Source organism: Gordonia sputi NBRC 100414 (assembly GCF_000248055.1).
GTDB lineage: Bacteria > Actinomycetota > Actinomycetes > Mycobacteriales > Mycobacteriaceae > Gordonia > Gordonia sputi.
Map to the genome: position 1 here is coordinate 1 of NZ_BAFC01000128.1, position 47103 is coordinate 47103.

At 65.6% G+C, this 47103-nt stretch carries 41 protein-coding genes and 1 pseudogene; 14 read left to right on the top strand and 28 right to left on the bottom strand.

The window, feature by feature from the left end; genetic code table 11:
* Nucleotides 1–289, top strand: a 289-nt coding sequence (locus GOSPT_RS24170) for a hypothetical protein (protein WP_217996120.1), incomplete at its 5' end; no start/stop codon positions are given.
* A gap of 216 nt (nucleotides 290–505) precedes the next feature.
* Here the strand turns inward: GOSPT_RS24170 and tyrS are convergent.
* The 12 genes from tyrS to GOSPT_RS21175 form a co-directional block, all read right to left on the bottom strand.
* Entirely contained in the window at nucleotides 506–1807 is a 1302-nt protein-coding gene (tyrS, locus tag GOSPT_RS21120; protein WP_005208877.1) for a tyrosine--tRNA ligase, read from the bottom strand.
* Between the two features lie 74 nt (nucleotides 1808–1881).
* Nucleotides 1882–2094, bottom strand: coding sequence for a Trm112 family protein (locus tag GOSPT_RS21125; RefSeq protein WP_005208879.1), 213 nt, complete (start codon nucleotides 2092–2094; stop codon nucleotides 1882–1884).
* Nucleotides 2095–2208: 114 nt separating this feature from the next.
* Nucleotides 2209–5292, bottom strand: coding sequence for an AMP-binding protein (locus GOSPT_RS21130; RefSeq protein WP_005208881.1), 3084 nt, complete (start codon nucleotides 5290–5292; stop codon nucleotides 2209–2211).
* A 107-nt stretch (nucleotides 5293–5399) separates the two neighbouring features.
* The gene (gene argH / locus GOSPT_RS21135; RefSeq protein ID WP_005208882.1) at nucleotides 5400–6857 is read right to left on the bottom strand and encodes an argininosuccinate lyase; all 1458 of its coding nucleotides are present in this window, start codon (nucleotides 6855–6857) and stop codon (nucleotides 5400–5402) included.
* Nucleotides 6850–8052: an argininosuccinate synthase gene (locus GOSPT_RS21140; RefSeq protein WP_005208884.1), complete on the bottom strand. Its 1203-nt coding sequence runs from the start codon at nucleotides 8050–8052 to the stop codon at nucleotides 6850–6852. The genes argH and GOSPT_RS21140 overlap by 8 nt, the downstream gene beginning before the upstream one ends.
* Before the next feature lie 150 nt (nucleotides 8053–8202).
* On the bottom strand, nucleotides 8203–8700 hold the full coding sequence (locus tag GOSPT_RS21145; RefSeq protein ID WP_039856974.1) for an arginine repressor: 498 nt from the start codon (nucleotides 8698–8700) through the stop codon (nucleotides 8203–8205).
* 32 nt (nucleotides 8701–8732) lie between these two features.
* Nucleotides 8733–9656, bottom strand: coding sequence for an ornithine carbamoyltransferase (gene argF, locus GOSPT_RS21150; RefSeq protein ID WP_005208889.1), 924 nt, complete (start codon nucleotides 9654–9656; stop codon nucleotides 8733–8735).
* A complete protein-coding gene (locus tag GOSPT_RS21155) occupies nucleotides 9653–10840 on the bottom strand; it encodes an acetylornithine transaminase (protein WP_039856957.1) in 1188 nt (395 codons plus the stop codon). The genes argF and GOSPT_RS21155 overlap by 4 nt, the downstream gene beginning before the upstream one ends.
* Nucleotides 10837–11889: an acetylglutamate kinase gene (gene argB / locus GOSPT_RS21160; RefSeq protein ID WP_005208894.1), complete on the bottom strand. Its 1053-nt coding sequence runs from the start codon at nucleotides 11887–11889 to the stop codon at nucleotides 10837–10839. The genes GOSPT_RS21155 and argB overlap by 4 nt, the downstream gene beginning before the upstream one ends.
* On the bottom strand, nucleotides 11886–13106 hold the full coding sequence (gene argJ / locus GOSPT_RS21165) for a bifunctional glutamate N-acetyltransferase/amino-acid acetyltransferase ArgJ (RefSeq protein WP_051994129.1): 1221 nt from the start codon (nucleotides 13104–13106) through the stop codon (nucleotides 11886–11888). Before argJ ends, argB begins: the two co-directional genes overlap by 4 nt.
* A gap of 71 nt (nucleotides 13107–13177) precedes the next feature.
* Nucleotides 13178–14215, bottom strand: coding sequence for an N-acetyl-gamma-glutamyl-phosphate reductase (gene argC, locus GOSPT_RS21170; protein WP_005208897.1), 1038 nt, complete (start codon nucleotides 14213–14215; stop codon nucleotides 13178–13180).
* 38 nt (nucleotides 14216–14253) lie between these two features.
* Nucleotides 14254–14952 carry a TetR/AcrR family transcriptional regulator gene (locus tag GOSPT_RS21175; protein WP_039856960.1) on the bottom strand — a complete coding sequence of 233 codons (699 nt, stop codon included), beginning with the start codon at nucleotides 14950–14952 and terminating at the stop codon, nucleotides 14254–14256.
* A gap of 123 nt (nucleotides 14953–15075) precedes the next feature.
* Between GOSPT_RS21175 and GOSPT_RS21180 the strand changes: the two genes are divergently transcribed.
* Complete coding sequence (locus tag GOSPT_RS21180; protein ID WP_005208901.1) at nucleotides 15076–15753, top strand: DUF4386 domain-containing protein; 678 nt, start codon at nucleotides 15076–15078, stop codon at nucleotides 15751–15753.
* A gap of 30 nt (nucleotides 15754–15783) precedes the next feature.
* Here GOSPT_RS21180 and pheT read toward each other — a convergent pair whose 3' ends face one another.
* The 3 genes from pheT to GOSPT_RS21195 all read right to left on the bottom strand — a co-directional run bounded on the left by pheT (nucleotide 15784) and on the right by GOSPT_RS21195 (nucleotide 20916).
* Complete coding sequence (pheT, locus tag GOSPT_RS21185) at nucleotides 15784–18258, bottom strand: phenylalanine--tRNA ligase subunit beta (protein ID WP_005208903.1); 2475 nt, start codon at nucleotides 18256–18258, stop codon at nucleotides 15784–15786.
* 57 nt (nucleotides 18259–18315) lie between these two features.
* Nucleotides 18316–19377: a phenylalanine--tRNA ligase subunit alpha gene (gene pheS, locus GOSPT_RS21190; protein ID WP_005208904.1), complete on the bottom strand. Its 1062-nt coding sequence runs from the start codon at nucleotides 19375–19377 to the stop codon at nucleotides 18316–18318.
* A 192-nt stretch (nucleotides 19378–19569) separates the two neighbouring features.
* The gene (locus GOSPT_RS21195) at nucleotides 19570–20916 is read right to left on the bottom strand and encodes an acyltransferase family protein (RefSeq protein WP_005208906.1); all 1347 of its coding nucleotides are present in this window, start codon (nucleotides 20914–20916) and stop codon (nucleotides 19570–19572) included.
* A 76-nt stretch (nucleotides 20917–20992) separates the two neighbouring features.
* On the opposite strand from GOSPT_RS21195, the gene GOSPT_RS21200 reads away from it, so the two are divergent.
* Nucleotides 20993–21451, top strand: a complete 459-nt coding sequence (locus GOSPT_RS21200) for an SRPBCC family protein (protein ID WP_039856963.1) — start codon at nucleotides 20993–20995, stop codon at nucleotides 21449–21451.
* 15 nt (nucleotides 21452–21466) lie between these two features.
* On the opposite strand, the gene GOSPT_RS21205 is transcribed toward GOSPT_RS21200, so the two are convergent.
* The 4 genes and pseudogenes from GOSPT_RS21205 to infC form a co-directional block, all read right to left on the bottom strand.
* Complete coding sequence (locus GOSPT_RS21205) at nucleotides 21467–22261, bottom strand: TrmH family RNA methyltransferase (protein WP_005208910.1); 795 nt, start codon at nucleotides 22259–22261, stop codon at nucleotides 21467–21469.
* A 55-nt stretch (nucleotides 22262–22316) separates the two neighbouring features.
* A complete protein-coding gene (gene rplT, locus GOSPT_RS21210; protein WP_005178731.1) occupies nucleotides 22317–22697 on the bottom strand; it encodes a 50S ribosomal protein L20 in 381 nt (126 codons plus the stop codon).
* Nucleotides 22698–22737: 40 nt separating this feature from the next.
* On the bottom strand, nucleotides 22738–22932 hold the full coding sequence (rpmI, locus tag GOSPT_RS21215) for a 50S ribosomal protein L35 (protein ID WP_005208912.1): 195 nt from the start codon (nucleotides 22930–22932) through the stop codon (nucleotides 22738–22740).
* Nucleotides 22933–23037: 105 nt separating this feature from the next.
* A pseudogene (gene infC / locus GOSPT_RS21220) lies at nucleotides 23038–23692 on the bottom strand (translation initiation factor IF-3).
* Between the two features lie 261 nt (nucleotides 23693–23953).
* On the opposite strand from infC, the gene GOSPT_RS21225 reads away from it, so the two are divergent.
* From GOSPT_RS21225 to GOSPT_RS21235, 3 genes are all read left to right on the top strand, one after another.
* Complete coding sequence (locus GOSPT_RS21225; protein WP_005208917.1) at nucleotides 23954–24394, top strand: DUF1844 domain-containing protein; 441 nt, start codon at nucleotides 23954–23956, stop codon at nucleotides 24392–24394.
* A gap of 158 nt (nucleotides 24395–24552) precedes the next feature.
* Nucleotides 24553–24852 (top strand): DUF1540 domain-containing protein, encoded by a 300-nt coding sequence (locus GOSPT_RS21230; RefSeq protein WP_005208919.1) that lies wholly within the window; start codon nucleotides 24553–24555, stop codon nucleotides 24850–24852.
* Between the two features lie 106 nt (nucleotides 24853–24958).
* Entirely contained in the window at nucleotides 24959–25345 is a 387-nt protein-coding gene (locus tag GOSPT_RS21235; RefSeq protein WP_005208921.1) for a hypothetical protein, read from the top strand.
* A gap of 59 nt (nucleotides 25346–25404) precedes the next feature.
* Here GOSPT_RS21235 and GOSPT_RS21240 read toward each other — a convergent pair whose 3' ends face one another.
* On the bottom strand, nucleotides 25405–25833 hold the full coding sequence (locus GOSPT_RS21240; RefSeq protein ID WP_005208922.1) for an Lrp/AsnC family transcriptional regulator: 429 nt from the start codon (nucleotides 25831–25833) through the stop codon (nucleotides 25405–25407).
* Nucleotides 25834–25901: 68 nt separating this feature from the next.
* Between GOSPT_RS21240 and GOSPT_RS21245 the strand changes: the two genes are divergently transcribed.
* Nucleotides 25902–26564 (top strand): LysE family transporter, encoded by a 663-nt coding sequence (locus GOSPT_RS21245; RefSeq protein WP_005208924.1) that lies wholly within the window; start codon nucleotides 25902–25904, stop codon nucleotides 26562–26564.
* A gap of 47 nt (nucleotides 26565–26611) precedes the next feature.
* On the opposite strand, the gene uvrA is transcribed toward GOSPT_RS21245, so the two are convergent.
* Nucleotides 26612–29494 carry an excinuclease ABC subunit UvrA gene (uvrA, locus tag GOSPT_RS21250; protein ID WP_005208926.1) on the bottom strand — a complete coding sequence of 961 codons (2883 nt, stop codon included), beginning with the start codon at nucleotides 29492–29494 and terminating at the stop codon, nucleotides 26612–26614.
* A 290-nt stretch (nucleotides 29495–29784) separates the two neighbouring features.
* Here uvrA and GOSPT_RS21255 point away from each other — a divergent pair, with 290 nt between their 5' ends.
* The 4 genes from GOSPT_RS21255 to GOSPT_RS21270 all read left to right on the top strand — a co-directional run bounded on the left by GOSPT_RS21255 (nucleotide 29785) and on the right by GOSPT_RS21270 (nucleotide 34866).
* Nucleotides 29785–30471, top strand: a complete 687-nt coding sequence (locus tag GOSPT_RS21255) for an MBL fold metallo-hydrolase (RefSeq protein WP_039856967.1) — start codon at nucleotides 29785–29787, stop codon at nucleotides 30469–30471.
* Nucleotides 30472–30716: 245 nt separating this feature from the next.
* Nucleotides 30717–31691, top strand: coding sequence for a DoxX family membrane protein (locus GOSPT_RS21260; protein WP_039856969.1), 975 nt, complete (start codon nucleotides 30717–30719; stop codon nucleotides 31689–31691).
* Between the two features lie 56 nt (nucleotides 31692–31747).
* Nucleotides 31748–32524: a hypothetical protein gene (locus GOSPT_RS21265; RefSeq protein WP_005208934.1), complete on the top strand. Its 777-nt coding sequence runs from the start codon at nucleotides 31748–31750 to the stop codon at nucleotides 32522–32524.
* Complete coding sequence (locus GOSPT_RS21270; protein WP_005208936.1) at nucleotides 32521–34866, top strand: HelD family protein; 2346 nt, start codon at nucleotides 32521–32523, stop codon at nucleotides 34864–34866. The genes GOSPT_RS21265 and GOSPT_RS21270 overlap by 4 nt, the downstream gene beginning before the upstream one ends.
* 19 nt (nucleotides 34867–34885) lie before the next feature.
* On the opposite strand, the gene helR is transcribed toward GOSPT_RS21270, so the two are convergent.
* The 3 genes from helR to uvrB all read right to left on the bottom strand — a co-directional run bounded on the left by helR (nucleotide 34886) and on the right by uvrB (nucleotide 40127).
* Entirely contained in the window at nucleotides 34886–37087 is a 2202-nt protein-coding gene (helR, locus tag GOSPT_RS21275) for an RNA polymerase recycling motor ATPase HelR (protein ID WP_005208938.1), read from the bottom strand.
* A gap of 262 nt (nucleotides 37088–37349) precedes the next feature.
* Nucleotides 37350–37790 carry a universal stress protein gene (locus GOSPT_RS21280; RefSeq protein ID WP_005208939.1) on the bottom strand — a complete coding sequence of 147 codons (441 nt, stop codon included), beginning with the start codon at nucleotides 37788–37790 and terminating at the stop codon, nucleotides 37350–37352.
* A 174-nt stretch (nucleotides 37791–37964) separates the two neighbouring features.
* Entirely contained in the window at nucleotides 37965–40127 is a 2163-nt protein-coding gene (gene uvrB, locus GOSPT_RS21285) for an excinuclease ABC subunit UvrB (protein ID WP_005208941.1), read from the bottom strand.
* 79 nt (nucleotides 40128–40206) lie between these two features.
* Between uvrB and GOSPT_RS21290 the strand changes: the two genes are divergently transcribed.
* A complete protein-coding gene (locus GOSPT_RS21290; protein ID WP_005208943.1) occupies nucleotides 40207–40728 on the top strand; it encodes a ribonuclease FAU-1 family protein in 522 nt (173 codons plus the stop codon).
* Between the two features lie 7 nt (nucleotides 40729–40735).
* On the opposite strand, the gene coaE is transcribed toward GOSPT_RS21290, so the two are convergent.
* Both coaE and rpsA read right to left on the bottom strand, forming a co-directional pair.
* The gene (coaE, locus tag GOSPT_RS21295; RefSeq protein WP_039856981.1) at nucleotides 40736–41929 is read right to left on the bottom strand and encodes a dephospho-CoA kinase; all 1194 of its coding nucleotides are present in this window, start codon (nucleotides 41927–41929) and stop codon (nucleotides 40736–40738) included.
* A 157-nt stretch (nucleotides 41930–42086) separates the two neighbouring features.
* Complete coding sequence (gene rpsA / locus GOSPT_RS21300; RefSeq protein ID WP_005208946.1) at nucleotides 42087–43556, bottom strand: 30S ribosomal protein S1; 1470 nt, start codon at nucleotides 43554–43556, stop codon at nucleotides 42087–42089.
* A 323-nt stretch (nucleotides 43557–43879) separates the two neighbouring features.
* Here rpsA and GOSPT_RS21305 point away from each other — a divergent pair, with 323 nt between their 5' ends.
* Together GOSPT_RS21305 and GOSPT_RS21310 are read left to right on the top strand one after the other, a co-directional pair.
* Entirely contained in the window at nucleotides 43880–44467 is a 588-nt protein-coding gene (locus GOSPT_RS21305) for a 2'-5' RNA ligase family protein (protein WP_005208948.1), read from the top strand.
* Nucleotides 44468–44503: 36 nt separating this feature from the next.
* Nucleotides 44504–45343: a class I SAM-dependent methyltransferase gene (locus GOSPT_RS21310; protein ID WP_005208952.1), complete on the top strand. Its 840-nt coding sequence runs from the start codon at nucleotides 44504–44506 to the stop codon at nucleotides 45341–45343.
* Nucleotides 45344–45403: 60 nt separating this feature from the next.
* Here GOSPT_RS21310 and GOSPT_RS21315 read toward each other — a convergent pair whose 3' ends face one another.
* A complete protein-coding gene (locus GOSPT_RS21315) occupies nucleotides 45404–46189 on the bottom strand; it encodes an amino acid ABC transporter ATP-binding protein (RefSeq protein WP_005208953.1) in 786 nt (261 codons plus the stop codon).
* Complete coding sequence (locus GOSPT_RS21320) at nucleotides 46186–47100, bottom strand: amino acid ABC transporter permease (RefSeq protein WP_083837513.1); 915 nt, start codon at nucleotides 47098–47100, stop codon at nucleotides 46186–46188. Before GOSPT_RS21320 ends, GOSPT_RS21315 begins: the two co-directional genes overlap by 4 nt.
* Nucleotides 47101–47103: the final 3 nt, after the last annotated feature.

Sequence of the window (47103 nt, forward strand, 5' to 3'; positions counted from 1 at the left end):
AAAACCTATCAAAAACCCACCAACCATACAGCCGGCAGAATTTTCAACACAATCTCAGCCAGAGAGACAAAAACCTGACCAAACAAAAACTAGCAACACCCAGACCCAAAGACCTGAGCGTCACAAAAATAAATCATCACATAATCCAAAAACTTGGACACACGATGCCAAAATATGGCATCAGACAATCTTGTCAATACACTATCGAGTTCTCAAAGAACACACACCTACCAGCGCCACCCCGCATGGCGAGGCGCACTCTAGTAAGCTGGTGTTTGGATTTTGTTGACCCCGTCTCCGGAGCAACTCTTCCAAGCTACCAGATCCGATTCGCGTTTGCAACACCGTGTGTTGCGGGCTTTTTCGTTTCTGGCCGCATCGGTGTTCCAGGCTATCAGACCTGAGACACTGCAGTTTCCCCGATTCCGTGTCGGCCCCGGGGTCTTGCTCGCTGCGGTGCAACAAGAAAGTTACACACACGGGAACAGGGCGTCAAATCGCCTGGTCAGAGCGTTAAACGAGCGCCGGCAAAGCTCTTCTTACCGCGTCGGATGACCAGCCAACGGCCGTGAAGCAGGTCGGAAGTGCCTGGAGTCCACTCCGGATCGGTGATCTTGGCGTTGTTGACGTAGGCACCCCCTTCCCCGATCGCGCGCCGTGCAGCTTTATTGCTCTCAGAGAGCCCGCTGTCCACCAGAAGTCCGACGAGCGTAGGTGCGTCGGAGCTGTATTCGGCGATCGTCGTCTCGCCCAGTGCTGCGGCGAGCGTCGACTCATCGAGATCGGCCAGTTCTGCACGACCGAACAATGCCTGGCTGGCGAGTTCCACGGCCTGGGTATTGGCTGCGCCGTGGATGAGTGTCGTCATCTCCGCTGCGAGGCGTTTCTGCGCCAACCGGAGATGCGGCGTCTCTTCGGTTGCACGCTCCAACTCGCCGATCTCCTCGCGCGTGAGGAACGTGAACCACTTCAGGTAGCGGACGACGTCGGCGTCGGACGTGTTCACGAAGTACTGGTACCAGGCGTAGGGACTGGTGAGTTCGGGGTCGAGCCAGAGGCTTCCGCCGCCGGTCGACTTACCGAACTTCTTGCCATCCGACGAGGTCACGAGCGGAACCGTCAGCGCGTGCACGGTGTCTCCGGTGATTCGGCGCGTGAGATCGACACCGCCGACGATGTTTCCCCACTGATCCGAGCCGCCGATCTGCAGGCTGCACCCGTGCCTGCGGTGCAGTTCGAGGTAGTCGTTGGACTGCAGCAGTAGATAGCTGAACTCGGTGTAGCTGATGCCATCGGACTCGAGGCGTCGTCGAACCGTCTCTCGAGCAAGCATCACGTTGACCGAGAAGTGCTTACCGAGATCGCGAAGGAACTCGATCGCGCTCAGTCCCGCCGTCCACTCCATGTTGTTGACGAGGAGCGCGCTGTTCGGGCTGTCGTCGAATCGCAGGAAGCTGGCCAACTGGTCGCCGATGCGTCCCGTCCATCCGCCGACGGTGTCGACGGAGTTCATCGTCCGCTCACCGACGTCGCGCGGGTCGCCGATGAGTCCAGTGGCACCGCCGGCAAGAGCGATGGGCCGGTGACCTGCGAGTTGAAAGCGACGCAGTGTCAACAACGGCACCAGGTGTCCGGCGTGCAGGCTCGACGCCGTCGGGTCGAATCCGGCGTACACGGTGATCGGGCCCGCCTCGACCGCGGAGCGCAGTTCGTCGATGTCGGTTGACTGTGCGATCAACCCTCGCCACTGCAGATCGTCGAGAATGTCCGAAGCGTCGATTCGGTCTTCAGAGGTCAGTGTGCTCACACATCGATCTTGTCATCCAGCCCGCGCGGGGTCGTCGCAGACCCGACCTAGTGATCAGACCCGACCCCTGGTGATCAGGCAGATGTCAGGCGTTCGTGCTCGGCATCGTCGACCGCCCGGGCTTCGGTGGCCAACATGACCGGGATGCCGTCGGAGTCGATCCGATAGGCGACGCGAAGCCGCGGGTTGTAGAGCTCGTCGCCCGCGTCGAGCAGTGGCCCGTGATCCTGCGGGCACACCAGCCGGTCACGAACGATCGGATCCAGTGACTGCGCGCGAGAACTCATCGACTTGCTTCCTCTCTCAGCGGATATTCCCCAGCAGCTGTTCGACATGCCGCGGGGCACGACAGCAAGCCTAGTGGCGCGCGCGAACGTGTCGGTCACCCACTCGCCGCGACATCACCGTGTACCGGTCGCCGTTTCCCCGACTCTTGTCCTGGTCGGTGTGGCCGTGGTGGCCGCCGCTTTCGTCGAGGTCGTGCGGTCGCGCGACGATGTCGACGAGGAGTTTGTGGAGTCCGGCAGCCAGTCCACGCGGGTCACCGCAGTCCTGGTGAAACGTCGATACCTGCCCTCCGAATCGCGGTACCAGACCTTAGACCCGGGTTTGGGAACGCCGCGGGCTGCCAGTTCGCGGGCCTGTGGCCGGTAGGACTCCGACACCGGGATCTCGTCGACGATCCAGACCAGATGAGGTCGACGGTGCGCGGGCAATGCGCCGAGCCCTAGTCGCAGTTGCGTGACGGTCAGTGAATCCACGTCGACGTCGGATCGCATTGTCAGCGCTGCCACGACGATCTGGCTTCCCGGATCGCCGAGCCGATAGGCGGCCACCTGGTCGACACCGGGTACTCGCGAAAGCAGTTGTTCGATCGGGGGAAGGTAGATGGGCCCTTCGACCGAATGCGCAACGGTGTCAACCGATCCCATGAACCACAAGTCGTCGTCGGAATCCCGGTAGAACAGGTGGCCGGACACCTCCCACCGGTCCTTGGGTGCGAAAACGTCACGCAAGACAGTCGCGGTGGTGTCGAAACGATGGCGCGATCGCGCCAGCAGCAGACCGACCTCGCCCTGCCCCGCACGATCTACGAAACCACTTTCGCCGACGACGAGACGTTCGGCGTCGACGTCGTACGCCGCGATCGCGACCTCGTTGGTCTCCGGAAGAGCGCGACCCATCGACCCGACCTTGTCGGCGGCGACGTTAGCGAGGATGGCCGACCCGTCGGCGGTCGCGAAGAACTCGAGAACGCGGGCGCGCGGAAACCGTTCACCGATCTCGTCCCACAGACCGGTGGGAAGTCCCGATCCCATGAACAACCGGATCGGATTGTGCTCGTTGACCTGAAAGTTCTTGTCGTGCAGTATCTCCCGCAACATCGACCAGGTATACGACACCACGGTGACGCCGTATCGATGAACCTCGGTGACAAAGTTCTCGGCGTCGACCCCCTCCGACAAGGCGATACGCGACCGGCCGACGGCTGTCGCCCCAAGCGTGGTCAGCAGTCCGGAGGCGTGGTGCAGCGGCGGGATGCAATAGACCGTGTCGCGGTCGGTGAGACCAGCCGCCGACGCCGCGCCGAACGCCGACATCGCAAACCGGTGATTGGTCACCGGCCACACGGCGAGTTTGCCGCGTGAGCGGGTGAAGAGGATGAACGCGAGATCGCCTGCGAGACCGGGATCCGGGCGGTACCACGCAGGCATCTGCACGACGTCGGGGTCGATCTGCTCCATGTCGATGATGGTGTGGCCGTCAGCGCCGTCGATCTCACGTGCCGACCCGCTTCCGCCACCGAGTACGAGCACCCGATCGCTGTGTGCGGTTGCGGTGTCGAGGTGAACGGGATCGCAGATGACGACGTTCGCGCCGGCCAGTCGCAGCATCTCCCCGACGTCGCCTTCACCGGCGAGGAGCACCGCAACCGCGCCCAATCGGGACAGTGCGGCAACGGCGACCAGCGCGCTCGGGCGCGTATCCATCAGGACGCCGATGTGCTCACCGGGGCGCACGCCGCACTGCACCAGTCCCGCCACCACGTTGTTGATGCGGGTGTCGACCTGAGAATGGGTGAGAACTCGATTCTCGAAGAGGAACACCTCGCGGTCGCTGCCCCAGTCGGTGTTCTCCGACATCAGCTTTCCCAGCGAGATCCGAGTGCCCGACTGGATCTGTCCGAGACGGAACAGTCGCGGCACCGTGCGGACGGATTCCTGTGCGACAGCCACCGATGTCCGCTGGACCGCGCCTGCCATTTCCCACAGCTCGCGGGACGCGCCGGCACCCGCATCGGCAACAGAACCGATGCCGTGGGTGATACGCGACAACAGTCCGACGCCGGTGCCTTTGCCGTCGATCGGTGCCTCCATCGGCTCCACGTGATCGGGCTCGGGCCCCAGGCCCTCCTGCCAATTGATCCATTCCGCAGTCGTCGGCCACGTACGAGTACCGGACGTACTTCCCACCACAAGTCCGAAATGGCCTACGGGCAACCGTGATTCGTACACGCGGGCTCGTGGCGCCGCACGGACGACACCTCGGATCGCGACCGGTTGCCCGATGTCGTCGACCTCCCCCACGAACCCCAGAACCGGAGCCGTGATCTCGGCGAGCGTCACCAGTTCTCCATTGATGACAAATCCGCCGGACACCATGCGATTGTGTGCGACGAACTGGCGCAGCAGTTCCGCGATGGCCGGCCCGGACCAGGCGACCCATCCTTCGGCTTCGAGGAAGCGTCGCTGGTCTTCGCGGGGCAGAAGCGCGTCGCGGTCGTGGAGTTGTCGGAGGAAGTCGAAGCGGCTGCGCGCGGTTTTCACCGGGTCGAGCATCTGGAAGCCGAGACGCGCGAGCCAACTCGGCACCCAGAGGTGGGGAAACACCTTGTCGGCCAGGACCTCGGCGCCCGGCGCAACCAGCGCTGCGGGGAGCCCGAGCGGTAACGCCGCAAGAACGTCGACGGGGCTACCGAAGGTGATCACGCTCGCCACGCCGCGGGATCGTCGATACGCGGCTGCCTGATAGGCGAACATGCCGCCCTGCGAGTAGCCGGCAACGTGAACGTCGCGGCCGGTGGACTCGATGATCCAGTCGACCGCCTCACTCACCGCGACCACGTGATCGGCGAGGTTGCGCTCCATCCCGCCCTCTTCGTGGTCGGGAGACCCGAAGTCGACGACCCATGGGGTGATGCCGTGGCGGTGCAACACCGAGACCGCGCCATTGTGTTCGGTCACGTCATAGACGTTGGCGGACACCATCATCGGGGGGATCAACACGATGTTGGGTCCGGTTGCGGGGGCATCCGGGAAATAGCGCCGCAACCGGAACATCCGTGTGGTCTCGACCACGGTGAACGGCGCGGGCTCGGTTCCGGTCTGCAGACCGCCGTACCGGAGCACCTCGAGCCCGTTCTGTGCCGTCGCGAGGACACGCTCGGCGAAGGCCTTCACGTCGGGAATGCCGCCGCCTGACATCAACCACGCTCCTCCCCACACACCGGATGGTGATCCAAGTCACTCTACCCAGCTCGGTCAACTCGCACCGTACACGGATCGACTTGGACCCCGCGCACTCGTCGGCCTCACTGTGACCGTGAACTCACCGACCACCGCGAGCGCAACGCGGGAAGCTCCCGATCGAGGACGTCGAGCTGTCGCTGCACCTGCGACGGAGCGGTTCCGCCGTAGGCGTCGCGCGACTCGATGGATCCGCGAACGGTCAGCACCTCGCGAACCTGTGGCGTGAGAGCCGGATCGATCGACGCGAACGTGGCGTCGTCGAGTTCGTCGAGTCCGACGCCACGGCTCTCTGCCTCACGCACGCACGCACCGGCGACCTCGTGCGCTACGCGGAACGGAACGCCTTGACGCACAAGCCATTCGGCGATGTCGGTGGCGAGGGTGAATCCCGCGGGAGCCAGTTCGGCCATCCGGTCCTCGTGGAACTCGAGTGTGCCGACCATGCCTGCGATCGCAGGCAACAGCAGTTCGAGCTGCGCGACGGCGTCGAACACCGGCTCTTTGTCTTCCTGCAGGTCGCGGTTGTAGGCGAGCGGCTGGGCCTTCAGGGTCGCCAGCAGGCCGGTGAGGTCACCGATCAATCTGCCGGCTTTGCCTCGTGTGAGTTCCGCGACGTCGGGGTTTTTCTTCTGCGGCATGATCGAGCTGCCCGTCGACCAGGCGTCGGCGAGCGTGACGTAACCGAATTCGGCGGTGCTCCACAGGATCACCTCTTCGGCGAGTCGCGACAGATCGACGGCGATCATCGCGAAGACGAACGATGCCTCGGCCGCGAAGTCTCGCGACGACGTCGCGTCGATCGAGTTCTCCGCGGCGGCCGAAAACCCCAGATCAGCGGCGATCGCCTCCGGATCGAGGCCGAGTGACGAACCAGCCAATGCACCGGACCCGTACGGGGACACCGCAGTTCGACGATCCGCGTCGGCAAGCCTGTCGACGTCGCGGATCAGCGGTTGCGCGTGCGCGAGCAGATGATGTGCGAGCAGCACCGGCTGGGCTGCCTGCAGATGTGTCTTGCCCGGCATGACGGCGTCGGGATGTGCGCGAGCCTGAGCCGTCAACGCCTCGACGACGTCGAGCACACCTGTTGCGACCGAGCGCATCGCCTCGCGCAGCCACATGCGGAAGAGCGTGGCGACCTGATCGTTGCGCGACCGTCCGGCGCGCAGCCTGCCACCGAGGTCAGCTCCGACACGTTCGATGAGTCCGCGTTCGAGGGCGCCATGCACGTCCTCGTCGGACTCGGCAGCCACGAACGTGCCGTCGGCGACGTCGCTCGCGAGCTGGTCGAGACCGGCGAGCATGGCGGTCAGATCGTCGTCGGACAGCAGGCCTGCGCGGTTGAGAACCCTGGCATGCGCCTTCGACGCCTGGATGTCGAACGGGGCGAGCACCCAGTCGAACTGCGTCGACTTGCTCAGCGCCGCCATCGCGTCGGCGGGTCCCGACGCGAAGCGACCGCCCCACAGCGACCCCTGGTTCGTTGTCCCCTGCTGGGCTGAGTGGCCCTGATCACTCACTGAGCAGGTCCCGCTTCGCCGCGATCTTCGACGACAGGCCGTGCAGCTCGACGAATCCACGTGCGGCGGACTGGTCGAAGCTGTCGCCCTCGTCGTAGGTCGCGAGGTTGAAGTCGTACAGCGACTCGCCACTGCGGCGGCCGTTGACCGAGATGTGGCCACCGTGCAGCACGAGGCGGATCTCGCCGGAGACGTGCTCCTGCGTGGAGTTGACGAAGGTGTCCAGCGAGCGCTTGAGCGGCGAGAACCAGAGGCCGTCGTACACCAGCTCGGCCCACTTCTGGTCGGTACGACGCTTGAAGCGTCCGAGTTCGCGCTCGAGCGTGACGTGTTCGAGCTCTTCGTGGGCGGTGATCAGGACCATCGCGCCGGGGGCCTCGTAGATCTCGCGGCTCTTGATGCCGACGAGGCGATCTTCGACGACGTCGAGGCGGCCGACACCCTGTGCGCCCGCGCGGCGGTTGAGTTCCTCGATCGCCTCCAGCACGCTGACCGGGCGACCGTCGATGGCGATCGGGCGACCCTTGTCGAACGTGATGATGACCTCGTCGGGCGAGTTCCAGTTGATCGTCGGATCCTCGGTGTAGCTGTAGACGTCCTTGGTGGGCGCATTCCACAGGTCCTCGAGGAAGCCGGTCTCGACGGCACGACCCCACACGTTCTGGTCGATCGAGAACGGTGACTTCTTGGTCACGTTGATCGGGATGTCGTTCTCCTCGGCGAAGGAGATGGCCTTCTCGCGCGTCCACGCGTAGTCGCGGACAGGCGCGATGACCTCGAGATCTGGTGCCAGCGAAGCGAAGCCGACCTCGAAGCGCACCTGGTCGTTGCCCTTACCGGTGCAGCCGTGCGCGACGACGGTGCCGCCGTGATCGCGCGCCGCGGTCACGAGATGCTTGGCAATCAGCGGGCGCGACAGTGCCGACACCAGCGGGTACCGGTCCATGTACAGCGCGTTCGACGTGATCGCGGGTAGGCAGTAGTCGTCGGCGAACTCGTCGCGTGCGTCGACGAGCACGGCTTCGACGGCACCGCAGTCGAGCGCGCGCTGGCGGACGACCTCCATGTCCTCGCCGCCCTGTCCGAGGTCGAGCGCAACGGCGACGACCTCCTTACCGGTCTCCTTGCCGATCCAACTGATAGCGACCGAGGTGTCGAGGCCGCCGGAGTATGCAAGTACGACGCGTTCCGCCATGGTGGTGTGTGCTCCTATGTCGTGGTTCGACATCCATCATCGGATGTCGTGCCCGATGCGATCGGGCTGGGGTCTGTTTGTCGGTCCGGGTTCGGGCCTCGGTGTGTCCGACTCCGGCTCAGGGGCCGCCGGGGCGTCGGTAAGGGGTTGTCACACGAGGCCCTCGATTCGTCGTGCGAGCTCGGCCCCGTCGATCGGTGCGCGTGCGCACACGAAGATCGTGTCGTCGCCCGCAATTGTGCCCACGACGTCGGGCAAGCTGGCCCGGTCGATCGCACTGGCCAGGTAGTGCGCGGCGCCGGGCGGGGTGCGCAGCACGGCGAGGTTTCCGCTCGCATCCGTCGACACCAGCAGTTCGCTGAGCAGGCGAGACAGTCGGGCAGTACCGCCGAACACCCCACGAACGGGCGCACCATCCTCGGGGACGACGTACACGCCGACGCCGCCGTCGGCCGCGCGCAACTTGACGGCGCCGAGTTCGTCGAGGTCGCGTGAGAGCGTGGCCTGCGTGGCGTCGACTCCCCTGCCGGCGAGCAACTGCTGTAACTCCGACTGCGACCGCACCTGATGGGAACCGAGCACTTCGACGATGAGCGCGTGTCGCCCTGCTCGCGTGCTCGCGAGCCTGGTGTCGGTGTGGTCGGCGATGCGCGCGGCGGCGCCCGCATCAGCGTTGCTGGTCACTTCTGCCCCAACAGCCAGATGAGCATGGCCTTCTGCGCATGCAACCTGTTCTCCGCCTCGTCGAGAACCGCACTCGCGGGGCCGTCGATCACCTCATCGGTGATCTCATCGCCGCGGTGAGCGGGCAGGCAGTGCAAGACGATCGCGTCCTTGTCCGCCACTGCGAGGAGGTCGGAGTTGATCTGGTACGGCCGGAACGGCGCGCGACGATCCTTGCCGTCGTCCTCCTGCCCCATGGAGACCCACGTGTCGGTGACCAACACATCGGCCCCACGCGAGGCGGCGACAGGATCGGATTCGACGCTGACCGATCCCCCGGTCAACGCAGCCCGCTTCTCGGCGTCGGCGATCACGACCGGGTCGGGCTCGAAACCGTCGGGCGCACTGATCGTCACGTGCATTCCCGCGGTCGCGCCGCCGAGCGCCAACGAATGCGCCATGTTGTTCGCACCGTCGCCGAGGTAGGTCATCGTCAGCCCCGCGGTGCGACCCTTGCGTTCGACGATGGTCTGCAGGTCGGCGAGCACCTGACAGGGATGGAACAGATCCGAGAGCGCATTGACGATCGGAATCGACGCCGTCGAGGCCATCGCTTCGAGGCGCTCCTGCCCAAAGGTCCGCCACACGACGGCCTCCACGAACCGTGACAGCACCCGGCCGGTGTCCTCGAGCGATTCGTCGCGGCCGAGCTGAGTGGTGCGTCCGTCGACGACGACGGCGTGACCACCCATCTGCGCGATGCCCATCTCGAACGAGAACCTCGTCCTCGTGGAGTTCTTGTCGAAGATCACCCCGACTCCCCGGGGACCCTCGAGCGGTCGGTAGGCGAACGGCTGGCGCTTCACCTCGGCGGCAAGGGCAAGCACTTCGGCCTGCTCGTCCGGTGTCAGGTCGTCGTCGCGAAGAAAATGTCTGGTCACTGTGCGCTGCTCTCGTCGGTTGCGGCGTCGAGGATCTGCGGCAGTGCTGCGACGAAGTCGCCGGCCTGCTCCTCGGTGAGGATGAGGGGCGGCGCGAGCCGCAGGACGTCGGGAGCCGGCGCGTTGATGAGGAATCCGTTGTCGCGAGCGGTCGACTCAACCTTCGCCGACACCGGCGCGGTGAGCACGACGCCGAGCAGCAGCCCTGACCCGCGCACGTGGGAGATCAGCGGATGGTCGAGTGCTTCAACGCCCGTTGCGATCGACTTTCCCACGGCGGCAACATGATCGACGAGGTTGCTGTTGTCGATCTCGTCGAGGACCGCGAGCGCCGCGGCCGCCGACACCGGGTTACCGCCGAATGTCGTGCCGTGCTGTCCCGGGGAGAACAGTTCCGCAGCGGGGCCCGTGGCGATGGTCGCCCCGATGGGCAACCCGCCGCCGAGCCCCTTGGCGAGAGTCATGACGTCCGGCACGATCCCCGCCGCCTGGTGTGCGAAAAACGTTCCGGTACGACCGATTCCCGTCTGCACCTCGTCGAGAATGAGCAGCGCGCCGTGCTCGGCGGTGAGCCTGCGCGCGTGCGCGAGGTAGTCCGCAGGCGGAACGATGACCCCGGACTCTCCGAGGATCGGCTCGAGAATCACCGCTGCGGTCTCCGACGACACGGCGGCGGTCAAAGCGTCGACGTCGCCGTAGGGCACGAAATCGACCCCTGCGGGCATCGGTTCGAACGGTGCGCGCTTCGCCGGTTGACCGGTCATGGCGAGCGCACCCATGGTGCGTCCGTGAAATGCCTTGTCCGCGGCCACGATCTGCGGCCTGCCGGTGAGTCTGGCCAGCTTGAATGCCGCCTCGTTGGCTTCGGTTCCGGAGTTGCAGAAGAACACCCGGCCCGGCTGCCCGAACTTGTCGAGAAGACGCTCGGCGAGTTCGACGACCCGCGGGTTGATGTACAGGTTCGAGACGTGACCGAGTGTCTGGAGTTGCTCTGTCACCGCGGCCACGATCGCGGGGTGCGCGTGACCCAATGCGTTCACCGCGATGCCACCGAGTAGATCGAGGTAGCGGTTGCCGTCGGCGTCCCACACGTAGGCTCCCTCGCCCTTCGTCAGGGCGATCGGCGGCGTGCCGTAATTCTTCATGAGGGCGGATGACCACCGCTCCTGCCAGGGTGCGGTCATGAGTGAGACGCTCCGTCTGTGTCTAGCGTGGTGTGCGTGGTTGCGGGAGAGAGGTTTTCGGGCGCGACGACGGTTGTCCCGGTGCTCGTCGCGGTCAGCAGTTCGGCCAAGACAGCGTGCGGCACACGGCCGTCGACGACATGAGCTCGCCCGACACCGCCTTCGACCGCACGCAGGCACGCCTCCATCTTGGGCACCATGCCCGCGTCGAGACTCGGAAGCAGTTGTGCCAGTGCGTCGGTCGAGATCTGCGACACGAGCGACGAGCGGTCGGGCCAATCGGTGTAGAGACCCTCGACGTCGGTGAGCATCACCAGCCGGGAGGCGCCGAGCGCCTCGGCGAGGGCGCCCGCAGCGGTGTCGGCGTTGATGTTGTGGACGACGCCGTCACGGTCGGGTGCGAGTGTCGAGACGACCGGAATCCGTCCCGCACCAACGAGATCGAGCACCGCGGAGGTGTTGACCGAGGAGATGTCGCCGACGAGTCCGATGTCCGTGGCAACTCCGTCGACGAGGACCGTGCGCCGCGTCGCCGTGAACAGGTTGGCGTCCTCACCGGTGAGGCCGACGGCATAGGGTCCGTGCGCGTTGATCAACCCGACGAGCTCGCGACCGACCTGACCGAACAGCACCATCCGCGCCACGTCCATCACCTCGGGCGTGGTCACGCGGAACCCGCCACGGAACTCGCCCGTCAGGCCGAGACGTGCGAGCATCGCCGAGATCTGTGGTCCGCCACCGTGCACCACGATCGGGTGCATGCCACAGGCGCGCAAGAAGACGATGTCGGCGGCGAAGGCGCGTTTGAGGTCGTCGTCGATCATCGCGTTGCCGCCGTACTTCACGACGACGGTTGCGCCGTGCATGGCCTGCAGCGCAGGCAACGACTCCGCGAGGATCGCAGCCTTCTCCACGCCGCTGATCGAGCCGTCCCCGCCGGGCGAGCCAGCGCCGCTGAGCGAGCCGTCCCCGCCGAGCGAGCCGTCCCCGCCGAGCGAGCCGTCCCCGCCGAGCGAGCCGTCCCCGCTGATCGAGCTTGTCGAGATCATGACGAATACGCCGAGTTCTCTTCGACGTACGCGTGCGAGAGGTCGGTGGTCCGGATGCTGCCGGTCTCCGCGCCCAGGCCGAGGTCGACGAGGACCGCGACGTCGGGACCCGACAGGTCGACGTCACGCGCGCCGTCGACGCCGGTGCCGTTGACGCAGACCGCTTTGCCGTTGAACGACACCGTGATTCGGTCCGGGTCGATGGTGACCGGTGCGATCCCCGTCGCCGCGAGCACGCGCCCCCAATTGGGGTCCGACCCGAAAAGCGCTGTCTTGACCAGACTGTCGCGGGCGATGGTGCGCGCCACTGCGATGGCGTCGTCTTCGGTGGCAGCACCGGTAACCGTGATGACGATGCGCTTGGTGACACCCTCGGCGTCGGCCATCAGCTGCGCCGCGAGGTCGTCGCACACCGACAGCACGGCGGCGTCGAGTTCGGTTTGCTCGACGGGGATCTGGCTGGCGCCGGAGCTGAGCAGGAGGACTGTGTCGTTGGTCGACGTCGAGCCGTCGATGTCGAGCCTGTCGAACGTCGTCGACGTCGCGCGCCGCAGCGCGAGGTCGAGTTGTTCTGCGCTGGCCCGCGCATCGGTGGTCAGCACGCACAGCATCGTCGCGAGCGAGGGTGCCATCATGCCTGCACCCTTGGCCATTCCGCCGATGTTCCACCCCTGTGGATGGTGCAGCGCAACCTGTTTCGGCACGGTGTCGGTCGTCATGATCGCGTAGGCGGCGTCGGTTCCGCCGGAGAGTCCGCCGCCCATCTCCTGGACGATCTCGGTCACACCCGCGAGCACCTTGTCCATCGGGAGGCGATCACCGATGAGACCGGTGGAACAGACGGCGACCTCGACGGCCCCGGTCTCGGTTCCCCAGTTGCTCAGCGCTTCGGCAACGGCCTCTGCCGTCGCGTGCGTGTCCTGGAAGCCCAGCGGACCGGTACAGGCGTTGGCGCCACCAGAATTGAGGACGACGGCGCGCAGCCTGCCGGTGGTGAGCACTTGCTTGCTCCACAGCACCGGCGCAGCCTTCACCTGATTGCGGGTGAAGACGCCTGCCGCCGAATAGTCGGGGCCCTCGTTGAAGACCAGTGAAAGGTCGGGGGCGCCGGAAGCCTTGATACCAGCGGCGATTCCCGCCGCGCGGAATCCGAGCGGAGCGGTCACACCCTGATTGCGCAGCAGGCGCGGGCCGGTCGCAGGCGCGCCACCGGTGATCCGATCGTCGTCGACCTGCGTCGTTGTGTTGCCTGCTGTCGAATTGCTTTCTGCCGCATTGCCACTCGAGCTCACGGTGCCACTCCCACGGTGCTCAGTCCTTCTGCTTCGTCCCAGTCCAACGCGAGGTTCATCGACTGGACGGCCGCGCCGCCGGTCCCCTTCGCGAGGTTGTCGATTGCACCGACCACCACGAGTGTTCCGACCCGCTCGTCGACGGTGACGGCGAGTTGCACTGCGTTGGAACCCATCACCGAGCCGGTCGCCGGAAGACTGCCCTCGGGAAGCAGATACACGAATTGCTCGTCGGCATACGCCTTTTCGTACACGGCGCGGACCTCGTCGGCCGACGCTGTGGTGCGCGCCGTGCACGTCGCGAGGATTCCGCGTGACATCGGAACGAGCACAGGCGTGAACGACACCGCGACCGGCTGGTCGGCGGCCTCCGAAAGCGCCTGCGAGATCTCCGGGGTGTGCCGATGCGACCCGCCGACGCCGTACGCACGTGCGGAACCGATCACCTCCGAGGCGAGTAGGACGACCTTGGGTGCCCGTCCCGCGCCCGACGTCCCGCTCACCGCGACGACCGTGACGTGTGGTTCCACGAGGCCGGCCGCAAGCGCCGGAAGCAGCGACAGGATCGAGACGGTCGGATAGCAACCGGGCACCGCGATCCGGCTCGCATTCCGCAGGACCTCACGGTTGCCGGGGATCTCGGGGAGTCCGTACGGCCAGGTACCCGCGTGATCGCCGCCGTAGTAGGCGACCCAGTCGTCGGAGTCACGGAGCCGGAAGTCGGCGCCGCAGTCGATGATCAGCGTCGTGGGAGGCAGAGCGTCGGCGATCTGTGCCGACGTTCCGTGTGGCAGGGCGAGGAACACGACGTCGTGACCAGCCAACACGTCGGGCGTCGTTTCCTGCAGTTCACGCTGCGCCAACGGCAACAGGTTGGGATGATGGGCACCGAGCAGCGATCCTGCGTTGCCGCCCGCCGTCAGGGCGCCGATCTCGAGGTCGCCTGATCGCAGACGCGGGTGTCCGCACAGGAGACGAAGCACTTCCCCACCCGCATAACCGCTCGCACCGGCGACAGCCACCTTGATCGTCATACACATCATTATGCATGGCGACGCAAATCAATACGGAACTAGGTCGGCGGGTGCACCGAAGTAGATTCCCAAACGGCGTCGTGTAGTCGTTCGACGGCCTCGAGAATCAGATCCACCGCGAACTCGAACTCGAAGTCGTCGTCGCAGCCAGCGGGCCCCGTACGGGCGCGAGCATCGAGGGCGATCGCCGTCACTGCGGGATATCGTTTCGCGAACTCGGCCTCCGCTGCCGCCCGGGCCGCCGGACCGAGGTCGGACGACGGCGCGGCACTACCGGTGAACACTTCCGCCGTGAAGCCCCAGATCCGTGACCCGACTACGTGCATGGCGTGGTGGGTCAGATCGACTGCGATGCCTCCGTCGATGAACTCCGCCGCCAGGGAATCCATGTACGCGAGCGCGCCCGGCGTCGGAGTGTGACGGGATTCGATCGCTGTGCGCATCCACGGGTGCGTCAGGTACACGCGCCGTGCGGCGAGTATTCGCGAGCGCACCGACCTGCGCCATCCCTGCGCAGAGGACGCGGGGTAGGAATCGACGACGACATCGATCATTCCGTCGACCAGGTCACTCTTGTTGGCCACATGCTTGTACAGCGCCATGGGCACCACGTCGAGCTCGGTCGCAAGCGCGCGCATGGTGACCGCGTCGAATCCCTCTGTATCGGCAAGGCGAACGGCACAGCCGAGCACTCGCCCTCGGTCGAGCGGAATTCGCTGGGCTGAGTCATCCGGCATACCCGAGACCCTAGCGAAGCCTTGACCAGGTGTACGTCGTACACCTACTCTCAGCGGTGTACGGCGTACACCGCTGAGACGGCACGCGTCACGGACACCAAGGCCACAGGCAGGAGACCCCGCATGGTCGAATCGAATGACCGAGCGCGAGCCCGATGGGCCGGCATCTGGTACCTCGTCACCTTCGCGACGTCGATTCCGGCTCTCGCTCTCGAGAAGCCCTTCCTCGACGGCGATCCCGCCGCATCGGTGGCCGCTGCCCAGTTCGGATGCGTGCTGGAGGTCATCCTCGCCGTGAGCTGCGTCGGCACCGCAATTGCGCTCTACCCCATCATTCGACGCCACAGCGATGCCCGCGCACGAGGCTTCATCGCGTCTCGCACCGTCGAAGCGACGCTCGTGGTGATGGGAGTGGTGGCGGTACTGGCACTCGTCACGGTCCGGGATGACCCCGGCACACCGTCAGGAGTCGACGCGGCGCTCGTCGCACTTCACGATGGCGCGTTCCTCCTCGGACCTGGCCTGCTACCGGCAGTCAATGCGCTCCTGCTGGCTCCGGTGCTGTACGCGAACCGACTGGTTCCGCGCGCCATTCCCGCCCTCGGGATCATCGGCGCGCCGCTTCTGCTCGCGTCGGCAACAGCGACGATCCTCGGCCTCGTGTCACAGGTATCGACGATCGGCGCGCTCGCCGCCGCCCCCATCGCACTCTGGGAACTCGCGCTGGGCATCTGGCTGACCGCGCGTGGCGTGCGAGAGCACAGCGAGGCGTCGGCCAGCACACCAGTCGCCGTCTCGTGACGGGCTACCGCAAGCTATCGACGGCACGAACTACCTAAGCCGCGCGCCGACGCCCTCGGTCGCGCGGGCCACGGCAGCCAGTTTGGCCGCGGTCGCCTCGTCTTCGGTGAGGGTCCGATCGCCCGCCCGGAACTTCAGCGCGAAGGTCAACGACTTGTTGCCCTCGCCGACCTGCGCACCGGTGAAGACGTCGAAGAGCTCGATGGAGTCGAGAAGCTCTCCGGCGCCCTCGCGCAGCAACGCCTCCACGTCTGCCGCGGGCACGCCATCCGACACGACGACGGCAACGTCCTGGAGGACCGCCGGGAAGACCGAAATATGCGGCGCCGGCAGTGTCGCGTCGAGCGGCAGCGCGTCGACGTCGATCTCGACGGCGCACATCCGCTTCGGCAGCCCTGCACGTTCCAGCACCGCGGGATGGAGCTCGCCGGCATGTCCGACGACCCGACCGTCGACGACGACGGCCGCACACCGACCCGGATGCCAGGGCGCGTAGGTGTCGGCCGCCAAGGTGACGTCGACCCCGGCGGCGACGCCGATCTCGCGGGCCGCTTCAAAGGCGTCGAGGTAGTCGCCGGGCCTTCCGGGACCCCACGGGCCCGCCGGATCACGCAGCCCGGTCAGCGCAACCGCGACGTGCAGTGGCTGAGCGGGTAGCGAGTCGTCGAGTTGGGCGATCTCCTCGGCGGTCGGGCGTCGGGTCACGTCGAGTTCGGCCACCGGGCGCATGCGGTCGGTGGCGAGAACGACCTGTCCGATCGTGTACAGCGACAGGTCGCGCTGGCCGCGAGCAATATTGCGGGCGACCATCTCGAACAGCCCCGGTAGGAGCGTCGTGTTCAGCTCCGGTCGGTCGGACTCCAGCGGGTTGAGCACCTTGACCGTGCGGCGTCGAACGTCACCGGCGGGCAGGTCCCAGGTGTCGAAGACGCCGGCGGGCATGAACGGGAACGGCAGTACCTCGACGTAACCGTCGAGCGCGAGCGTACGGCCGATGCTGCGGCGTCGACGCTGGGTTGGCGTCAGCCCGCGCCCGCCCGGAGCCGATGGGAGAACGGCCGGAATGTCTTCGAGTCCTTCGAGTCGCAAGACTTCTTCGACGAGGTCGGCGCGCTGGCGTAGATCCGGCCGCCACGACGGGGGCGTGACGGTCAGCGGGTCGGTGCCGGTGACCGTGCACCCGACCTCGACGAGCCGAGCTGCGGTGGTGCCGGCCGGATAGGTAACCCCGGCCGTGCGGTCGGGTTCGTCGGCCGCGATCGTGATGGGCGCGGTCGCCGAAACCGCGATCCGCTCCTCGGAGAGTGGCGACGCAATGGCACCACCCGCGAGTTCGACGATGAGGCCGGCTCCGCGGTCAGAGCCGGCGGCGGTGATCTCCGGGTCGACGACGCGCTCGAACCGCTTGCTCGCCTCCGACGTGAGCTTGTGACGCTTTCCGGTCCGGAAGACACGGACGGGATCGAAGGTCGCCGCCTCGAGCAGAACGCGCGTGGTCTGCGGGCCCACCTCGGTGCTCTCGCCGCCCATCACGCCTGCCAGTGCGACTGGGCCACTGTCGTCGGCGATGACGACGTCCTCGGGATCGAGCTCGCGTACGACGCCGTCGAGCGTTGTCAGCTTCTCCCCCGACCGCGCGTTGCGGACGGTGATGGTCCCTGACAATTTGTCTGCGTCGAAGGCGTGCAGCGGCTGTCCCAGTTCGAGCATCACGTAATTGGTGACGTCGACGATGGCGGAGATCGGGCGGACCCCGGCAACCATCAGTCGCTTCTGCATCCACCACGGCGAGACCGCAGTCGGGTCGACGCCCTCGATGAGTCGCGCGGTGTATCGGGTTGCGCCGGAATCCTTCTCGATCGCCACCGGCCAGGGCGCACCGTCGGACACCGAGATGTCGGGGACCGAGGTACCGGGATCGACGAACGGCACGGTGAAGCTGCTCGCCAGCTCGCGGCCGAGTCCGCGGATCGAGAACGCGTAGCCACGGTCGGGGGTGACGTTGACGTCGATCGCGGCGTCGTCGAGTCCGAGAACCTCGCGAGCGTCGGCGCCGGGCTCGGCGGTGCCGGGCGCCAGGACGAGGATGCCGCTGTGATCGGTGCCGATGCCCAGTTCGGACACCGAGCAGATCATGCCGTCGGAGATGTGCCCGTACGTCTTACGGGACGCGATCTCGAACGGCCCCGGCAGCACGGTTCCGGGCAGAGCGGCAACGATGAGGTCGCCCTCCGCGAAATTGCGTGCCCCACAGACGATTCCGCGGGGTTCCGACTCCCCCACCTCGACCTGGCAGAAGCGAATGGGCTTCTTGAACTCGGTCAGTTCCTCGATGTGCTCGACACGCCCGATCACCAGCGGGCCGGTGATCTCGGGGAACGACTCGATGTCTTCGATCTCGAAACCGACACGGACGAAACCAGCGTCGATCTCCTCAGTGGTCGCCGACCAGGTCGGATCGCCGGCACGGAGTACCTCGGTGTACCAAGACTGCGGTGCACGCATCGGTCAATCAACTTCTTTCATCGAGTGGAATCGGTGCGGGTTGCGGCGTCGACCGGCTCAGGCCGCCGGGCCGAACGGGAGGCTGAAGCGGACGTCGCCCTCCACCATGTCGCGCATGTCCGAGATGTCGTTGCGGAATTGCAGGGTGCGTTCGAGTCCCATCCCGAACGCGAATCCGGAGTAGACGTCGGGGTCGATTCCGCTGGCGCGCAACACGTTCGGGTTGACCATGCCGCAGCCACCCCATTCGACCCAGCCCGCACCGCCCTTCTTGGCTGGGAACCAGACGTCGACCTCGGCCGACGGCTCGGTGAAGGGGAAATAGCTCGCACGCATACGCGTCGTGGTCTCGGGGCCGAAAAGCGCGCGAGCGAACGCTTCGAGCGTGCCGCGCAGATTGGCCATCGTCAGTCCCTTGTCGACGGCGAGGCCCTCGATCTGATGGAACACCGGCGTGTGGGTGGCGTCGAGCTCGTCGGTACGGAACGTCCGGCCGGGGCACGCGACGTAGATCGGAAGGTCTCGCGACAACATCGAACGCACCTGCACGGGCGACGTGTGCGTCCGGAGCACCTGACGTGACCCCTCGGGCGCGATGTAGAAGGTGTCCTGCATCGACCGCGCCGGATGATCCGGGAGAAAGTTCAGGGCGTCGAAGTTGTAGTGCTCGGTCTCTACCTCGGGCCCCTCTGCGATCTCCCACCCCATGCCGACGAAAACGTCGGCGACCTGCTCGGAGATCACTGTGATGGGATGACGTGCACCGCCGGGACGTCGACGACTCGGCAGCGTGACGTCGACCGATTCGGAGACGAGAACCGCGGCGTCGCGCTCGGCCTGCAGCTGCGACGTCCGACCGTCGAGGACCGCGTTGACCCGGCCGCGAACCTGGTTGACCAGTTTGCCTGCTTCGGATCGCTGGTCCTTCGGTAGCGAACCGAGAGCTCGACGGGCGAGCGCGATCGGCGAACGATCGCCGAGGTGTGCGGTCTTGGCGGCCGCGAGCGCATCGAGATCAGCGGCCGCGGCAAATGCCGCAGCGGCGGCGTCGGCCGCGACGTCGAGTTCCTCGGTGCTCGGGAACGTTGGCTGCGCGTGATCGTCGGCAGAGCTGGCCACGGTCGGCGGTCTCCTCGTACTTGCTGTTTCGGATGACTGAACTCATCACGACCACCTCGATGACGACGAGAGCAGATCAGCAATGCCCGGTCGGAGGCCGTGATAGTTCCTCGTCAAGGTTAGTCGACCGGCATGGTGCCTTACCTCGACGCCCCCACCAACCCGCGACGATCGATCCACAATTCGCCCGGGTCAGCAGCGTCGGGAGCCCGCAGGTGCCCGACCCAACCACCGAGCGCCCATCGCGGCGGCGACGCCGACCACCAACCACATCCAGCCGGCGACGATCCCCGAACCGGCCAGGAGCAGAGTCGCGACACCGACGACCACCAGAAGCGTCACGATGAGGGCGTCGCGTCGTCTACTCCAACCGCCGACGATCTGCGCGTCCCACCACGGCAGCGGACGGTTCTCCAGGACGGACAGCACACCGGTCACCGGGATCATCAGCGCGAGCAGGCATGTCGTGGTCCCGAGAACCGTCGGCCAGAAGAACAGGGCGTGGGGATCGCGATGCAATCCACACACCGTGGAGAGGCCGATGATGAGCGCCAGCACCGGCAGGTGCCACAGATACAGGGTCATCGCACCACGGTTGCCGAGCACGACCCACCACCAGACACGTGGGCGCGAGGCCACTCGCGCCAGCGGCGCACGCAACGCGATGACCAGTGTGCACAGCACCACTGTGTGCCCAGCGAGTAGCAGGCTCGGCGGGCTCATATTGGACAAGTGCTGCCCTGGGACGGTCACCAGCGACACCTCGTACGGACCGAGGGCCACCAGCGCAATGTCGACGACCAGAGCCGTCACACCCAGCAGCGCCGCCTCGACCGTCGTGAACAGACGCTTCGCATACGCGACGCCGAGGATCGCCGGGATGATCCACACGCTGAGAAAGTTGACGTAACCAAGCTGACTCGACGCTCCGACGGCGATCCGAAGCGTGTCGACGGCTGCCGTCACCAGCCACGCGGCCGCGAGAGCCGACAGCACAGCGCGACGTGACGAGAGTCGTTGGAGCACCGGCATCACGGCGAGCACCAGCAGATAGGCGCCGAGGAACCACAGCAACTGAACTCCCAGGCGTGCCACGACGTCGGCGATGGCGGTGGCACCGACCAGCGTCGACACCCCGTAGACGACCAGGACGACCATGAGGTACCACCCGACCGGACGCAGAAGCCGCTGCACACGACGCAACAGCCACTGTCCGGGACGTGTGTCCGGACGCCACCCGTAGGTCGACGCCGCGGCGCCTGCGAAGAAGAACAGCGGAAGGATCTGGAACAGCCAGGTCATCGGCTGCAGAAGCGGAACGTCGGCGAGCGTGTTGCCGAGGACGAGCCGACCGTCGGCGATCGACACGGTCAACATGAGCGAATGCCCGGCGATCACGACGACCAGTGAGGTGAGCCGGATGAGATCGACGACGCGGTCGCGGTTGCCGGTCAGCGCGTCGAGTTCTGCGACCGCGGGGGTCGGGGATGAGTGGTTCAGCACTCCGAGAAGTCTTCGCCGACATGCCCGTTCGATCATGGGTGCAACTACTCAGCACGCGTATGCGTTTCAACTCGATCAGCCGGTGCCGCCCTGCGCCCTAGACTCGACGCTCATGCGATACACACTGGAAGATTCCGTTGTCGTCGAGCGCAGCCCGGAGGACGTGTACGCGCTGATCAGCGACGTCACGCGCACCGGAGAGTGGAGCGAACAGTGCCACGCGTGTGAGTGGGACAGTTCCGCGCGCGGCGCGGGCGCGACCTTCACAGGTCACAACCGCACGCCGGTACGCGAGTGGTCGACCGTCTCGACCGTGACCGTCGACGAACCCGCCACTCGCTTCGAATGGACAATCGGAACGAGCGGCACGAAGTGGGGCTATCGAGTCGCGGCCGCCGGAGACGGCAGCACACGGCTCACCGAGTACACCGCCTTCTCTGACACCGGCGAAGAGTTCTTCCACGAGAAGTATGGCGACGACGCCGATGACCAGATGAGGATTCGCCTCGTCGCGGCGGCGGAGGGAATTCCTGCCACTCTCGCCAGGATCAAACAGATCGCCGAGGCGTGAGCGCTGCGCTACAACCTAGCGGGCTTGTACTCGCGCGCTCTCGTAGAGACAGATCGACGCTGCCGACGCGAGATTGAGGCTCTCGGCGCGACCGCGGATCGGAATGGACACCCGGTGGTCGGCCGCCCGCGCGAGTGGTGCGGACAACCCGTGAGCCTCGTTGCCGAACAGCCAGGCGGTCGGCTCGGCGAGGACGTCTGAGGCGTCGTCGAGCACGAGCTCACCGTCGGCCGACGTCGCGAGGATCGTGATGCCTGCCGACCTCACCGACGACAGCGCCGCGTCGACGTCTCGCTCCCGCACGATCGGCAGATGGAAGACGCTGCCCGCGCTCGCGCGTACGCACTTCCCGTTGTGCGGGTCCACCGCATCGCCGAGCAACAGCACGGCGTCGGCGCCCATCGCGTCGGCTGTGCGGATCAGCGTCCCGGCATTACCTGGTTCACGCGGCTCGACGGCCACAGCCAGTAGGCGTGGACCGGACGACAGCACGTCGCCAAGCGACGCGTCGAGCAACTCGGCGAGAGCGAAGATTCCGGGCGGCGTCGTCGCTTCCGAGAGTTTCCCGGCGGCTCGATCCGACAGTCCGACGACGTCGATGCCTGCGCCGGATGCGTCGCCGAGGACGTCGGCGTGCCGGTCGGCGTCACTCTCGCGGACGAGGACCTGCAGTGCCCGACCGCTCTCCAGGGCGGCGGCAACCGCATTGGAGCCTTCCACGAGGAAACGTCCCTCGGCACGCCGTGCCGACGCCCGATGGAGCTTTGCATACGACACGACCCGCGAGGATCGTTCGGACAGGATCTCCATCAGATGATGTCCGTGATCACTCGCGGGTCGTGTGCGACGTGTTCGATGTGAACGCTCAGGCTGCGGGAGCGTTGACGTCGGCCGGCAGCGCCTTGCGGGCAACCTCGACCAGGCCGGTGAAGGCCTCGGGGTCGGTCACGGCGATGTCGGCGAGCACCTTGCGGTCAACCTCGACACCAGCGGCCTTGAGGCCCTGGATGAAGCGGTTGTAGGTGATGTCGTTGGCGCGGGCCGCAGCGTTGATACGCGCGATCCACAGCTTGCGGAACTCACCCTTGCGGGCGCGACGGTCCCGGTAGGCGTAAGTCATCGAGTGGAGCTGCTGCTCCTTGGCCTTGCGGTACAAGCGCGAGCGTTGCCCGCGGTATCCCTTGGAGGCCTCCAGCGTCGAACGACGCTTCTTCTGGGCGTTGACAGCCCTTTTCACGCGTGCCATGTCAGTTCCTCTTGTTCGTCAGATGTGGTGGTCGGGTGCGTCAGCGGTTGAGCAGTCGCTTGATACGCGGTGCGTCGTTCTCACTCACCACGGCGATGCCGTCGAGACGACGGGTACGGCGAGAGGACTTGTGCTCCAGGAGGTGGCGACGGTTGGCCTTCTGGCGGACGATCTTTCCGCTGCCGGTCACCTTGAAGCGCTTGGCTGTGCCCTTGTGGGTCTTGCTCTTCGGCATGTTCTTTCCTTCATTCGAGCGGACGCAAGCCACACCCGCGGTTGTCGGGTGCGGTATGCGTCCGCAGTGGTTCTCCGACGGTCCGTTCTCACGGACCGCATCGGCTTAGCTGGCCGTGTCGTCCTTGGCGCCCTGCTGGCGGGGCGCGCGGTCGTCACGAGTCTGCTGCGCTTTCACGCGGGTCTTCGCGCCCTTGTGCGGGGCGAGGACCATGGTCATGTTGCGGCCGTCCTGCTTGGCCGAGGTCTCGATGAAGCCGTAATCGGCGACGTCGTTACCGAGGCGCTGCAGCAGTCGGTATCCGAGCTCGGGTCGCGACTGTTCGCGCCCGCGGAACATGATGGTGACCTTCACCTTCGAGCCTGCCTCGAGGAACCGGATGACGTGACCCTTCTTGGTCTCGTAATCGTGGTCGTCGATCTTCGGCCGGAGCTTCTGCTCCTTGATGACGGTCAACTGCTGGTTGCGACGCGACTCGCGTTGCTTCTGCGCTGCTTCGTACTTGAACTTGCCGTAGTCCATGATCTTGCACACCGGCGGACGGGCGTCGGGTGCGACCTCGACCAAGTCCAGGTCGGCCTCGTAGGCCAGGCGCAGCGCATCTTCAACACGCACGATGCCCACCTGCTCCGAATTCGGTCCGACGAGTCGGACCTCCGGTACGCGGATGCGCTCGTTGATGCGGGTCTCAGTGCTGATGGGGCCTCCTTGATAAAACCTGACAGGGGTGGCCGTCGCGGAGTGGTCGGTGGCCGCGCATGGAAAGGGGCTCTCAGCAGAAGAGCCCCGAGATGGTGTTCACCATCGTCAGGGCTCCGATACCGACCGGTCTGCACACCATTGGATGCGCATCGCCGACGGCGTGGAAAGACCACGCCTATCGGCGGGACCGGACCGTACAACTGCGTGAATCGCGTGTGCGGCAAGCGCACATATTCGACGCGTCGTAGCGGTGGGAGCGGAACTCCACTTGCGACCCCGGCGCCAACCGGGGCGGTCGTGCTATGAAAGTCTATCAGTCATGCCCGAGAACACCTATTCGCCTTCGGGCGACGATGCAGGTGACGACCTCACCGGCGTTCCGAACAACGATTCCGCGCGTCCGGACGTGACTACTTCCACAGACGATGATGACAACGTCCGTGACATGGCCGACATTCCCTCGATCGAGGTCGTGACCCGGGCCATCGTCATGTTGATGAGCGCGTCGGCGGAGAAGCTCGGCCTGGCGCCGGGGGCATCCGAGGACGACGCGGATCTCGATGAAGCCCGCAAACTCATCACCGCACTGGCCGGGCTCGTCGACGCGGCCAAACCAGATCTCGGCGTGCACGCCGCCCCCATCCGAGACGGCCTCAAGCAACTGCAGCTGGCGTTCCGCGATGCGAGCGCATACCCGGACGAGCCTGGCGAAGGCCCCGGCGAGAAGTACACCGGACCGGTTCGAGACCGTCGTCGGTGACGCTCGCGTTGGCCGCGAATTCACCGCGATGTAGGTAGCGCTTACCTAACGTTTTCGCAGGTCAGGCAGCCTTTGCTTGCTGGAAAGGGTCAACGGACTCACCTAGATTGGAAGGCAGGGCAGATACCCGCCCGCCAACCTCGATCCAGGAGTTCACGATGGCCACGCTCGAAATGCCACATGTCGCCGAATGCACCGTCAGTGAGTGTTCCTACAACCACGACGGCTGTCACGCGTTCGCGATCAACGTCAGCGGAACCAACGGCACTGCCGACTGCGCGACGTTCATCCCCCTGACAACTCGCGGCGGCCTCGACCGCGTCTCCACCCAGGTCGGCGCATGCCAGCGGGTCGACTGCGAGCACAACGCGAATCTCGAATGCACGGCCACCGCGGTCCGTATCGGTGCAGGCGAGAGTTCCGACACCGCGAACTGCCTCACCTACTCCCCTCGCTGACGGCTTCGCGTCACCAGACCACTCTGCAGCCCTCGACGGACGTCGTGCGGGTCATTCTGTGACCAGCGCGGCGTCCGTCGTTTCGTATGCGGGCTAGCCTGAATCCATGACCTCCGAAGGTGCGCACGACCACGACCCGGCCGATCCGACGCGGACAACCTCCCCGGCCGACGGCACAGAGCCCGTGGGAGAGGTCATCGACGCCGAGATCCTGGAAACGGAAGTCGTCGACACCGCCTCTCCCGGATCTAGCTTTCCCGGCTCGACGACCATTTCGAGTCCCGGGCATATCGATCCCGACTACAGCGAGCAGGGTGTGCCGAGTTTCGATTTCGTCCGCGACAAGATCGAGAAGCGCATCTCGACCGCGATCGGTTCCCAGGAGTTGGCTGAGGGCACGCCCGAGGGCCAGGGCGTCGACGACATGATGCGCAAGCGCGACGAGGCCGCGAAGAAGAAGCTCGACGAGATCCGAAAGTCCATGGGGCACTGACACTCCCCACCACTCTTCTCCCCCGGCCTCGGTGAACCTCGCGCCGGCGGCGAACCCAGTCAGTGATCCGGCCGCAGCGCGATGCGCGTCTGGGTCTGCGCGGCACCGGCGTCGCTCTTGAGCCGCCGAAGCAGTCTGTCGAGTCCCGCGGTGTCGGCCACCGATACCTGCAGCAGGTAGTCGTAAGGGCCGGTCACGTGGACCGCGTCGCGCACCATCGCCTCACGTTGCGCCCACCGCAAGAACTCCTCCGAGTCGCGATCAGGGTGCAGCCGTACGTCGATGAACGCTTCGATCCCGGCCGGTGACGGTGCGTCATCGGTGCTGATCACCGCGCGATAGCCGAGGATGACACCGTCGCGCTCGAGGCGTCGCACCCGCGCTGCGGCACTGTTGGTTCCAAGCCCCACAAGCCGACCGAGCGCACTGAACGATGCGCGACCATCATGGCGAAGTACCTCTATGATCTGTCGGTCGATCGGGTCCACATCGAAAATATTTCAGTCGAAGCGACATTCTTTAGGCATCGTCATCAACCGCGGTCGATGGTGGTCAGATGTCGGTGATCCACGCACTCACACTCGGTCTCGTGGCGGGTTTCGGTATTGCGATGCCGCTCGGTGCGATCGGTGTGATGCTCATGCTCGAAGGAGCCGAGCGCGGTGTGCGCAGTGCACTCGAGGCCGCGGCCGGGGTCGCGACGGTCGACGCCGTCTACGCCGCCGCGGCCACAACGTTCGGAGCGGCGATCGCACCGTTCATCAGCCGTCTCGGCCCGTATCCCGGCATCGTCGGCGGCAGCGTGCTCTTACTCGTGGGGGCGCACGCCATATTCCGCGCACACTCGACGTCGAGCCGTGCCCAGTCGACGTCGAGCCGTGCCCAGTCGACGTCGAGCCGTGCTCAGTCGACGAAGGGGCACCGCTACCTCATGTTCGTCGGGTTGACCGCGATGAATCCGGCGACGCTCATCTACTTCGCATCCATTGCCGTACCAGCTGTCGCCTTGCCGAGCGGGGGCCACATAAGTGGTTGCGGCGCAGCACTATTCGTGGCCGGGGTCGGCCTCGGTTCCCTGCTGTGGCAGGCGGTTCTGGCGATCGCTGGGGCGGCCGCCGGTACTCGGATAACCGGCAGCGGCCGTCGACTCACGATCATCGCCGGAAACGCCGTCGTCGCTTTGCTGGGCGTGTCACTGATCGCGGCATCACTGCACTAGACCAGATCGGCTGGACGAGACCGGCTGATCGGGACCGCAAACACGAATCAGCCGGCAGTCGCGACCGGCTCCCCTGTCTCGAGCACGTCGGCGAGGAACTTCCCGGTGTGGCTTCCCGGCGTCTCCGCGATGTCTTCGGGAGTCCCCTCGGCGATCACCGTGCCACCGCCCGTTCCACCTTCTGGTCCCATGTCGATGACCCAGTCGGCAGTCTTGATGACGTCGAGGTTGTGCTCGATCACGATCACCGTGTTGCCCTTGTCGACCAGTCCGTTGATGACGTCGAGGAGCTTCTTGATGTCCTCGAAGTGCAGGCCTGTCGTCGGCTCGTCGAGGATGTAGACGGTTCGGCCTGCCGACCGTTTCTGCAGCTCAGCGGCCAGTTTGACGCGCTGGGCCTCGCCTCCCGAGAGTGTCGGGGCGGGTTGACCGAGACGGACGTATCCGAGGCCGACGTCGACGAGCGTCTTGAGGTAGCGGTGGATCGAGGTGACCGGCTCGAAGAAATCGGCGGCCTCCTCGATCGGCATGTCGAGAACCTCCGAGATGGTCTTGCCCTTGTAGTGCACCTCGAGGGTCTCGCGGTTGTACCGCGCACCGTGACACACCTCGCAGGGAACGTAGACGTCGGGCAGGAAGTTCATCTCGATCTTGATGGTTCCCTCGCCCTGGCACGCCTCGCAGCGTCCGCCCTTGACGTTGAACGAGAACCGTCCTGGCTGGTAGCCGCGCACCTTCGCTTCGGTCGTCGCTGCGAACAGCGTGCGGATCTTGTCGAAGACACCCGTGTAGGTCGCCGGATTCGAGCGCGGTGTCCGACCGATCGGCGATTGATCGACCTGCACGAGCTTGTCGAGGTTGCCGAGACCGTTCACACGGGTGTGCCTGCCCGGAACCTGACGCGCACCGTTGAGCTTGTTCGCCAGGACCGTCGCGAGGATGTCGTTGACCAGCGTCGACTTTCCGGATCCGGACACACCGGTGACCGCGGTGAGCACGCCGAGCGGAAATGAGACGTCGATGCCGCGCAAATTGTGCTCGCGCGCTCCCACCACGGTGAGCTGCCGATTCTTGTTGATCGGCCGACGGATCGCCGGGACCGGAAGCGTCTCGCGGCCGGACAGATAGTTGCCCGTCAGCGACTTCCGGTTCTTCAGCAGATCCTTGTAACTACCGGAGTGCACCACCTTGCCGCCGTGCTCGCCCGCTCGCGGACCGATGTCGACGATCCAATCCGCTGCGCGGATCGTGTCCTCGTCGTGTTCGACGACGATCAGCGTGTTGCCCAGATCGCGCAGGCGCGTGAGGGTGTCGATCAGTCGACGGTTGTCGCGCTGGTGCAGTCCGATCGACGGTTCGTCGAGGACGTAGAGCACACCGGCAAGCCCCGAACCGATCTGAGTGGCCAAGCGAATTCGCTGTGCCTCGCCACCCGACAGCGACCCTGCGGCACGGGACAGCGACAGGTAGTCGAGTCCGACGTCGAGGAGGAACGTGATGCGTGCCTGCACCTCTTTGAGGACGCGGCCCGCGATCGCCTGCTGGCGTTTGTCGAGCTTCAATCCGCCGAGGTAACCCGCGGCGTCGGCCACCGAGAGCGCCGACACCTCGGCGATCGATTTCGGTCCGTATTCGGGATGATCGAGCGTCACCGCGAGGATCTCCGGACGCAGCCGCGCACCCTGACAGACAGGGCACGGAACGTCGCGCATGTAGCCCTCGTACCGCTCCTTCATCTGTTCGGATTCGGTCTGATCCATGCGGCGGTTGAGGAACGCCATGACGCCCTCGAACTCGGTGTAGTACGACCGTGTCCGTCCGTACCGGTTGCGGAATTTGACGTGCACCTGGTGTTCGCTGCCGTTGAGCAGCGCGTTCCGCGCCTTGGCAGGCAACTTCTTCCACGGGGTGTCGACGTCGAATCCCATCTCGTCGGCCAGACTGGACATGAGTCGCAGGAAGTAGTCGGCGTTATGTCCGGTCGACCAGGGTGCGATGGCGCCCTCGGAGAGTGAGAGGTCGGGATCGGGCACGACGAGGTCCTCGTCGACCTCCTTGCGAATCCCGAGGCCGTCGCATTCGGGACACGCGCCATACGGCGAGTTGAACGAGAACGACCGCGGCTCGAGGTCGTCGATGGCGATCGGGTGCCCGTTCGGGCAGGCCATGCGCTCAGAGAATCGTCGTTCGCGGTGGGGATCGTTCTCCTCGACGTCGACGAAGTCGAGGACGACGATGCCGTCGGCCAGCCGCAGGGCCGTCTCGACGGAGTCGGTGAGACGCTGTTTGGCGCTCGGCTTCACGACAAGCCGGTCGACGACGACATCGATGTCGTGCTTTTCCTGCTTCTTGAGCTTGGGCGGATCCGTCAGCGAATGGATCTTGCCGTCGACGCGCGCACGCGAGAAGCCCTGGGTCTGCAGTTCGGCGAACAGATCGACGAACTCACCCTTACGGGTGCGGACGACCGGGGCGAGAACCTGGAAACGGGTGCCCTCGTCCATCGCAAGCACCTGATCGACGATCTGCTGGGGTGTCTGCTTGGCTATCTCGGCACCACAGATCGGACAGTGCGCGACACCCGCGCGTGCGTAGAGCAGGCGCAGGTAGTCGTAGACCTCGGTGATCGTGCCGACCGTCGAGCGAGGATTTCGGTTCGTCGACTTCTGGTCGATCGACACCGCGGGCGAGAGACCTTCGATGAAGTCGACGTCGGGCTTGTCCATCTGGCCCAAGAACTGCCGCGCATACGCAGACAGTGACTCCACGTAGCGTCGTTGGCCCTCGGCGAAGATCGTGTCGAAAGCCAGCGACGACTTCCCCGAACCCGAGAGTCCGGTGAACACGATGAGGCTGTCGCGGGGCAGATCCACATCGACACCGCGAAGGTTGTGTTCGCGGGCACCACGGACGATCAAACGATCAACCACTACAGTCCTATCCACATATCTCGGCTGGTCCATACTTCTTGGCCAGCCCCTGCGCGGGATGGCCGCGCATCCGGCCGCCGCTGGGCACCGATCGTCGACCGGTGTCTCGTCGGGCGTGTCTGTCTCGTTAGGCGTGTCCGCGGCTCACCATAACGGCAGCCACCGACAAGAATTCTCGACGCCGTGCCGGCGGTCTCCAGGCGGCGTCACAACACTTGTCAACGATACGCGGCCCACCAGGTGTTCCCATCCACGTCCGCCCCGTCGACCTGCGTGGCTACGCTGAGTTCATGACTTCGTCCAACCTCACCATCACCGACGATTACACCGGCGATCTGTCCGAAACCGGCCCGCAGCGCCGCACGCTGAGCAACGCCTCGATCGTGAAGATCTCGGTCGGGCCCATGGACAACAACGTCTACATCGTCACCAGCGCCGCGACCGGAGACCAACTGATCATCGACGCCGCCAACGACGCGGACACCATCCGCGGTGTGCTCGACGAACTCGACGGCGCTCCGCGCACGATCTTCACCACGCACCAGCATTACGACCACTGGCAGGCACTCGCCGACGTCGCGGCAGCGACAGGCGCGCCGACTGCAGCAGGCCGGATCGACGCTCCTGAACTGCCCGTGACCCCCGACATCCTCCTCGACGACGGCGACGTCCTGACCGTCGGTGACCTGACCTTCGACGCAATCCACCTCGTCGGCCACACGCCCGGATCGATCGCGCTGGCCCTCACCGATCCCGCAAGCGGCGTCGTCCACCTCTTCACCGGCGATTCCCTCTTCCCGGGCGGCGTCGGAAAGACGTGGGCGCCAGGCGACTTCGACACTCTCGTCGACGACGTCGAGACCAAGCTCTTCGAGCGCTATCCCGATTCGACCGTCGTGTACCCCGGCCACGGCAAGGACACGACCCTCGGCACCGAACGTCCGTCGCTGGACGAATGGCGCGAACGCGGCTGGTGAGAACCGGCCTACACGCACACCACTTGCGCCAGATCATCAACTCCACCGAGCGCCTCTGCACCGGACAGGTAGCCTCGAAAGAGCGCCGCCGACCCAGTCCAGAGCGTGATCGACTGACGCAGTGACCGACAAGCACGACCAACGCAGTGATCGAAAAGCAACGCAGTGATCGAAAAGCAACGCAGTGACCGAAAAGCACAGTGACCGACTAATGCAGTGACTTCCGAAGGGACCGTGTCAACAAGATGATCCTCCGCCGTATTGCCCGACCGATGCTCGCATCGGTGTTCATCGTCTCCGGCTATGACGCCCTGCGACACCCGCAGAAGCGAGCAGAAATCGCGGAGCCCTTCGTGGAGAGCACCGTGGGTGTGCTGCCGGACGAGGTCACCTCCGTCATCCCCACCGATCCGGTCACGCTGGTCCGGGTGAACGGCGGCATCCAGCTCGCGAGCGGCGTCCTGCTGGCGACGGGCAAGTTCCCGCGCTTCGCGTCGGCCGTTCTCGCGGGCTCGCTCGCACCGACGACGTTCGCCGGCCATCCCTTCTGGGAGGAATCCGACCCGGTCGCGCGGAGCATGCAGCGCACGCATTTCCTGAAGAACCTGAGCCTGATGGGCGGCCTGCTGATCTCGGCGGCCGACACCGAGGGCAAGCCCTCACTCGCGTGGCGTGGTCGACGCAAGGCCGACGCCGCGCTCGCGGCCCTGCCTCTCGGCGCGAAGGCGAGCACCACCGCGTGGGATTCGATCCGCGAGCACGCACAGGAATCCGCGTCGACGCTCGGCGAGAAGTCCAGCGAGGCTGCCGGTCTCCTGAAGCAGGACGCACACAAGTTGGGAGAGCGCTCTGCCGAGGCAGCGGATAAGTTCCGCGACCGCGCCCCCGTGGTTGCCGAGAACGCCCGGGAGCGTTCGGCGGAGTTCGCCGACAAGGTCCGCGACCGCGCGCCCGTGGTCGCCGAGAACGCCCGCGAGCGCTCCGCTGAGATCGCAGAAACGGCACGTGAGCGCTCCGCAGAGTTCGCCGACAAGGTGCGCGACCGCGCCCCCGAGATCGCCGAGGCTGCGCGCGAACGCTCCGCCGAACTCGCCGAAGCCGCACGTGAACGCTCTGCAGAGCTCGCAGAGTCGGCCAAGGAACTGGTGTCGACCGCAGGAGACAAGGCCGACGCCGCTGTCGCCGACGGCAAGAAGCGCTGGCGCAAGGCCCGGTCCTGACCCCTTCGCTCCACGCGCGGACCCCATCGCCTTCGGAACAGACTCCGACCGGGCGCATGGGGTCCGCCGCGTTTCCGCCACACCTCTATCCGTGGGTCGCTGCCCCGGTGTATCCGTGGGTCGCCGACCCTGCGGGCTACGCCCCGCTCGAGATTCGACGCGAAGGCCGCACGCTCATGGTCGCCGTCGGGTCCAACGCATCCCGCGCGGTACTGACCACGAAGCTTGCCGATGTGGGCGGCGTCGACATCAGTCCTGCCCGCGTCGTCGTGCACGGTATCGCCGTCGGCTATTCGGCGCATGTGTCGGCCCGCGGATACATCCCGGCAGCCCCCTTTGCGTCTCCCGGGGCCACCTCGACGCTGACCGCGTTCTGGCTCGACGACGAGCAACTCGCCGCACTCGACCGCACCGAACCCAATTACCATCGATTGACAGTGACCACGACTTCTCATCCCCTGCGTGAACGCCTCGACGACGTCGACTCCGTTCCGGTCCGCTCACCGGTGCCGGTGCGCGAGTTCGCCGTATACGCGTCGCGACACGGAGTCCTCACCGATCGACAGTCGACCCCACTCCCCTTCTCCACCCAGGGCGCAGTCCTCGCGCACCTTGCGGAAGATCTCGACGACCCGTCGCTGGCAGAGCCGCCCGCGACCGTCTGTGCGCGACTCGGCGATCCCGACACAGGCAAGGACCTGACGAGGCGCATCCACCAGCGCAGACTGTTCCGTCCCGACGGCCTCACCCGCGTCCCCGCACCCCACCATCCCGACGACACCGCGCACACCGAATTCGGTACGTACGCCGAACCCGACGATGAGATCCGATGAGTACCTCGCCGACACACACCGACACCGAACGCACCGATCCCCGCATCGATGAGGAACAGACCCACCTCGACGCCGTGTACCGCCGTCTCGACAGAATGCGTGCCAACACCCGTCGTCGACTCGCCTCGACGCTGCGCGAGTCCGCGGGCACCCCGCAGGCGCTGTCCGAGCGCGAGTCCTACGAACGCATGTACGTCGACGACCTCGCGAAATACGATGCCGCCGAACACAATCTGTATTTCGGCCGCCTCGACCTCGACGACGGCGAGATCCGTCGGATCGGACGCATCGGAGTCCTCGACGACGACGAGGGCGACACCACACTCCTCCTCGATTGGCGAGCGCCACTGTCTCGGGCGTTCTATCTCGCCACGCCTGCCGCACCCGAAGAGGTCGCTCGCCGCAGACACATCCGCACCCGAAACCGCGGCGTTCGTGAAGTCAACGACGAGTTCCTCACCGCGGGTGAGGCTTCCATCGACGAGTCAGCACACGGCGACGTCGTGAACGAGTCCGCGCTCGTCGCTGCGCTCAATGCCGCGCGCACCGGCGAGATGACCGACATCGTCGAGACCATCCAGCGCGAGCAGGACCTCATCATCCGGTCGGCGCATCGCGGCGTCACGGTCATTCAGGGTGGGCCGGGCACCGGTAAGACCGCCGTCGCACTACACCGTGCCGCCTACCTTCTGTACACGCACCGAGACATCCTCTCGCGCAGTGGAATTCTCATCATCGGACCCAACAGCGACTTCCTCGACTACATCGGCCAGGTGCTGCCATCGCTCGGTGAGTCCGGCGTGCTCCTCGCGACGATCGGCGAGCTCTTCCCCGGTGTCACCGCGACCGCGGACGAACCCCGACGCACCCGTGAGGTCAAGGGTCGCCTGCAGATGCTCGACGTCCTCAAGCGCACCGTTCGGTCACACGAGTCGCTGCCGACGAAGCCCGTCTCCGTGGATTTCGACGGCTACCGGGTCGAGATCGACAGCGCGCTCGTCAAGGCAGCCCGCGCGGCCGCACGTGGGTCGCGCAGGGCGCACAACCAGGCCCAACCGGTGTTCCTGCGCTCGGCACTCGACGCGCTCGCCGCCAAGCACTCGGCCGCGATCGGCGCCAGTCTGCTCGACGGATCGCAGCTGCTCACCCCCGCCGACCTCAAGGACATTCGCGACGACATGGGCCGCGATCCGGATATCCGCGAGGCAGTGCTCGCGTTCTGGCCGATGCTGACCCCGACGGACGTCCTCCGCGACCTCTACGACGACCCCGCCGCCATCCGCAAAGCGACACCTGGCTGGTCCGACGATGATCGCGCAGCGCTCCACCGCGCACGCCGCGGGCCCGCCGGCAAGGCGGAAAAGGGCAGCGAGACCGACGAGTTCACGCCCGCCGACGTTCCGCTGCTCGACGAACTCGCCGAACTCGTCGGCTACGGCACCGATGAGGCTGAACGCGCCGAACGCGAGCGCTGGCGTCGACAACTCGCCGACGCGCAGGATGCGCTCGACATCCTGACCGGTTCGGCACCACAGGATCTCGAGGACGAGCTCGACCCGGAGATCCTGATGGCGTACGACCTCATCGACGCCGAGCAACTCGCCGCGCGCCAGACCGACGTGCAACGCGCGACCACCGCAGAGCGCGCGTTCAACGACCGCACCTGGACATTCGGCCACGTCATCGTCGATGAAGCGCAGGAGTTGTCGGGCATGGCGTGGCGCATGGTGATGCGACGAATCCCGAACCGATGGATGACCATCATCGGCGACACCGCACAGACCGGCGACCTTGCGGGCACGACGTCGTGGAGTGAAGTGTTGACACCCTACGTCGCGAACCGTTGGCAGTTGCGCGAGTTGACCGTCAACTACCGCACGCCGAGCGAGATCATGACCTACGCCGCGCGCGTCCTGGCGCACGTCGGCGACTCGCTCACACCACCGACATCGTTGCGCAGCAACGGAATCGATCCGTACGCCCGCTCCGCGTCGACGGCCGACGTCGTCGCGACCGCGATCGAGGAGGCCACGAAACCGGAGCTGCGCGGCCTGACCGGAATCGTGGTGCCCGACAGCCTCTTCGAGGAAACCTCGCAGGCGGTCGCCGACCTCGACCCATCCGCGCTCGGCGTCGACGAGCTCCCCCGCGTCCACACCGTGACCACCTGCAAGGGACTCGAGTTCGACACGACTGTCGTCGTCGAACCGAGCGCGCTCATCGCTCAGTCGCCGCGCGGATACAGCGACCTCTACGTCGCACTGACCCGCAGCACGCAGCGCCTCGTCGTGGTCAACGCCGACCCGCTACCAGCAGAACTCGACGACATGCCCCGTCGCTGAACGGCTTCGACGACGCGCTTCACACCGTTGAGCGCTCATCCGGATTGCCCGCACGCCCTCCCTCGGGGTGCAGGATGACGAGTTCGCGGGTCGCGCGGGTCATCGATACGTAGCGGTCGACGGCCCCGGTGATCCCGGCTCCGAAGACCCCGGCTCCGAAGACCTCGGATTCGACAACCACGACCAGATCGAACTCGAGGCCCTTCGCGGTGATCGGATCGAGTGCGCGCACCCGGTCGGTGCCTGCGAAGTCCGGGTCACCGATCACACACGCGACGCCCTCGTCGTTGCGTTCGAGCCACTCGGCGACTATCGCATCTCGGTCACGGTGCGAGGCATGTCGCACGGGAAGTCCCGACTCCCTGATCGACGACGGAACGTTGGCGTCCGGAATGGCCGCGCGGATGACCGGTTCGGCTGCCTCCATGACCTCTGCGGGTGTTCGGTAGTTGATCGACAACGACTCGACACACACGTCGCGACATCCGACACTGCGGAGTCGCTCCGACCACGTCTCGGCGAACCCCGCGCGCGCCTGCGCCCTGTCGCCGACGATCGTGATGCTCCCGGACGGGTTGCGCCGCAGCACCATTCGCCACTGCGCAGGGGTGAGTTCCTGCGCCTCGTCGACGATGATGTGCGCGAAGGGTCCGTCGAGAGCGTCGGGTTCGACGTCCGGCGCGGCCGACTCGTCCACAAGAACGTCGCGCAGGTCGTCTTGCCGAAGCATCGACATCAGGCCCTCGCCGTCGTCGTAGGTCGTCGACGCCATGAGGTCGTCGACGACGAGGTCCATTCGACGGCGCTCAGCGCGGAGGGCGGCAGACCGGCGGCGGCGCCGATCGTCTGCGCTGCGGTCTCCCAATCGGTTGCGCGCGGCGTCGAGAAGCGGGAGGTCGGCGTCGGTCCACGCGTCCGGACGTTCTCGCTGGAGGAGTCGCACCTCATCCGGCGTCAACCACGGGGCACACATTCGGAGGAACGCGGGAACCGACCACAGGTCGCCGACGAGATCCGTCGCGTCGAGCATCGGCCACGCGCGCCCTACTGCCGCCGCAAGAGATTCATTGCGCTGCAACGCTTCCTGCACATCGTCCCGGTCGAGGTCGTCGTCACCTATGCGTCGCTGCACCGTCTCGGCCAGGTACTGCCAGACCGCACCCCGCGCCTCGTTGTGTGGCGTGCCCGCCTCGGGCGCCGTGAATGCTTCGGCCCAATCCCGCCGCCGCACAGTCACATCCGCCCACTCGGTCTCGACCAGAAGCGGCTCCGTCGGCGGTTCCTCGTACCACCGCACCGCCGTCTCGATCGCGTCGACCATCCCGGCCGTCGACTTCAGTGCCGTCACGGCGTCATCGGTCTCGGGCACCGCGGTATCGCCCTCGGCGACCAGATCGCGCAACGTGCACGTCTGCACGCCTTCTTCACCGAGGCTCGGCAAGACATCGGCGACATACGACAGGTACTGCTCGTGCGGCCCGACGATCAGGAGGCGGCCACGCGTGAGCCTCGCGTCGGAGTAGAGCAGATAGGCGGCACGATGCAGCGCCACCACGGTCTTTCCGGTACCGGGGCCGCCATCGACGACCAGCGCACCTGCCGAGTCGGCGCGGATGATGGCGTCCTGGTCGGCCTGGATCGTCGACAACACGTCGCGCATGCGTGGCGACCGACTCGCCGAAAGGCCTGCGAGCAGCGCCGAATCACCATCGAGCCATACCCCGTCGTCGACGGCGTCCGCGGTGAACACTTCGTCCCAGTAGTCGGTGATCTGCCCGCGCGCCCATCGATAGCGTCTGCGCGAGCGCACTCCCATCGGCTGCGCCGCCGTCGCGTTGAAGAACGGAGCAGCGGCGGGGGTTCGCCAGTCGACGAGCAGTTGTCGGCCCGTCGAGTCGGTCAGTCCGACACGGCCGACATACACGGGCTCCAACTCGTCGGTCAGCGTCATCCTTCCGATGCACAGGTCGAGCCCGAAGCGACGAAGCGTCCGTAGGCGGCCCGCCAACTGGTGTATCTCGAGGTCGCGATCCGATGCGCGCTGCCCACCTCCGCCCTCTGCCTTTCGCGTGGCATCGAGCCTGGTCGAGAGCACGTCGACGGTGCCGGCAAGCGACGCGGCGGTATCGGCGAAATGGCGCACATCGCTCTCGATGCGCGTCGAGGCGGATTTCGGTGAACCGGCGGGAAGGTTGAAGACATGGTCGGTCACTGCAGGCACTGGGCGACTCCGAAAAAGGCTGGGCGGGGGCGGAATCACCGATTGTGCACCCGGGGAGGGGCCTTGCGGCAAGGCCCCTACCTCGCGTTATAGTGAAAAGGGCAGGGACGTAGCGGCGATCACGGCGGATCAGGACACGCTCCCCTGAGCGCATATCACGACGGCACGCATCACCACGACGGTCATCACAACCACCAGCACACGCGCAACAGCCGGGCACACGAATCCGTGTGCCCGGCTGTTGGTTTCGATGAGAACGGAACTAGGTGGTGTGCACGATCAGCACATCGCACGCAGACTTACGCGCGACGTCGGCAGGCACCGAACCCAGCAGACGTCCCGCAATCGAGTTCAGTCCGCGATTGCCGACGACGAGAAGATCAGCCTGCACATCGGTGACCAGTTGCAGCAGTGCGTCGACGGGTGCGCCCTTCACCGGGCGCGCGACGATCTGCGTGGCTCCCGACTTCGATGCTCGCTCTTTCGCCCGTCGCAGGATCTCGTCGGTCGGGGCACTTCCGGTCACCTGGTAGGCCTCGTCTTTGAGAACGTCCGCAGCCTCGCCGGCACCGCGGTCGTTCGGAAAGTATGCGCATGCGATCACCAATTTCGAATCGCCCGCGATCGCACCCGCTCGATCGACCGCCTTCAACGACGATTCCGATCCGTCCGTTCCGACGACGATCGTCTGGTAAGCGCCCATCCCTTGACCTCCACACATGTCTGATTCCGCACATTCGCGGACTTCATCGATCACGACAACTCTAGAGTCACCTGAATCGGCAGGATAGTGTGCCACGCAACATTTGTCCGATGATCACGGCGATCGCTACACCGCAGACCCCCGTGGGACGAACGTCCCACATTTGAGTGACAACTATTTGATTCCGGCAGCATCCATGCCGCGCAGCTCTTTCTTCAGATCTGCGATCTCGTCGCGCAGCCTACCTGCGAGTTCGAACTGCAGATCGCGAGCCGCGCTCATCATCTGCTCGGTGAGCTGCGCGACCAGATCGGCGAGTTCGGCCCGTGGCATCGACCCGACGTCTCGCTTCTCGATGACTCCTGCGGAACCGCCCTTCGCCTTGGAGACCTCTCCCTGCGCTCGCCGTCCACGGCTGGCGTTGCGGCCGGAACCCCCGACATCGACGACCGAATCCTCCGCCTCGCGGTACACCTGATCGAGAATGTCGGCGATCTTCTTACGCAGCGGTTGTGGATCGATACCGTGCTCTTTGTTGTAGGCGACCTGCTTTTCACGACGACGCTCGGTCTCTTCGATCGCGTTGCGCATCGACTCGGTGACCGTGTCGGCATACATGTGCACCTCGCCGGAGACGTTACGGGCGGCACGTCCCACCGTCTGGATCAACGACGTCGTCGACCGCAGGAACCCTTCTTTGTCGGCGTCGAGGATCGCGACGAGCGACACCTCGGGAAGGTCGAGTCCCTCGCGTAGGAGGTTGATACCGACCAGCACGTCGTATTCGCCCGACCGGAGCTGCCGTAGCAACTCGACCCGTCGTAGGGTGTCGACCTCGGAGTGCAGGTACCGCACGCGGATACCGAGTTCGAGGAGGTAGTCGGTGAGGTCTTCTGCCATCTTCTTGGTCAACGTCGTCACCAGCACGCGTTCGTCGCGCTCGGTGCGGTCGCGGATCTCGTGGACCAGATCGTCGATCTGCCCCTTCGTCGGCTTCACCACGATCTGCGGATCGACCAGCCCGGTCGGGCGGATCACCTGCTCGACGAACTCTCCGTTGGACTGGCCGAGTTCGTATGCGCCGGGTGTCGCGGACAGATAGACCGTCTGCCCGATGCGACCGACGAACTCGTCCCAAGTGAGCGGACGGTTGTCGACCGCAGAGGGCAACCGGAACCCGAAGTCGACCAGATTGCGCTTGCGCGACATGTCGCCCTCGTACATGCCGCCGATCTGCGGAACCGTCACATGCGACTCGTCGATCACGAGCAGGAAGTCGTCGGGGAAATAATCGATCAGCGTTGCGGGGGCGCTGCCCGCAGGCCTGCCGTCGATGTGGCGCGAGTAGTTCTCGATGCCCGAGCAGAACCCGACCTGCCGCATCATCTCGAGGTCGTAGCTGGTCCGCATGCGCAGGCGCTGCGCCTCGAGGAGTTTGCCCTTGCCCTCGAGGTCGGCGAGACGCGCCTCGAGCTCTTCCTCGATGCTCGTCATCGCCTTCTCCATGCGCTCAGGTCCCGCGACATAGTGCGTCGCGGGGAAGATGCGCAGCGTGTCGACCTGCCTGACCACGTCACCGGTCAACGGATGCAGGTAATAGAGCGCCTCGACCTCGTCGCCGAAGAACTCGATCCGCACCGCCAACTCTTCGTACGACGGGATGATCTCGACGGTGTCGCCGCGGACACGGAAGCTGCCGCGGGTGAACGACATGTCGTTGCGTGTGTACTGCACGTCGACCAGCAAGCGGAGCAGCGCGTCGCGGTCGATCTCGTCGCCGACCTCTACTTCGACCGAACGGTCGAGGTAGGACTGCGGCGTGCCGAGGCCGTAGATGCACGACACCGATGCGACGACCACCACGTCGCGTCGCGACAGCAGGCTCGACGTCGCCGAGTGCCGCAGACGCTCGACGTCGTCGTTGATCGACGAGTCCTTCTCGATGTAGGTGTCGGTCTGGGCGATGTACGCCTCGGGTTGGTAGTAGTCGTAGTACGAGACGAAGTACTCGACAGCGTTGTGCGGCAACATCTCTCGAAGCTCGTTGGCGAGCTGCGCAGCAAGCGTCTTGTTCGGCGCCATCACGAGCGTCGGGCGCTGGACCCGCTCGATCAACCACGCCGTGGTCGCGGATTTACCGGTACCGGTGGCGCCGAGTAGGACGATGTCGCGCTCCCCCGCCGCGATACGACGTTCGAGGTCGTCGATCGCCTTGGGCTGGTCACCTGCGGGCTCATACTCGCTGACCACCTCGAACCGACCCTCGGTACGTTCGACGGCACCGACGGGACGGTGCTCGGAGTGCGCGAGAATCGGGTGTTCGGTAGCAAAAGCCATAGTGCCAGGGTAAACGCGACCTATGACAAATCTGTTCCGGATTCACGCACACCCCGTGACCTGCGGTTAAGGTGTGACGATGTCCGATCTGCACCCGCCGAAGCGGGAGATCTTCGACGTGCTCGCGATGACCAATACCGACAACAAGGGATTCGTCCGTCCGGTGGACCGCTACGAGGAGGCCTCGTTCGGTCTCTACATGTCGCGCACCGCCGATCACCCCAGATTCAGTCACCTCGAGTCCTGGCTTCTGCCCGCACTCGGACTTCGCGCCAACATCTTCCACTTCGTCGAAGGGCACCGGACCGGGCAGCGCCTCTACCTCGACATCGGACGTTTCCAGGGCCCCGACACCGACGGCCGCTGGCACGCCGAGGACTGGTACCTCGATCTCGTCGACGTCCCCGGCCGCCCACTGGAACTCATCGACGTCGACGAACTGTTCGAGGCACACGCAGCCGGCCTGTTATCGACCGACGAGTGTCAGGAAGCCGTCTATATCGCCCGGCGTGCACTTGTTGGTGCGGCAGAACAGAACCACGACATCCAGAAGTGGCTCGACGTCGCGAGCGGTGGGCATGTGTCGTGGCTCGACGGCTGATGGCGCGCTACGTCTCCCGACGATCGGCACGCCAGGCGGCGACTCGCGCATATGCACTGTCGAACCAGGGCTCTTTCGCCGACACGTAGGCGTCGCGGTCGCCGTCTGCCGCAGCCAGTGCAGCACGCTTGACCTCGGCGTACTCGTCGCGTGCTGCGGCGTCGGACCGCAACCAATCGCGGAACTCGACGGCGAACCGACCGCCCGGCGACCCCTGCGCCCGCAGATGCACATTGACCGACCGCCCGGGATCGGCCGAACCGTGGAACCTCTTGCCCCAGAGGCCCTCATCGACCGAGCCGGTCTCCGGATCCGGCTTCGGCCGGTCGCTGGTGGTCTGTGGATTACGCGGGAACCCGCCGTCTGCCAGCACATCGGCCAGAGCATCCGCGACGTCAAGGTCGGCCACGGTGACCTGGATGTCGATGGTCGGCTTCGCTATCAGGCCCGGCACCGCCGTCGAACCGATGTGATCGATCGCCGACGCCTTGTCGCCGACGAGTGCCCACAGTCGATTGACCAGTCGCGCACCTGTAGCCGCCCATGCCGGCTCCGGAGCGGCCAGTTCCAACGGCCCGGGGACGATCGTCCGGGAGCGCACATTCTCCTCGTAGGGCACCAGCCGCTGGTCCCAGAGCTCGGCGGCAGCGGCCGCGAGATCGTCTGGCGTGCCCGAGTTGTCGAGCCAGACGTCGGCGACGGCCCGTCGCTGTTCGTCGGTGGCCTGGGCGCGGATTCGGGCGCGCGCGTCGTCCTCGGGCATGCCACGCAGCTCGGTCAGGCGTTGGACGCGCAGCTCCTCGTCGGCCCCCACGATCACCACGAGATGGAAGAACGGAGCCATGTTGCCTTCGACGAGCAGCGGGATATCTTGCACCACAATGGCATTCGACGCAGCTTGAGCGAGCAGTTCCTGCGTGCGCGCACCGACCAGCGGATGCGTGATCGAGTTCAGCTTCTGTCGACTCTCGTCGTCGACGAAGGCTTTGGCGGCCAGCGCTGGTCGATCGAGCGTCCCGTCGGCGGCCAGGATGTCGTCGCCAAAAGTCTCGACCAACTGCGTCAGACCCGGCGTGCCCGGTTCGACGACCTCACGGGCGATCTTGTCGGCGTCGATGTGATATCCACCCCGCTCCACGAAGGTCTTGGCCACGGTCGATTTGCCGGCTCCGATGCCGCCGGAGAGCCCTACTCGGATCACGAGGTCCAGTGTGGCAAACACCCCACCTGTCAGGTGATCCGACTGCCGAAGTCGGTGTGCCGACTCCACGACCTGCATCTACCCCCATACACAGACAAGAGCGCCTTCCGGACGAATCCGGAAGGCGCTCTTGTCGTTTACGTGCGAGACGCGACTATCAGGCGTTGCCCGACAGCTTCTCGCGCAGTGCGGCGAGCTGCTCGTCGCTGGCCAGCGAGCCACCCGTCGATGCGGGAGCGCTGCTCGACGAAGCGCTGCGGCTCTCCGACGATGCCGACGAGTAGTCCTGCGGGGCCTTCTCGGCCTCGGCTGCGGCAGCAGCGAACTTCTCGATCTGCGCGGTGTGCATCTTGTGGCGACGCTCGGCCTCGGCGTAGCGGTTCTCCCACTCTTCACGCTGCTTCTCGTAGCCGTCGAGCCATTCGTTGGTCTCGGCGTCGAAGCCCTCGGGGAAGATGTAGTTGCCCTGCTCGTCGTAGCTGTCGGCCATGCCGTACTTCGAGGGGTCGAACTCCTCGGTGTAGTCCTCGTTGGCCTGCTTGAGGCTCAGCGAGATACGACGACGCTCGAGGTCGATGTCGATGACCTTGACCATCGCGTCGTCGCCGACGGCGACAACCTGGTCCGGGACCTCGACGTGGCGCTCGGCCAGCTCGGAGATGTGCACGAGGCCCTCGATGCCGTCGTCGACGCGGACGAACGCACCGAACGGAACCAGCTTGGTGACCTTGCCCGGCACGATCTGACCGATCGCGTGGGTGCGGGCGAACTGACGCCACGGGTCTTCCTGAGTTGCCTTGAGCGACAACGACACACGCTCGCGGTCGAGATCGACGTCGAGAACCTCGACGGTGACCTCGTCACCAACGGTGACGACCTCGGACGGATGATCGATGTGCTTCCAGGAGAGCTCGGAAACGTGGACCAGACCGTCGACGCCGCCGAGATCGACGAACGCACCGAAGTTGACGATCGAGGACACGACGCCCTTGCGGACCTGGCCCTTCTGGAGCTGGTGCAGGAACTCGCTGCGGACCTCGGATTGGGTCTGCTCGAGCCATGCACGACGCGACAGCACCACGTTGTTGCGGTTCTTGTCGAGCTCGATGATCTTGGCTTCGATCTCCTTGCCGATGTACGGCTGCAGATCGCGCACACGACGCATCTCCACGAGCGATGCCGGGAGGAAGCCGCGCAGGCCGATGTCCAGGATCAGGCCGCCCTTGACGACCTCGATGACGGTGCCCTTGACGGCCTCGTCCTTTTCCTTGAGCTCCTCGATGGTGCCCCAGGCACGCTCGTACTGCGCGCGCTTCTTGGACAGGATGAGGCGGCCTTCTTTGTCCTCCTTGGTGAGAACCAGGGCCTCGACCTCGTCACCGACGTTGACGACCTCAGAGGGGTCGACGTCGTGCTTGATCGACAGTTCGCGAGAAGGGATCACGCCTTCGGTCTTGTAACCGATGTCGAGCAGAACCTCGTCACGATCGACCTTGACGATGGTCCCTTCGACGATGTCGCCATCGTTGAAGTACTTGATCGTGGAGTCGATGGCTGCGAGGAAGTCCTCAGCCGAGCCGATGTCATTGACGGCTACTTGCGGCGAGGTGATCGTGGGGGACGACATATGTTGAGTTGCTCCGGACAGGTATGTAGTAGGTACAGTTCACATTGTTTGAACAGCGATGTCAGGCGACGCGCATCTCGATCACAGTGCGACCGATCAGCGTTCTCCCAGGTCATCACACGAGGGTGACGTCCAGGTGACGACAAGCTGAACTGCGCGAAAGATGCCTCCACGCGCTTTGTCCACCTTACTCTAGCGGCGTTGTGCTGGGCAAATACCACTTCTGAGTGCATCCCGCCACCGCGCACACGACACAGCAGGCCTACGACACAGGTGGGGATACGACACAGCTGGGGATACGACGACACGCGAGAGGTGCAACGTTGGCGCATTCGGTCGAATTCCTCTTCGACGACGAGTCGGAACGTCGCCTGCGCGCGCTGTGGGATGCGCTCGCGGCGTCGAACCTGCCCAACGCAGGCAGAAACCCGTCGCCCACCAACCGCCCGCACGTCACGGCCGCCGCGACGCATCGGATCGACGCAGCCGCCGACCACGCGATACATCAGTGCACCGAAACCCTTCCGATTCCCGTCACCATCGGGGCACCGCTGGTCTTCGGCCGTGACGACCGCCTCGTCGTCGCACTGCTGGTGGTGCCGACGGCTCGCTTGCTGGCCGCCCATGCGCGGGTGGTCGAGGCGCTGTCCGGCCATGCGTTCACCGCCGACGACGAGCCGGGCGTCTTCTCCCACTCGCTGCCCGGATCGTGGACTCCACACGTCACGATGGCGCGCCGCGTGCACTCGGACACTCTCGGCGACGTCGTGGCCGCGCTCGATCTGTCCTCTCACAGCGGTCGCCCTGACGGCGCTCTCGCGACCATCACCGCGATCCGACGTTGGGACGGCGATAGTCGGACAGATGTCGTCCTCGGCAAGCGTCACGAGAGTTCGGACTCGGGCGAATGACTCCCAGGGGTTGGCGGCCGCGACGGATCTAGACTCATGCAGGTGATCGGCGACGACGAGACTCCGCACGCGCCGCGACTGCTCGGACGAATCGATTCGTCGACGAGCGAGGCTGCGAGCCGCACCTGGTGGGACGCAGAGGCACAGGACTATCACCGCGAACACGGCGGTTTCCTCGGCTCCGACTCCCGTGGCGGCGAGTTCGTGTGGGGGCCAGAACGATTGCGAGAGGGAGACGTTCACCTACTCGGCGATGTCGCCGGCCGCGACATCCTCGAGATCGGGTGCGGTTCCGCGCCGTGTTCACGGTGGCTCGTCGCCCGTGGTGCGCGCGCCATCGGACTCGATCTGTCGCAGAAGATGCTCGATCACGGACTCGCCACCATGAAGCGATTCGAGGAACCGCGGGTACCGCTCGTTCAGGCGACCGCAGAGTCGCTGCCCTTTGCCGACGAGAGCTTCGATATCGCCTTCTCGTCTTTCGGCGCAGTGCCTTTCGTCGCCGAACCCGGCCGGGTGATGGCGGAGGCCGCGCGCGTCCTACGGCCGGGCGGCCGCTGGGTGTTCTCGGTGAATCACCCGATGCGCTGGATGTTTCCCGACGACCCAGGGCCTGCCGGGCTGACCGTCACGATGCCGTACTTCAGCAGGACCCCCTATTCCGAGGTCGACGCCGACGGCACGGTCACCTACGTCGAACATCACCGCACCATCGGCGATCGGGTCCGCGACATCCGCGCTGCCGGACTCATCCTCGACGACATCGTCGAACCGGAATGGCCGGACGACCTCGAGGACGAGTGGGGTCAGTGGAGTCCGCTTCGGGGACAGTACTTTCCGGGCACCGCGGTGTTCTGCTGTGTCAAACCCCGCTGACCCCAACGCAACCGATCACAGCTGAACCGATCACACCGGGGTCAATCACAGCGGGGCCGCTCACAACAGCTTCGAGAGGAACGTCTTCGTCCGCTCGTGCTGCGGGTTCGCGAGCACCTCTCGCGGATCGCCCTGTTCGACGACGACGCCGCCGTCCATGAACACCAGCTGGTCGGCCACCTCGCGGGCGAAGCCCATCTCGTGCGTGACGACGAGCATGGTCATTCCCGTTGCCGCGAGTTCGCGCATGACACCGAGCACATCACCGACCAACTCGGGGTCGAGCGCCGACGTCGGCTCGTCGAAGAGCATCAGTTTCGGCTCCATCGCCAGCGCTCTGGCGATCGCGACGCGCTGCTGCTGTCCGCCGGAGAGTTGCGACGGATACGACTCCGCCTTGTCGGCGAGTCCGACGCGCTCCAGCAGGTACTCGGCCCGAGAAGTGGCCTCGGCCTTGTTCTTTCGTTTGACCTGCGTCGGCGCCTCGATCACGTTCTCGATCACTGTCCGATGCGGGAACAGATTGAAGTGCTGGAACACCATGCCGATATCGCGGCGCTGCTTGGCCGCGTCCTTCGGACTCATCTCATAGAGCTTGCCACCGCGTTCGCGATAACCGATGAGGTCGCCGTCGACGTAGAGCCGTCCCGCGTTGACCTCTTCGAGATGGTTGACGCATCGCAGGAACGTCGACTTGCCAGAGCCCGACGGACCGATGATGCAGAGAACCTCACCGCGCTCGACCTCCAGCGAAATACCTTTGAGTACCTGCGTCGTACCGAAGCTCTTACACACTCGATCGGCAAGCACCATCGGTGTCGCCGACGTCTCTTCAACCGTGGTCATACTCCCCCACCCCCGTGTTGTGGATCGGTCACCTCGGCCTCTGCGGCGAGGGCCTTTAGTTGCTTACCTGTCAGCGCACGTGTCGCGCCCCGCGCGTAATAGCGCTCCAGGTAGTACTGGCCGACCATCAGGATGCTCGTCACCGCGAGATACCAGGTCGACGCGACCATCAACAACGGAATCGGCTGGAAGATCACGCCCGAGATGTCGCGCGCACGCCCATAGAGCTCGAGGCTGAACGGCACCGCCGCCACGAGGCTCGTCGTCTTGAGCATGCTGATGACTTCGTTGCCTGTCGGCGGGATGATCACGCGCATCGCCTGCGGGAGCACCGTTCTACGCATGGTCTGCGACCACGTCATACCCAGCGCCACCGACGCCTCGGTCTGCCCCTCACCCACAGATGACACACCTGCGCGCACGATCTCCGCCATGTAGGCGGCCTCGTTCAGAGCCAGGCCGATGACCGCGAACAGAAATGCCGCGTTCAGCGACTGGATGTCGAAGTGTGCGAACTGCACCGTGAACGGGATACCGAGGTCGATCCGCTTGTAGATCGACGGGAACAGGCCCCAGAAGACCAACTGCACATAGACCGGGGTACCGCGGAAGATCCACAGGTAGACCCACGACGTCGCACGGAGAACCGGATTCGGCGAGAGGCGCATGATCGCCAACACCACACCCAGCACGATGGCGATCACCATCGACAGGACCGTCAGCGCGAGTGTGTAGCCGACGCCCGACATGATGCGGGTGTCGAACAGGTACTTCGCGTAGGTGTCCCACGCATACGCCTTGTTGGTGGCCGCACCGTAGACGAACAGCGCGACGAGGACGAGCACGATCGCCGCGGCGATCCACTGACCTGGATGTTTGAGTGGTACGGCCTTGATCGGGGTCGGCTCCACTTT

Coding starts and splice junctions, on each gene's coding strand:
- GOSPT_RS21125 (WP_005208879.1), bottom strand. CDS start 2,094: ATGAGTTCTCGCGCGCAGTCACTGGATCCGATCGTTCGTGACCGGCTG.
- GOSPT_RS21130 (WP_005208881.1), bottom strand. CDS start 5,292: ATGTCAGGCGGCGGCATTCCCGACGTGAAGGCCTTCGCCGAGCGTGTC.
- GOSPT_RS21140 (WP_005208884.1), bottom strand. CDS start 8,052: ATGGCGGAACGCGTCGTACTTGCATACTCCGGCGGCCTCGACACCTCG.
- GOSPT_RS21155 (WP_039856957.1), bottom strand. CDS start 10,840: ATGACCGCACCCTGGCAGGAGCGGTGGTCATCCGCCCTCATGAAGAAT.
- argB (WP_005208894.1), bottom strand. CDS start 11,889: ATGATCTCGACAAGCTCGATCAGCGGGGACGGCTCGCTCGGCGGGGAC.
- argC (WP_005208897.1), bottom strand. CDS start 14,215: ATGACGATCAAGGTGGCTGTCGCCGGTGCGAGCGGTTATGCGGGTGGG.
- GOSPT_RS21175 (WP_039856960.1), bottom strand. CDS start 14,952: ATGCCGGATGACTCAGCCCAGCGAATTCCGCTCGACCGAGGGCGAGTG.
- GOSPT_RS21180 (WP_005208901.1), top strand. CDS start 15,076: ATGGTCGAATCGAATGACCGAGCGCGAGCCCGATGGGCCGGCATCTGG.
- pheT (WP_005208903.1), bottom strand. CDS start 18,258: ATGCGTGCACCGCAGTCTTGGTACACCGAGGTACTCCGTGCCGGCGAT.
- GOSPT_RS21195 (WP_005208906.1), bottom strand. CDS start 20,916: ATGATCGAACGGGCATGTCGGCGAAGACTTCTCGGAGTGCTGAACCAC.
- GOSPT_RS21200 (WP_039856963.1), top strand. CDS start 20,993: ATGCGATACACACTGGAAGATTCCGTTGTCGTCGAGCGCAGCCCGGAG.
- GOSPT_RS21205 (WP_005208910.1), bottom strand. CDS start 22,261: ATGGAGATCCTGTCCGAACGATCCTCGCGGGTCGTGTCGTATGCAAAG.
- rplT (WP_005178731.1), bottom strand. CDS start 22,697: ATGGCACGCGTGAAAAGGGCTGTCAACGCCCAGAAGAAGCGTCGTTCG.
- rpmI (WP_005208912.1), bottom strand. CDS start 22,932: ATGCCGAAGAGCAAGACCCACAAGGGCACAGCCAAGCGCTTCAAGGTG.
- GOSPT_RS21225 (WP_005208917.1), top strand. CDS start 23,954: ATGCCCGAGAACACCTATTCGCCTTCGGGCGACGATGCAGGTGACGAC.
- GOSPT_RS21230 (WP_005208919.1), top strand. CDS start 24,553: ATGGCCACGCTCGAAATGCCACATGTCGCCGAATGCACCGTCAGTGAG.
- GOSPT_RS21235 (WP_005208921.1), top strand. CDS start 24,959: ATGACCTCCGAAGGTGCGCACGACCACGACCCGGCCGATCCGACGCGG.
- GOSPT_RS21245 (WP_005208924.1), top strand. CDS start 25,902: ATGTCGGTGATCCACGCACTCACACTCGGTCTCGTGGCGGGTTTCGGT.
- GOSPT_RS21255 (WP_039856967.1), top strand. CDS start 29,785: ATGACTTCGTCCAACCTCACCATCACCGACGATTACACCGGCGATCTG.
- GOSPT_RS21260 (WP_039856969.1), top strand. CDS start 30,717: ATGATCCTCCGCCGTATTGCCCGACCGATGCTCGCATCGGTGTTCATC.
- GOSPT_RS21265 (WP_005208934.1), top strand. CDS start 31,748: ATGGGGTCCGCCGCGTTTCCGCCACACCTCTATCCGTGGGTCGCTGCC.
- GOSPT_RS21270 (WP_005208936.1), top strand. CDS start 32,521: ATGAGTACCTCGCCGACACACACCGACACCGAACGCACCGATCCCCGC.
- GOSPT_RS21280 (WP_005208939.1), bottom strand. CDS start 37,790: ATGGGCGCTTACCAGACGATCGTCGTCGGAACGGACGGATCGGAATCG.
- uvrB (WP_005208941.1), bottom strand. CDS start 40,127: ATGGCTTTTGCTACCGAACACCCGATTCTCGCGCACTCCGAGCACCGT.
- GOSPT_RS21290 (WP_005208943.1), top strand. CDS start 40,207: ATGTCCGATCTGCACCCGCCGAAGCGGGAGATCTTCGACGTGCTCGCG.
- rpsA (WP_005208946.1), bottom strand. CDS start 43,556: ATGTCGTCCCCCACGATCACCTCGCCGCAAGTAGCCGTCAATGACATC.
- GOSPT_RS21310 (WP_005208952.1), top strand. CDS start 44,504: ATGCAGGTGATCGGCGACGACGAGACTCCGCACGCGCCGCGACTGCTC.
- GOSPT_RS21315 (WP_005208953.1), bottom strand. CDS start 46,189: ATGACCACGGTTGAAGAGACGTCGGCGACACCGATGGTGCTTGCCGAT.